Below are 42,622 nucleotides of genomic sequence, written 5' to 3'. Positions count from 1 at the left end.
CAAAGACGGTACGATCACGGCCGAATATGGCAAGATCAGTGATACGAAAACTCGTACGATCATCTTTAAAGTGAAAGTCAATGAAGAAGCGAAGGTCGGCGAAACGATCGTCAATAGAGCGACCATTGATGACGGCACGAATCCGCCAGATGAACCGGAAGCGCCAGTGACACCAGAAGAAACACCAGGAGTATTGGAAAGCAATAAATCGGTGAATGATCAGTCACCGAAACTAGGAGAAGAGATCGAATATCGTATCACTTTCCGCAATAAGATCACAAATGGTGTCTTGAAACAAGTAACGATCAAAGATACCTTACCAACAGGCTTGACCTATGTGGAAGGTAGTTTGACTAGCGAAGGGGATGATCCTCAACCGACTAATCTGACTGCTAAAGACGGTACGATCACGGCCGAATATGGCAAGATCAGTGATACGAAAACTCGTACGATCATCTTTAAAGTGAAAGTCAATGAAGAAGCGAAGGTCGGCGAAACGATCGTCAATAGAGCGACCATTGATGACGGCACGAATCCGCCAGATGAACCGGAAACCCCAGTTACACCAGAAGAAACACCAGGAGTGTTAGAAAGTACAAAAACAGTGAATCATCAATCACCAAGAATCGGTGATGAAATCGAATACCGGATCACGTTCCGTAACAAGATCCAAAATGGTGTCTTGAAACAAGTAACGGTGACAGACAACTTGCCTAAGGGCTTGACGTATGTGGAAGATAGTTTGACTAGTGAAGGCGACGATCCACAACCGACGAAGTTAGTGATGGAAAATGGGAAATTGACAGCCGAGTATGGGACGATTTCTGATACAAAATTCCGTACGATCATGTTCAAAGTAAAAGTGAATGAAGAAGCAAAAGTTGGTGAACAAATCATCAATAAAGCAACGATCGATGATGGCACGAACCCACCAGATGAACCGGAAATACCTGTCACACCAGAAGAAACACCAGGAGAGTTAGAAAGTACGAAAACGGTCAACAATCAATCACCAAAAATTGGGGATGAGATCGAGTACCGCATCATGTTTCGTAATAAGATTCAAAATGGTGTCTTGAAGCAAGTAACGGTGACAGACAACTTGCCTAAAGGTTTGACGTATGTCGAAGGTAGCTTGAAAAGTGAAGGAAACGATCCAAAACCGACAAAATTAATAATGGAAAATGGAAAGTTGACTGCCGAGTATGGCTCAATCACTGATACCAGTACTCGTACGATCGTCTTTAAAGTAACTGTCAACCAAGAAGCAAAAGCGGGTGAAACAATCGTCAACAAAGCCTCAATCGACGATGGCACGAACCCACCAGACGAACCAGAAACGCCAGTCACACCAGTAGTGACACCTGGTCAATTAGAAGTAACAAAAACAGTTAACCATCAATCACCAAAAATCGGTGACGAAATCGAATACCGTATCAGCTTCCGTAATAAAGTAACCAATGGAGTCATCGACCAAGTAACGATTACCGATACGTTGCCTAAAGGCTTGACGTATGTCGAAGGCAGTTTGACGAATGAAGGTGCTGATCCGCAACCAACTAGCTTAGAGATAGAAAACGGGAAAATAACCGCTGAATATCGTAAGATCACTGATACTACTGTACGTTCACTTGTCTTTAAAGTGAAAGTCAATGAAGAAGCGAAGGTGGGCGAGCAGATCATCAATAAAGCAACGATCGATGATCATATCAATCCGCCAGACGAACCAGAAACACCAGTGACGCCAGTGGAAACCCCGGGAGAGCTAGAAAGTACGAAATCGGTCAATCATCAATCACCAAAAATCGGTGAGGAAATCGAGTATCGTATCAACTTCCGTAATAAAGTCACTAATGGCGTATTAAATCAAGTGACAGTGACTGACAAGTTGCCTAAAGGGTTAACTTATGTGGAGGGGAGTTTGACAAGCGAAGGGGACGATCCACAGCCAATAAATCTGACAGAAAAAGATGGAACGATCCTCGCAGAATATGGCAAGATCAATGATACAAAAATTCGCTCGATCGTCTTTAAAGTGAAAGTCAATGAAGAAGCAAAAACAGCTGAAACGATCATCAATAAAGCAACGATCGATGATGGCACGAATCCGCCAGACGAACCAGAAACACCAGTGACCCCAGTGGAAACCCCTGGTGTATTAGAAAGTACAAAAGTAGTGAATAACCAATCGCCAAAACTTGGGGAAGAAATCGAATACCGCATCACCTTCCGCAATAAAGTGACGAATGGTGTCTTGAACCAAGTCACCGTAACGGATAACTTGCCTAGAGGCTTGACCTATGTCGAAGGTAGTTTGACGAGTGAAGGGGATGACCCCCAACCGACAAGTTTAGACTACAAAGACGGTACGATCGCCGCAGAATATGGCAAGATCAGCGACACAAAAGTCCGCTCGATCGTCTTTAGAGTCAAAGTCAACGAACAAGCGAAAGTCGGCGAAACGATCATCAATAAAGCGAACATCGATGATCATATCAATCCGCCAGATGAACCAGAGATTCCAGTAACTCCAGAAGAAACACCGGGCAAACTGGAAACAACGAAAACGGTGAATAACCAATCGCCAAAACTTGGGGAAGAACTCGAATACCGCATCACCTTCCGCAATAAAGTGACGAATGGTGTCTTGAACCAAGTCACAGTAACGGATAACTTGCCTAGAGGCTTGACCTATGTCGAAGGTAGTTTGACGAGTGAAGGGGATGACCCCCAACCGACAAGTTTAGACTACAAAGACGGTACGATCACCGCAGAATATGGCAAGATCAGCGACACAAAAGTCCGCTCGATCGTCTTTAAAGTCAAAGTCAACGAACAAGCGAAAGTCGGCGAAACGATCATCAATAAAGCGAACATCGATGATCATATCAATCCGCCAGATGAACCAGAGATTCCAGTAACTCCAGAAGAAACACGGGGAGAACTGGAAACAACGAAAACAGTCAATAACCAATCGCCGAAACTTGGGGAAGAAATTGAATACCGCATCACCTTCCGCAATAAAGTGACGAATGGTGTCTTGAACCAAGTCACCGTAACGGATAACTTGCCTAGAGGCTTGACCTATGTTGAAGGCAGTTTGACGAGTGAAGGCGACGAGCCACAACCAACAAGTCTAGGCTACAAAGATGGCACGATTACCGCCGAATACGGCAAGATCAATGATACAAAAGTGCGTTCAATTATCTTTAAAGTCAAAGTCAACGAAGAAGCGAAAGTCGGCGAAACGATCGTCAATAAAGCAACCATCGATGATCATATCAATCCGCCTGATGAACCAGAAGTACCCGTGACCCCAGAAGAAACACCAGGGAAATTAGAAAGTACAAAAACGGTCAATAAGCAAAAAACAAAGGTTGGTGAGGAACTCGAATACCGAATCACCTTCCGCAATAAAGTGACGAATGGTGTGTTGAACCAAGTCACAGTAACGGATAACTTGCCTAGAGGCTTGACCTATGTCGAAGGTAGTTTGACGAGTGAAGGGGATGACCCCCAACCGACAAGTTTAGACTACAAAGACGGTACGATCACCGCAGAATATGGCAAGATCAGCGATACAAAAGCTCGCTCAATCGTCTTTAAAGTGAAAGTGAACAAAGACGCCGTATCAGGGAAAGAAATCTTGAACATTGCCACAGTGGATGACCATGTGACACCACCAGATAAACCAGAAGTACCAGTGGTTCCTGAAGATCCAGATCAACCAAAAGTTCCAGATGGTAAACTGGTAAGTGAGAAAACTGTTAATCAGAAAACAGTAAAAATCGGAGAGGAACTTGAATACCGGATTAGTTTCCACAATACAGTAGAGCATGGTATCTTGAATCAAGTGACTGTCACCGATAAGTTACCGAAAGGTTTGACGTATATTGAAGACAGTTTGACAAGTGAAGGCGACGAGCCACAGCCGACAAGTCTAACTTACAAAGACGGTACGATCACCGCTGAATATGGAAAAATCAGCGACACAAAAGTTCGTACGATCGTCTTTAAAGTGAAAGTGAATAAAGAAGCGGTGGCAGGGAAAGAAATCTTGAACATTGCTACAGTGGATGACCATGTGACACCACCAAGTGAACCAGAAGTACCAGTCATTCCGGAAAATCCAGATCAACCAGAAGTTCCAGTCGTTCCTAATCAACCGAATAAGCCAGACGTACCAGTTGTACCAGAAAAAGAAGTACCTAACCGACCAGAGCCTAGAAAACCTGCTCCAAAGGAAAAGGAAGCAAGAAAGTCATTTCTTCCTAAAACAGGCGAAGCAGTTTCTTATACGCTGATCGCTTTAGGTGGTATCCTAGTAGTAATCGTATTGGTCGTGGCAGTAAAGAAAAGAAAACAATGATTCGCCAGAACGTAAAAAACTGAATAACTGAACTGTATTTAATTTGTAGCAACCTTAATTCAGATGATTGGTTACTCTATCTTTTTTTCGATAGCAAATTTAGCAGAGACCGTCCTCCAAATAGGTGAATAGCAATATTTGGAGGGCTGTTTTTATAGATTATTTGATACTACTTGATTTAAAAAAAATGGGGAAAAATTACTGTCAAGTTCAAAAATTGCACTAAATTATGAAAAAATATGGACTGCTTAATCCTTCTTATTCCTGTTAAAATAAACTATAATAAAGTAAAAGTCTGTCGTATTATCTCAGTGTTTGCTAGATATTTTCACTTAACGTTAGTTATTAGTAGTGGATCAAAGCACAAATATGAGATAAATAATTGTTATTACTTTATAAAAATTATTATTTTTTTAACAAAAAATTCATAACTAACATGTATCTTAATAATAACTAAAGAAAAGGATGTAAGAAAATTGAAAAAAAAGTCTACGTATAAATTAGTTTCATTTGTATTTCTTTCACAAATGTTACTAACTACGCCTTTACAAGTATTAGCAGATGAACAAGTTTTTTCTGCGGATCAACCAGTAACAGCGGAAGCACAAACAGAAACAACGACGGATTCGTCTGATACTACAGGTGAAGGTAACACAACAGATACAACAACGGATGGTTCAGAGGAAACAACGCCACCGTCTACTGGTGATTCAAGTGAACCAACCACACCTGACACTTCAGAACCGACGGAGCCAAGCACACCGGAAGAGACAAAACCAACAGAGCCAACGAAACCAACAGAACCGACGAAGCCGACAGAGCCAACACAGCCGAGTCAGCCACAAAAACCAACGTCACCATCAACTGGCGGTTCTACTGGAGAAACACAACCAACTACACCACAGCCGAGTCAGCCGACACAACCAGTGACACCACCCGCTGCACCTGTGGCACCAACGCCTGCTCCTGCAGCGTCAGTTGCTCAAGAGGTACGTCAACCTTCTGCAACTACACCGATCCAAGATCTTGTACCATCAAGTCAAGAAACGGATGAAGGATCGATCCATTTTGAAAAAGATGAATCAGTTGAGAGCTTCATTCGCAAAATCGGTGAATCTTCTCGAGAAATCGGGCAAGAACATGATTTATACGCATCAGTAATGATCGCCCAAGCGATTTTAGAATCAGCTAGTGGACAAAGCCAGTTGGCGCAAGCGCCTAACTACAATCTTTTTGGGATCAAAGGTACACACGAGGGCAATGGCGTGACATTTGCCACACAAGAAGATGCTGGTGATGGTACATTATATACGATCCAAGCAACATTCAGAAAATATGCCAACTATGAAGAAAGTCTTGAAGACTATGCTAAATTAATGACTGAAGGCTTGACTGGAAATAGCGAGTTCTATTCAGGTGCTTGGAAATCCAATGCAGAAACTTATAAAGAAGCAACAGAATTTTTAACAGGTCGTTACGCAACAGATACAAGATATAACGAAAAACTAAATGGTCTGATCGAAACTTATGATTTAGAACAATATGACAAAGAAGTTGCCGGACCTGAAGTGAATAAAGAAGGATATATCGTGCCCTTAAGAAATTATACGATTTCTAGCCCATTTGGTCCTCGTGGTGGTGAATTCCACCGTGGATTAGATTTTGCAGCACCTCAAGGGGAGCCAATCTATGCTAGTAAAGCAGGTACTGTGATCAAAGCAGAATTCCATCCTTCATGGGGAAATTATGTTGCCATTGAACATGAAGATGGCACAACAGCGCTTTATGCTCATCAACAAGAATACGTCGTGAAAGTTGATGATGAAGTTGAACAAGGACAAATCATTGGGTTTGTCGGTTCTACTGGTAATAGTACCGGCAGCCATCTGCATTTTGAGATCAGTCGTGACAACAGCTTATCTCAAGCGCAATTGATTGATCCAGCAACTGTTTTGTTTTAATTAGTGATAATGAAAAAATGCCATTGGAAGGGGACTCTTTCAATGGCATTTTTATTTTACTTAATTAGTGATTCATCGGCCGATCAGCCAACAAAACGAATTTGAATGAATCGACTTGATGCCAGCTTTCTGTGTATTGAAAGTGGGTATAATCAGTCAAATATGCCCAGTTCCTAACAACAAAGATGTTTTTTTCATGTTTTCCTAGATCTAAATATTGAGCGATTGGAGTGGTGATATTCTCAACAGAAATTTCTTTTTTTGAACAGTTCAATTTCAAATGTAATTGATTTTCAAGGTAACGATATAGCGATTGGTTGATGATTTCTTTTGTTAGTTCTGGAACGACAGCGGTGCGCAGATAATCTACTTCCAAAATCAATGCACGACCATTCAACAAGCGGCGACGCAGCAAATACCAGACGGATTCACCTAAACTAAAACCGGAATTTTCTCTAAGTTGTTCGTCCACGATCATTTTTTTCAATGATAAGATCTCTGTGTTGAAGGAATGATTTTCGGAATGATATTTTTCTGAGGTTCCTGACAGATCACTAACGAAAAAATCGATTTTGTCATGAGCAATCACTTTACTGCCTCGTGCAGGTATTTTTTCGATATACCCTGTAGATTCCAAACTCTTTAATGCTGAACGGATCGTGTCACGTGTCACGCCAAATTCTGCCATTAATTTTCTTTCACTTGGAAGAAAGGAATCGGGAGGATACTCTCCTTGATGGATACGTTCGAGAATCAGATTCGATAGTTGTTCATATTTATTCAAATTTTAGTTCCTTGCCTTCCTATAAATAATCATGAGGAAAAATTTATTCTTTGCTATTTGGTATGAATTATATCATACCAGTTTCTTTTTAGATGGCGGATTTAGGACTTAATTTTAGTTTAAGAACGACATGTACCAACTTTAGATTAGAATATGATTATAAAAATTAAATTATTTTTCATTTTATAATTTGTAAGGGCTTTATTTTTCCGCTATAGTACGTGGTAAGAAATGCTATTTTTGGAAAATCAAAAGTAGCGCCACAATCGTTAAGATAGGAGAAGATAAAGATGAACGAGTTTATAAATAATAAGATGTTGCCGATTGCTGCAAAAGTTTCAAACAATAAGATTTTGATTGCGATTCGAAATGGGATTACCTTAGCTTTGCCGCTGATCATTACTGGATCATTGTTTTTGATTATTTCCTCATTTCCAGTGGATGCTTGGACTGATTTCTTAAGTGCCCATGGGATTGATGCTTATTTGAATAAAGGTGTCACGGCTAGTTTTGGGATCATGGGTCTCGTTGCTGCTTTTGGAATTGCGAATGCGTTGGCTGTTCAGTATGACAAAGACGGAGTATCTGCGGGCGTCATTTCTATATCCTCATTCTTACTAGTCACACCGAATCTCGTATCAGATGACGGTGTCGGAATTCCCACTGCATTTATGGGCGCTCAAGGACTTTTTGTGGCAATGGTGATTGCAATTATTTCGACATTGATCTTCAAATGGTTTATTGATCACAACATCCAAGTCCGTTTACCGGATCCTGTCCCGCCAGCTGTTGCGAAAAGTTTTTCTGCTCTGATCCCAGGAGCATCGATTCTTACTTTTTGGTTGGTCATTTATGCAGTATTCCAAATGACTGATTGGGGTTCAGGAAACATTCACCAATTATTGATGGAAATCTTTGGTGGACCTCTAGGGTTACTTGGCGGAACATTAGGTGGTACGTTAGTGTCGATCTTCTTAGTTTCATTGTTTTGGTTCATGGGTATCCATGGTGCCAATGTCGTGAATTCTGTGATCATGCCGATCTGGTTGATGAATACAGATGCGAACCGTGTAGCTGTAGAAGCCGGTGAAAAATTACCGCACATCATTACGCAACCATTTATGGAAAACTTTGTGTATATGGGTGGTGGTGGAGCTACACTAGGTTTAGTGATTGCGGCAGCAATCGTTGGTTTGAGAAAAAATTCGTCGAAAATGACAAAAACGATGGTTCCATTAACATTGACACCAGGTATTTTCAATATCAATGAACCGGCAATGTTTGGGATGCCGATCGTGTTGAATGTTACGTTGTTGATTCCATTTATTTTGGCACCGATGGTCAATGCTGTGGTGACGTATTTTGCGATGTCCCTTGGTTTTGTTCACGGTACGGTAGGAATTGCTGTTCCTTGGACCATGCCTCCTGTTATCTCAGGTTTTCTAGCTACAGGGGGGCATATCTCAGGTTCAATTATCCAAATCATTTGCTTGATTTTGAATATTTTGATTTATTTACCATTCTTTGGAGTGATGGAAAAACAAAACCGCATGAATGAAATGCAAGAAATTTAAGGAGGAAATAACATGGTGAAACGATTTATTAGCGCGCAAACATCAGAGATCATGAAGATGTCAGGGACAGAATTGAAACAATCGATCAAAGCAAGTGAAGGACGTGTGATTTGTTCAGAAAATGTGGTCATCAGGGACAGTAATATTGAAGATGTCACCAACTCTGAAATTGCTCGTGCGTATGGCGCTGATTTGATTTTATTGAATGCTTTTGATGCATTAAAACCAGTTGTTTCAGGTTTGAAAGGTAAGGAAGAAGAGCCAATCATTCAAACGTTACGAAAAGTAGTCGGCAGACCGATTGGTGCGAATCTTGAACCGGTTGATTTAGAGGCGAAGATGGCAGAAGATCGCCTGGATATCCCAGCGGGGCGTCAAGCGACTCGTGAAACAATGGAAGCAGCCAAAAAACAGGGATTAGATTTTATCTGTTTGACAGGAAATCCAGGAAGTGGTGTGACGAATGATGCCATTACAAAAGCAATCTCAATGGCAAAAGAACATTTTGGTGGCATGATCATCGCTGGGAAAATGCACGGGGCCGGAGTCGATGAACCAGTAGCAGATCTGGAAGCAATCAAATCCTTCATCGAAGCAGGTGCCGATGTGATCTTAGTCCCTGCGGTAGGAACGGTTCCAGGTTTTGATGATGTTGAATTAAAAGCGGCGGTCAAAGTGATCCATGCAGCAGGCGCGCTAGTGATGTCAGCAATTGGTACTAGCCAAGAATCATCCGATTCAGACACGATCAAACAAATTGCGATCCAAAATAAAATTTGTGGTGTAGATATCCAACATATCGGCGATGCTGGTTATTCAGGAATCGCTCCGGTAGAAAATATCATGGCGATGAGCCGCGCGATCCGTGGAAATCGTCATACGATCGCGATGATGTCACGCTCGATCGTGCGTTAGGAAGTAAAAGAAGTTTGATGCTAAAGGAATAAAGTTTATGAGTAAGTAAATACGCCTAGCAAAGTAGTCATTAGTGATTGCTTTGCTAGGCGTTCGTTTATTTAGCTGAGCTGCTTATTTATCAAGTAACCAGTCCACGATGTATTGAATCGGAATACCATCTACTTGTTTGATCTCATAATATTTACCGGTAATCACTATTTTTTTATGATTATCTTTGATGTGAAGTAAATTGTCAGTTTCACGATTATTGTTGGGAAGCTCATAAGTTACTTGGATATAGAGTGTTTCATCTAGTTTTTTTGCAACAAAATCGATTTCCTGATTGTCAAGACGGCCAACATCTACTAGATAACCTCGTCTTAGTAACTCGACGTAAACGATATTTTCTAGACGATTACTATAATTACCGTCTTTTCTTCCTACCGCGTTTCTGCGAAGTCCAGAATCAATAATGAAATATTTTCCATTCGTTCTTAAATATTCTCGGCCTCTAATATCATACTGTTGTGCACGATAAAAGAGATAACCATGTTCCAATAGGTCTAAGTAGCGATTGATGGTATGCGTGCTCGTTGTGATTCCTTCACTCTTTAATGTGTTCGCAATTCTTGACGCATTGACGAGTTGGCCAACATTATCTGATAAAAAACGAATCAGCGCTTTTAACACTGTTGCATCTTTTAAACCGGCACGCAAGGCAACATCGTTCAGGACGATCGTATCAAAGATCCCTGATAAAATCGTATCTTTGATTCTCTCATCAGCTAATACTACACTGGGAAAACCACCATATTGTTCATATTCCTGATATGCTTGATCAACAAACCGAGAGTCTTTTGCAATGTCCTTAACAGCTAAAAATTCATCAAACGACAAGGGATAGATAGGAATCTCAATGTATCGGCCACTAAGTAAAGTGGCAAGTTCTCCAGATAACATATTCGCATTTGAACCAGTGATGACTAGCTCGCAATTAAAGCTAGTTTTTATGCCATTGACGACACGCTGCCATCCATCGACAAGCTGGATCTCATCAAATAAAAAATATACTTTTTCTTCATCTTGAGGAATCAATGGTGCTAACACGTCCCTAAACTTCTCTGCATCTGTGACTACTTGATAATTGAATGATTCAAAATTGATATAAATAATATGATTTGGTTCCACACCCTGTTCCAATAAATAGCGTTGGTAGAGCATAAGTAACACAGATTTACCAGACCGTCTAACGCCAGTAATGATTTTGATGAAATCAGTGTTCTGTAAATCGATCAATTGATTTAAATAATCAGGTCGTTGAAACAAAGTTATCCCTCCTCCAATATCCTATTGTTGGTGTAAGTATACCATATTTGAAGTTAACTTCAAAAAAATCATTATTTTCATTAAATTTGAAGTTAACTTCAAAAAAATGTTTTTTTACCGTAAATTAGAAGTTAACTTCAAATTTATGTACATGATATAATAGATTTTTCATTGTTTTTCGTTAGTATAGAGCAAGATTTATTTTGACAAACCTGAGAGAAGCGATTACACTAGTGAAAAGAAGCACACAAAGATGTGTGCGGTTGAATATGGCAATGCCGCCTAAAAAAGTAGAGATTATTCTGCTTTTTTAGGCTTTTTTTATGGAGGAGAGGTAAATGAGGAGAATCATTTTAATGGGTGCGATTGGTTGTGGAAAGACCACTCTTTGTCAAGCCTTGCGAGGAGAAGCAATCGTTTATGATAAGACCCAAGCGGTAGAATTTCATCCTGAGATGATCGATACACCAGGGGAATTTATTCTACATCGCCAATACTACGCTGCTTTGACTGTGACAGCGGCAGAAGCAGATGTCATTGGTTTGGTGCAAAGTGCGTTAGACCAAGAACAGATTTTTTCACCAGGCTTTGGCCACATCTTTCCAAAAGAAGTCATCGGGATCATGACCAAAGTTGATCTAGTGAAAGACGAGAAAGAGTTGGCGCGTGTACGTGAACAATTGCTTGCAGCTGGAGCAACGAAACTGTTTGAAGTCTCATCAGTCGAAAAAACGGGACTAGCAGAATTGATTGAGTACTTAGGAGGAGAATCATGAAAATCTACACAAAAACAGGCGACAAGGGAATGACGAAACTAGTTGGTGGTCATAGCGTATCGAAAGATTCAGATCGTGTGGAAAGTTATGGGACGATCGATGAATTGAACTCATGGTTGGGCTATACGATCAGTCAATTGTCAAAAGAACAAGACGTTTTTAAGGAGGAATTGGAAGAACTACAACAACTTTTATTTGATGTAGGGACTGATCTATCAACGGTCTTGGAAGATGGAAGACCGCTTAAAGTCCAACAAGAAAGCGTAACTTGGTTGGAAGAACGGATTGATTTTTACACACAGCAATCGCCGGATATCGAACGATTTATTTTACCAGGGGGCTGTCAAGGAGCGAGCATGGTCCATGTGGCACGAACGATTGCTCGTCGCGGGGAACGACATATCGTCCGTTTAAGTGCGACTGCGGCGATCAATCCTGAAGTGATCGTGTTTGTGAATCGCTTGTCTGACTATTTTTATGCGTTGGCGCGTTATATGAATGTGCAAATGGGGCAAGAGGATGTTTTTTATACAAGAGGAGAGAAGGTCTTCCATAAGATAAAAGAAGAAGGTTTATAAAAAGTGTTTGATTTTTCACAAACAGTATGGTAAAGTGCTGTTAGATTAATCAAATGTTTATGAAAGATACGAATGGAAGCCAGTGAGATGCTGGCACGGTCCCGCCACTGTGATAAAGCGTTCAAGCTTTTAAGTCAGGTCTTTTCTTATTTTTCATTATTGGGCAAACTGTTTCGAGGCAAAACAGGGTGTTGCTAAAAAAATGACGTTTTTTGAAAGTCAGCCCAAGAATATTTGATTCAATCCCACACATAGCACGATGATGTGTATGGGAATATTGGGCTGGTCTTTCAATGGGGAAAGAGATTTCAAGTACAATGGCGTACTGCTGATTCCCAGCGCATGTGTTGATTAATAATTACAGAATAGACACCATACACTGTTGTATGGATTGTAAAAGAAGCAAAGGGGCTTCAGACAAATGGATCTTTTGATTTCCATTGGTTTGAAGTCTCTTTTATTTTGTTTTCAAGGAGGAATGTTCGTGGAAAGTATACAATTCTCGACACAGATCATTTTGGGGGAAGATGCGTTACAAAGTCTTGAGAATGTTAAAGATAAGCGTGTTTTCATCGTTACTGATCCCTTTATGGTAGAAAATGGCATGGTAGAAAAAGTCACAACTTATTTAAATCAGTATCACGTATTTAGTGATATTGTTCCTGATCCACCACTTGATAAAATCGTTTCAGGCATCAAAGAAATGGAAAGTTTTCAAAGTGAAATCATCGTGGCAATAGGTGGCGGTTCAGCCATCGATGCAGCGAAAGCAATGAAATATTTTGGGCAAAAGACAATGGGTCTCTTGACTGCACAATTTATTGCAATCCCAACAACCAGTGGGACAGGGTCTGAGGTGACAAACTTCTCAGTGATCACGATCAGTGAATTGGGGTTGAAAATCCCTTTAGTAACAGAAGAGATCCAACCGGATATTGCGATATTAGATACCGGATTAGTCATGAGTGTTCCACCTAAAATCACTGCTGATACAGGAATGGATGTGCTGACCCACGTCATTGAATCCTATGTTTCCACAGAAGCGAATGGAGTAGCAGATGCCTTATGTGAGAAAGTGGTTGCGTTAGTTTTTGAATATTTAGAACGAGCCTACAAAAATGGCCAAGATAAAGAAGCGAGAGAGCAAATGCACGTAGCTTCTTGTATGGCAGGGATGGCATTCAATTCGACTTCACTAGGACTAAATCATGGAATCGCTCATGCGGCTGGCGCTCGTTTACATGTCCCACATGGACGGATCAATGGGATCTTACTGCCAGAAGTGATTGCTTACAATAGTGGTTTAGGAAATGGCCAAGTGACCGAAATCAAAGTGGCTGAACGATACGCGGCATTAGCAAACTGCATAAGCAATACGCAAACAAAAAATCCTCGTTTAGGTGTGCAGAATTTAATTCGTATGATCAAACAGCTACGAGAAAAATTAGAGATGCCAGCGACGTTGAGTGAATACGGTTTGTCTTCAAAAGAAGTATTAGTACAAGAAGAAGCGATTGCCACCGCTGCCTTAGCAGATGGTTGCACGAGAACGAATCCTCGTAAAGCAGATGAAAAAGGCGTTAGAGCAATATTAAAAGCCATTTTATAAAGATTGACATCGTGAAAAGGTTAACATATAATGAATGAGCACAACGGAGTGCTTCAAAATTTAAGAGCAATGGGGCCCTTAATAACAAGCGTAAAGTGAATACTTTATGGCTTATTATTGAGGATTTTTTATTGCTTAAAATGAAGGAGCGAGTCTTGTTTGGAAGAAAAACAACGAATGATCCAAGAATACGTCCCAGGAAAACAAGTCACTTTAGCCCACATCATTGCGAGTCCCGACAAGGAAGTCTACACAAAATTAGGATTACCAGCAGGCACAAGCAATGCGTTAGGGATTTTGACGATTACGCCAAGTGAAGCCGCAATCATTGCTGTGGATATTGCAACGAAAAGTGGTGACATTACGATTGGTTTTATCGATCGTTTCTCTGGTTCAGTAGTTATTTCTGGCGACGTGAGTTCTGTTGAAGCAGCATTACATGCTGTATTGGATGGACTCAAACAGATTTTGCAATTCTCTGTGACGTGTGAAATTACAAGAACTTAGTTCGGGGGAGACAAAGCGTATTGAATATGAAGGGCAGAATTGTGATAGTAGACGATGAACCAATCACACGATTGGACACTCGAGATATTCTACTGGAAGCTGGTTATGAAGTTGTTGGGGAAGCCGCAGATGGATTTGAAGCAATCGAAGTTTGTAAAGAGACTAAGCCGGATCTTGTATTGATGGATATCCAAATGCCGATTTTAGATGGTCTAAAGTCCGGTAAAAAAATCATCCAAGATCAGTTAGCAGGGAGTGTCGTGTTTCTTTCTGCTTACAGTGATCATGAGAATACGGAGAAAGCGAAGAAATTAGGAGCAATCGGTTATCTGGTAAAACCATTAGATGCAAAATCATTGATCCCAACCATTGAAATGGGGATCGCCAGAGGGAAAGAAACCCAAAACTTGCTACAGCAGATCGACAAACTACAGTTGAAACTGGAAGAACGAAAAGTTGTGGAGAAGGCAAAAGGGATCTTAGCAAAAGAAAATAATATTTCTGAAGAAGAAGCTTACCAGATGTTACGTACATTAAGTATGAACAAACGCGCACGGATGAGTGACATCGCAGAATTGATTATTATGGATGATGAATAATGGAACGAATCAATACATTATGTCAGCGTTATACCAACCTAACCCAGTCAGATATCCAAGAGCTTTGTCGGACGAGTGCTTATTTAGCAGAGTCTAAGCATTATGAGATGGCAGATGTGTTCATCGATGTCTTTAATGAAATGACCAAAGAAGCATTAGTTGTCTATCATAAGAAGCCAAAACATATCCCCTCATTATATAAATATGAAGTTGTCGGAAAAGAAGCGTTACTAAAAAATGAACCTGGCGTCTTACGGACGATGGAAACAAGCTTGAATAGCATTGGGTTGTTAGCAGTCACGCAAGAAAATCGCTTGATCAAGCAAAACATTTTTCCGATTCGCAATGAACAAAGAACGATCGGTGTGATCATCGTAGAAGAGGGAGTCGAGCAACCGATTGGGGTAGTTGAACGACAAGAACTACAGTCAAACGAGCAAGGGACAATAGCGATCGAATCCACATTCGATCCTTTGATCATGGACCAGCTAGCCGAAGCGGTCTTGATTTTTGATACGACCACAGGAAATCTGGTCTTGGCGAATCATCGGGCCAAAGAATTATACCGAAAACTAGGCTATCGCGAAATGATCAATGATTTACACTATGACAATCTCTCTCTTGATTATACAACGTTCGAATATGTTCTTTATCAGATGAACGATCAGACCGAAAATCGGTTGATCGAATTAGAGACCGCGTATTTAAATTATTACTTTAATATTCGAAAAGTTTGGATTGATGCAGGATCGAGAGTAGCAATGATTATTCAAGATAATACAGAAGTGAAAAAGAAAGAAGATGAAATCGTCTCAAAATCGGTAGCGATCCGCGAGATCCATCACCGTGTCAAAAATAATTTACAGTCCGTCGTTTCATTATTGAGGATCCAAGCACGCCGTACCACTAGCAAAGAGGCTAGTAAAGTACTAAAAGAAAGTGTGAACCGGATCATGGCAATCGCGATGACTCATGAATTATTGTCGAAGCAAGTGGAAGATAATGTTTCCTTGCGACAAATGCTTGAAGCAGTGATGTACAATTTCCGCCATATTTTCAATCCGGAGAAAGTCCGCTTGACTCTAACGGTTGATCCGACGATCACTGTTTCTAGCGACCAAATGGTTTCCATTTCCTTAGTCGTCAACGAGTTACTCCAAAATATCTTTGACCATGCCTTTGAGGCAGATCAACATGGCATAGTTGAAGTCAGAGGAGAAATCGAAAATAAAGTCATTACGATCACTGTTACAGATGACGGCAATGGCTATGATGTCAACCGAAACAAAGAGACCAGTTTAGGTTTGATGATCGTGAATAGCTATATCAAAGATAAGCTAAAAGGGAAAGTGAAAATTGAATCATCCAATAAAGGAACAAAAACTTGTTTCTATTTTGAACAGAACACCAAAGATGTTGTTCGGTGAAAAAGCAACGATGCTTAAAGATGCGTAGAAGAAATTCTAGGCTGTCTTTAAGCATTTTTTGTTTGTAGAAAGGAGAAAAAAGATGGCAAAAGAAAAAATTCTTACTGTAGGGATCGATTTAGGTACTTCAACGACCCAGCTTGTTTTGTCGGAGCTGACGATCGAAAATTTCGCCTCTGCGTTTTCCGTTCCGCGGATCACGATCTCAGATAAGGAAGTGATCTACCGTAGTGAAATCATCTTCACTCCTTTGATCAATCAGACAATGATTGATGATGAAGCAATCAAAGCGTTTGTTTCCCGACAATATCAACAAGCAGGAATCGAGAAGCAACAAATCCAAATGGGCGCGGTGATCATCACCGGTGAAACAGCTCGTAAAGCCAATGCGAGCAAAGTATTACAAGCGTTGAGTGGTTTTGCTGGGGATTTCGTGGTCGCGACAGCTGGCCCAGATCTTGAAAGTATCATTGCCGGAAAAGGGGCAGGCGCGCAAGAGTATTCGACAAAGCGTCATGCTTCGGTCGTCAACATCGATATCGGCGGTGGCACGAGTAACTTAGTCGTCTTCACTGATGGGGAAATCAATGATACCGCATGTTTTGATATCGGCGGTCGACTGATCAAGGTCGATCAAGCAGGGATTATTTCGTATATTTCACCAAAGATCACAGAAATGATCGAGCAGTTGAGATTGCCGTTAAAAGTTGGAACAAAAGCTTCTGTTCCCGCCATCCAACCAGTGATTGATGAGTTAGTAAAAGTTTTGGCGAATAGCGTGGGGATCGGAAAACGAAGTCCATTTTATGAGTTATTCATTACGAACCGAGGGTTACGGCTAGATGGCGAACTACCAATCGTCACTTTTTCTGGTGGTGTAGCGGATTGCTTGATCGAAGAAGTGACAGATATGTTCAAGTATGGGGATATCGGTCTGTTATTAGGTACGGCTTTACGAAAATCGCAAATTTTCGCTGAAAAAGAAGTCTTACAAAGTAACGAAACGATTCGGGCAACGGTGGTCGGGGCAGGTTCCCATACCGCTGATATTAGTGGCAGTACGATCGCTTATCATGAGCAGATCCTGCCAATCAAAAATATTCCGATCTTGAAAGTTTCCCAAGAAGATGAGTCCTTGCCTGCGGAAGCAATGAGTGAGCGCATCAATGAAAAGCTGGCTTGGCATCGGTTGGAAGAAACACCACAAATCGCTTTAGCGATGAAGGGGATCGTGAACCCGACGTTTGCGGATGTCCAACGATATGCGGAAGGTATCGTTCGAGGGTTATCTGCCTTGATCACTGAAAATATTCCACTCGTCATCATGGTGGACGAAGACATGGCAAAAGCATTAGGTCATGCCTTACATGCGTATTTACCGGGGAATTATCCGTTCATCTGCATTGATTCCGTCAAAGTAGAAAATGGGGATTACATCGATATTGGTCAACCTGTCGCCGAAGGTGCAGTGTTACCAGTAGTTGTCAAAACATTAGTATTTAATTAAGGGAGCGACAAGAAAAATGATTTTAAAAACAAAATTATTTGGCAAAACCTATCAGTTTTCTTCAGTCAAAGAAGTGTTGGCTAAAGCAAATGAAGAAAAATCAGGAGATAAATTAGCGGGTGTGGCAGCAACTTCTGCGGAAGAACGTGTAGCAGCAAAAGTCGTGTTATCGCATCTGACTTTAAACGATTTATTCAACCATCCAGTGGTTGATTATGAGGAAGATGAAGTCACACGTATCATCATCGACCAAGTCAACATGCGTATTTTCGGCATGATCAAACATTGGACAGTTGCCGAATTAAGAGAATATATCCTTTCAGACAAAACAGGAGATTTTGAAATCAAATATATCTCTCGTGGATTGACTGCGGAAATGATTGCGGCAGTCTGCAAATTGATGTCAAATATGGACTTGATCGTAGGCGCAAAAAAAATCCACATTGAAAAAACAGCCAACACAACAATCGGTCGCGCAGGTACTTTCTCCAATCGTCTACAACCCAATCACCCAACAGATGACGTAGACGGGATCATGGCTTCTGTAATGGAAGGATTATCGTACGGGGCCGGCGATGCACTGATCGGATTGAATCCAGTGGATGATTCGACAGAAAGCGTGAAACGTTGTTTAGATAAATTTGAAGAATTTCGCAGCGAATGGGAGATCCCAACACAAACCTGTGTCTTGGCTCACGTGACGACCCAGATGGAAGCCATGCGTCAAGGCGCACCGACTGGTTTAGTTTTTCAATCCATTGCTGGATCAGAAAAAGGAAACACTGCGTTTGGTTTGAATGCGGACATGTTAGCTGAAGCGCAAGCATTAGCATTGAGCAGTGGTCAAGCAGCTGGACCGAACGTGATGTATTTTGAAACTGGTCAAGGTTCTGAGTTATCATCTGAAGCTCATTTTGGTGCAGACCAAGTAACGATGGAAGCACGTTGCTATGGCTTAGCGAAGAAATTTGATCCATTCCTTGTGAATACTGTTGTCGGTTTTATTGGACCAGAATACTTGTATGATTCAAAACAAGTCATTCGTGCAGGTTTAGAAGATCACTTCATGGGTAAACTAACAGGTTTATCAATGGGTTGTGACGTATGTTATACAAATCACATGAAAGCAGATCAAAACGATATGGAAAACTTAGCTGTGTTACTAACATCAGCTGGTTGTACGTATATCATGGGTATTCCTCATGGGGATGATGTGATGTTGAACTATCAAACGACAGGTTTCCATGAAACAGCAACCGTCCGTGAATTGTTCGGTTTACGTCCAATCAAAGAATTTGAAGGTTGGATGGAGAAAATGGGCTTGATGGAAAATGGGAAATTAACAAGCCTAGCCGGCGATGCTTCAGTATTTATCAAATAAGTGGGGTGCAAGAAAAAAATGAACGAACAACAATTGAAAGAAATGATCACTTCCATGCTAAGTGAGATGGTAGCCGGTGAAAAACCAACAGAACAATCAACAGAACTACCAAAAACACCAGCCACAACAACCAATACGATGACAACAACCATGCCAGTAGTAGAAGAAGGCATGATCGACGACATCACAGAGGTAGATCTACGTAAACAGCTTTTGGTCAAAGATGCAAAAGATGAAACAGGATACTTGCGCATGAAGGCATTTACACCTGCTCGTATTGGAGTGGGACGTACAGGCACTCGCTATATGACTGATTCTACCTTACGTTTCCGTGCGGACCATGCAGCAGCACAAGATGCTGTATTCTCTGATGTTGATCCACAATTGATTGAGGAAATGGGCTTCATTTCAACACAAACGATTTGTAAAACAAAAGACGAATACTTGACTCGTCCAGATTTTGGTCGTCAATTTGACGAAGAAAATAGCACAAAAATCAAACAACAAACGACAGCAAAAGCCAAAGTGCAGATCGTTGTTGGGGATGGATTAAGTTCTGCGGCTATCGGAGCAAATATCAAAGAAGTACTACCAGCAATCAAACAAGGGTTGAAAATGTATGGCCTAGATTTTGATCAAGTCGTATTCGTCAAATATTGTCGTGTACCATCAATGGATCAAATCGGCGAGATCACTGATGCAGAAGTAGTATGTCTATTAGTTGGTGAACGTCCTGGACTTGTAACAGCAGAATCGATGAGTGCGTATGTTGCTTACCGTCCGACTGTCGGAATGCCGGAAGCTCGTCGTACAGTGATCTCAAACATCCATAAGGGTGGGACACCAGCGGTTGAAGCCGGTGCATATATCGCTGAATTGATCAAAAAAATGCTAGATAAGAAAAAATCTGGGATTGAATTGAAAGAAGCCGAATAGGAGGAGAATCATCAATGAAAAATGACCGTTTAGGCGCAAACGTCTTGAGTGTTCAAGTCATTCCTAATGTAGATGCTGCGTTAGCAGAGCAATTGGGTTTGACACCAGGGATGCGCTCATTAGGTATCGTGACATCAGATTGTGATGATGTGACTTATGTGGCTTTAGATGAAGCAACAAAGGCGGCGGAAGTAGAAGTTGTTTATGCGAAAAGTATGTACGCAGGAGCAGCGAATGCTTCTACAAAACTTGCGGGTGAAGTGATCGGGATCATTGCTGGACCTAGTCCGGCTGAGATCACCAGTGGACTATCTGTCGTGACACAAGTCATTGAACAAGAAGCAAGCTTTATCAGTGCAAATGACGATGACAGCATCGTGTACTTTGCCCATGTGGTTTCTCGTTCTGGAAGATACTTATCAAAAGAAGCGAACATTCGTGAAGGCGAAGCAATTGCTTACTTGATCGCGCCACCTTTAGAAGCGATGGTTGCACTAGATGCAGCATTGAAAGCGGCGGATGTTGAAATCTGCAGTTTCTTTGGACCACCATCTGAAACAAACTTTGGTGGGGCGCTTTTAACGGGTAGTCAATCAGCATGTAAAGCAGCTTGTACAGCTTTTGAACAAGTCGTTCAACGGATCGCAGAAAATCCGTTAAGTTACTAAGGGAGTGTCACGAATGAATGCGATTGGTATGATCGAAGTTCGCGGATTTTTAGGCGCTGTCAGTGTCAGCGATGCTGCGTTAAAATCCGCAGATGTGACCTTGTTGAATGCGGAGATCATCAAAGGTGGACTAACCACTGTCCAACTAAGTGGTGATGTTGCTGCTGTCAATGCAGCAGTCGATGCAGGGGTAGTCGTAGCGAAGGCATTGAACTGTCTGATTTCACATCATGTGATTTCACGGGTGGATGAACAGACGCACATCCTTTTTCAACAACCGAAAACAGAAGAACGTGTCACTGAAGTAACACCTGATCGTTTAGAAGAACCAGCCGAGCCGACAAAAGTCGAAACGAAGGTTGAAGCCACGCAGATCAGTGAAACAAACGATCGTCGGGCAGAGCTACAAGCAAAACGTGTGGCTGAGTTACGAAAAGAAGCTTACAAATTGAATGTGAAACAATTAAAACCATCAGAAATCAAATCTGCAAGCAAACAAGCATTAGTAGAGGCGATCATGGCAGAAATTAAAGGAGTGACCCATCGTGGATAAAGATTTACGCTCGATTCAAGAAACCCGAGATTTGATCGCAGCTGCAAAGAAGGCACAACAAGTGTTAGAAACATTTTCGCAAACGCAGATTGATCAAATCGTCAAAGCCGTTTCAGACGCTACATTTTCACAACGTGAACGTCTAGCAAAAATGGCGAATGAAGAAACTGGCTTCGGTATCTATGAAGACAAAATCATCAAAAATGCTTTTGCTTCAAAAATCGTTTATGAAGAATTCAAACATACGAAAACAGTGGGCGTCATCAATGAAGACCCACAGAAAAAGGTAACGGAGATTGCCGTACCTGTTGGGGTAGTTGCTGGGTTGATCCCATCGACAAACCCAACTTCAACAGTGATCTACAAAGCCTTGATCGCATTGAAAGCTGCGAATAGTATCGTCTTCTCCCCACATCCAAACGCCTTACAATCGATCCAAGCGACCGTGGAGATCATTCGTTCAGCGATTGAATCTGCGGGGGGACCAAAAGAGAGTGTGTCAGTGATCACGACACCAACAATGCAAGCAACAAAAGAATTGATGACCCACAAAGATACGAACTTGATCTTAGCCACTGGTGGCAATGCGATGGTCAAAGCGGCGTATTCTTCAGGAACACCGGCGATCGGCGTAGGTCCAGGAAATGGTCCAGCATATATTGAACGTAGCGCATTGATCCCAATGGCGGTGAAACGGATCATGGATTCTAAAACATTTGATAACGGAACGATCTGTGCATCTGAACAGTCCATCATCGTAGAAAAAGTCAATCGTGAAGCAGTCAAAGCTGAATTGATCAAACAAGGTGCTTACTTCTTGAGTCCAGACGAAGCAGATAAATTATCTCGCTTTATCTTACGACCTAACGGCACGATGAACCCACAAATCGTGGGACGTTCGGTTCGTCATATCGCTTCATTAGTTGGCTTGAATATTCCATTTGATCGTCGTCTGATCGTGGCAGAAGAAAGCAACGTTGGGATCAAGTATCCATTCTCAAGAGAAAAATTAGCACCGATCATTGCTTTTTACACGGTAGAAAACTGGCAAGAAGCTTGTGATCTATCTGTTGAGATCTTAAAAGGTGAAGGTGCAGGACACACGATGTGTATCCATACTGAAAACAAAGAAGTCGTCCGTGAATTTGGCTTAAGAAAACCAGTTTCTCGTCTGTTGATCAACACCGCAGGTTCATTAGGAGGAATCGGCGCTTCAACTGGCTTAGTACCAGCTTTGACACTAGGCTGTGGCGCCGTTGGTGGAAGTTCGACATCTGACAATATCGGAGTAGAAAACCTATTCAATGTTCGTCGTGTCGCTTACGGTATCACTGATCTAGCGGACATCCGTCAAGAATTTGGCGCTGGCGCTCAAATGCCAGTCCAAGAAACAAACAACCAAGAGGGCAATAAAGATGAGTTGATCGATACACTCGTTGCCCAAGTATTAGCTCGATTACAATAATATGTAATATATATTAATTGAAAACACACACAATAGGAGGAAATTATAATGTCAAGTACAAACGCTTTAGGAATGATCGAAACTCGTGGATTAGTAGGTGCTGTTGAAGCAGCAGATGCAATGGTGAAAGCAGCAAACGTAACATTGATCGGCAAAGAACAAGTAGGTGGCGGCTTAGTAACAATCATGGTTCGTGGTGATGTTGGCGCTGTAAAAGCAGCGACAGATGCAGGTGCAGCAGCAGCTGAACGTGTTGGCGAATTATTATCTGTACACGTGATCCCACGTCCTCACACTGAAGTAGATGCGATTTTACCAAAAGTTGCTGAATAATCATCGTAAGAGACGTCTAAAATGAAACAAGAGCCAAATGAACCGAAAATACTCCTTATATTTTTGGCTCATTTGGCTTGTTTCCAAGACGAGATCAATGCTTGGAAATAATCCATTGGAGAAAGGAGAGCGTTAAATGGGTGTGATTACAGAAGACCAGTTACGGCACATGTTTCGGAAGAAAGAAATACAAACAGGAATCACTTTCATTGTGCCAAAGGATTGTCTTTTGACTCCCGCAGCCTCCAGCTATTTACGTGAGCATCATATTCCGCTTATGCGAGAAAAACTCGTTTCTTCTCCAATGGAGAAACCTAAGCAACCGATGTTTGAACAAGAATCGTTGATGCCTAGTGTGCGACGAAAAATTGGCTTAGAAATAAAAAAACTGAAAAATCTACTCTTCTTTCATTTATTGGAAGAAAACGATATTTATGCCGAAGGTTGGTTGTATTTAGAATATCAGCAAAAGTGGTTAGCAAGCTTTAGTCGATTGGATGGGAAAAAGCGCTCAACTCATCCAAAACGACTTTCAGGAATGATGTATCGTTCCTCCTTGCAAAAAAGAACCTTACACTATTCAATCAATGAGATCGAGTATCAAATAGAGAAAATCAGTCAATTGTTAGAAGAAGAACTTCCGACAGATTTAGCTATTTTTATGTTATGGGCAGAAGAATTGCAACGTATGATTCAACTGCCGAAAAATGAGTAGGAGATGAACCGATTGGATCATTTAAATGAAATTATCAATGAAGTGGTACAACGTATCCAGTCACAACAACATTCTTTCGAAGTAGAAGCTTCAGGAAGACACGTGCATTTGAGTCGCAAAGATATCGACGCATTATTTGGTCCAGGATACCAATTGACCAAAGTCAAAGAATTGTCTCAACCCGGTCAGTATGTCTGTAAAGAGCGGATCACTGTCGCAGGTCCCAAAGGCTTATTCCAAAATGTGGTCATTTTAGGCCCAGAACGAGCGGAGTCACAAGTTGAAGTATCCATGACGGATACACGTATTTTAGGCAGTCGCGTGCCTGTCAGAGAAAGTGGCAAAACCGAAGGAACACCAGGCGTTATCTTAATGAACGGTGAGTCAGCTGTTCAATTAGATAAAGGCTTGATCGTGGCAAAGCGCCATATCCATATGACACCAGAAGATGCAAACAAAAACCAAGTAGTGAATGGCCAAACGGTAAAAGTACGTGTGGAAGCAAGTCGTCCGCTGATCTTTGATGATGTGGTTGTCCGTGTCAGTCCAGATTTTGCGACGTATATGCACATTGATTACGATGAAGCAAATGCTTGCGGCTTGAACAAAGGAGATCGTGGTTACATTTGTAAATAGGGAGGGGATTTCGTGAAGGTAAAGGAGATCGAAAAAGTCATTCAGCAAGTCACAGAAATGCTGATGAACCGATTGCCCACAGCTGACTATCAGTTAGCATGGATGGACGAAAAAGCAAGTTATCCTAAAACGTTATTTGCTGAACGATCGATGGTCGATTGGATAGAAACGCAAGATCCAACGAAAAGCGATGGCTTAGTCGTCCAACATGTCAGTTTTCCTCAATTGGCCGCGATTGCTCAGTTGCTAACGACTGATCAAAAAACGGCGAGTATCCTTTCTTTTTTGTTCGCAGGAAAGCCTGTCTTGGTTCTGCAAACAGAGACAGCGAACCATTCGAGCCAAATGAAATATCACCTCAAAAAGAAGGTCAGTGAGCTATCCGAGCAATGTCAACGTTATGGGATGTATTTTTTCGAGGAAGAAAATGCAAGCTATGACTCATTTTTAACGGCTTGCCGAAAAAAGGTGTTAGCAAAAGAGTTGCCAAAACGAAAGTATGTCACAGAGAAGCAATTGATCCAGCGACTACAACAAACGAATGGAATAGATTTAATGGATCAGGAACGGTTGACACCTTTAGCTGAGGAATATGCGCTAAGAAATCGTTTATTCAAATGAGGAGGGATCACAGATGTTATTAGGGAAAGTGACTGGAAGTCTATGGTCGACCAGAAAAGATGAAAAACTAAATGGTTGGAAATTACTGATGGTCGATGTATTAGATGAGAAAGAAACGAAAATCGGGTTTATTGTCGCAGCAGACAATGCCGGTGCCGGTGTCGGTGACAAGGTATTGATCAGCAAAGGACAAGCAGCCAGAATTTCAGCTGGTGATCCAGATACACCTATTGATGCAATGATTGTCGGTGTGATTGATTCAATTGAAGAATAAAGGAGTTTTACGATGAGTATCAATGAAATCATTATGTATATCATGGTTCTTTTTATGGTTATCGGCGGGATCGATAAATGTATCGGGAATAAATTAGGATTAGGGGAACAATTTGAAGAAGGTTTGATGGCGATGGGTTCATTAGCCTTATCAATGGTCGGGATCATCACATTAGCACCTGTTCTTGCAACAGTTCTTAGCCCAATCGTTGTACCTGTATATGAATTCTTAGGAGCAGATCCTTCGATGTTTGCGACGACTTTGTTAGCCAACGATATGGGTGGCTTCGCCTTAGCACAACAAATGGCGCATGACCCACAAGCTGGCTTGTTTGCCGGTGCGATCTTAGGCGCAATGATGGGACCAACTTTAGTGTTCACGATCCCTGTTGCTTTAGGAATCATTGAAAAAGAAGATCAACAATACTTAGCAACAGGTGTGCTGAGCGGAATCATTACGATTCCATTAGGTTTGTTAGCAGGTGGCTTAGTTGCTGGCATGCCAATGAGTATGATTTTACCAAACTTATTGCCGATCGTGATCGTTGCCGCTTTGATCATTGTAGGTCTATGGTTAGCGCCACAAGGAATGATCAAAGGATTCAATGTCTTTGGTAAAGGTGTAGTGATCGTTGCAATTGCTGGCTTGGTCATTGGTGCGATCCAACAATTAGTTGACATCACATTGATTCCAGGAATTGCTCCGGTGACAGAAGGTATCGAAGTAGTGGGTGATATTGCGTTGACATTGGCTGGTGCATTCTGTTTAGTGGCAGTCATCACACGAGTGTTTAACAAACCTTTGATGAAATTAGGAAAAGTTTTAGGTATGAATGAAATTGCAGCTGCCGGCATGGTGGCTACATTAGCAAACAATATCCCGATGTTCCAAATGTTAAAAGACATGGACCGTCGTGGAAAAATCATCAATGTGGCATTTGCAGTCTCGGCTTCATTTATTTTAGGTGATCATTTAGGCTTTACTGCGGGCGTGGCGAAAGAAATGATTTTCCCGATGATGGTTGGAAAGATCGTTGGTGGGATCACTGCGATCTTTGTTGCAGTATTCATGGCGAATCGTTTATTAGGAAAAGAAAAAGAAGTAATCGTAAGTGAGCAAACAACAACGAAACAAGAGCAAACGATCGTAGAATAGGAGCGTGGCGAAAATGGCAGAATTAGATCGTCAAATGATCGAAAACTTAGTACGACAATTAGTGATGGAAAAATTGATGCCGGCAAAACAGGTCGATCCTAGTGGTGTTGCTTCCATTAGACTAGCAGAAATGACAGTGTCTGAAGAAGATCGCCTTGATACAGGAAACCCTGCGGATCGAGTATACACGAAGGATCTCTTTTCATTACAAGAAAGCCCACGTCTTGGTTGCGGCATCATGGAGATGACGGATACGACTTTCGATTGGACGTTAGAATATGATGAAATCTATTATGTGATTTCTGGTCAGCTAGATATACTGATCGATGGACGTAAAGTCTCTGCAAAAGCTGGCGAGGTGATTTTGATTCCGAAAAGTACGAGTATCCAGTTCTCAGTAACTGGGGAAGCACGCTTCATCTATGTCACTTATCCAGCAGATTGGCAATCGCAATAAACAAAGTATTTCGGAAGTACCGGTTATTTGGTTTTAAGGATGATCAAATTTCATGCGCTCAAGTAGCAAAAAAAGATATGTGTGATAATCAATCTAAGTGAGTGTTTATTTTTTATTTCAAATATCGTTACATGAGAGTGCGGAAGAAGGTCAAGAATGTACTAAAGCCGAATAACCGGTGCTTCTGAATGGTTTTGGTTTAATGAGTCAAGTGGCACGTTTGAAGTGGCAGTATTTTTTTCGAATGAATGATCTGAAAAGTGAAGTGGTAAATTCTGTTGATTCAGAGTTTATCGCTTTTTTGTTGCTTTTCCCCATAGCATCATTCCTTAGAATTTTCTTGTTTTATGTTATTGTAAGAGAAAGAACAAACTAGAAAGGAAGAAATCGGATGAAAAAAGCGTTGTTGATCGTTAACCCTAGTTCTGGAGGAGAAAAAGCAAAAGAATATGAAGAAATGGCAGAAAATAAATTGCGTCCCCTTTTTGATGAAGTCCAAGTTTTGCACACTGAAAAAAGTGGCGATGCGACGAATTTTGCTCGTGAAGGGGCGCTGGAAAAAATCGATAGTGTCTTTGCGATGGGCGGTGATGGTACGGTGAATGAAGCTATCAGCGGCTTGGCAGAACAAGCGCATCGTCCAAATTTTGGCTTCTTCCCTTTAGGAACGGTGAATGATCTAGCACGAGCATTGAATATGCCGATTGATCCAGAGGAAGCCATCCAACAATTCTCGATCGAACACACGAAACCGTTAGATATCGGGAAAATCAATGATCAATACTTTATGAACGTCGTTGCCATTGGAACGATTCCAGAAGCAATCAATGACGTTGATCCTGAAAAGAAAACCAAACTAGGAAAGATGGCTTATTTTATTTCTGGCTTCAAACAACTGACGAATACCCAATCCTATACGTTCCATGTGGAAGCTGATGGCGTAGAGGAAGAAATCGAAAGTAGTACACTGTTAATCGGTTTGACGAACTCGGTCGGTGGTTTTGAAACACTCTTGCCAGAAGCAGAAATCAATGATGGCAAGCTTCATTTTGTATATTTAAAAGACCGCTCATTTTTTGATACCTTAAAAGCAGTACCTGATTTGATCAAAGGAGTCGATGCGACGACGGAGAATCTTGCGTATCAGACAGCAGAGAAGTTAGTGATTTCTTTAGTAGACGAAGAAGAACTAGCAACAAATATCGATGGGGATGAAGGGACAAAACTTCCAGTAACGATCCAAGTATTACCATCACATTTATCCGTTTATTGTTAGAATCAAATTAAGCAAAATCAACTAGACCAACTACCTAAAACCATGAATATGAAAGATAAAAGATAGAAAAGGGCGACTCGGTGATGAAACAAATCAACCGAGTCATCCTTTATTTTTTGCGTTTTTTTGTAAATATTGGATGAATTTGTTAAGAGGATTTCTTGAAGGTTTTATTTATTTCAAAAAAAAACGCAGGTATACCAAGGTGTCGGATGATCAAAGAAAAGAGATCTTGTTTTACAAATGATTTACAATCTTCATCTACTCCTATCGTGAAGTCCATTAGAAATTTACATTGAGTCCATAAAATGAAAGATGTACCAAATAAAAAACAAGGGAGTTTACCACACATGTTTTGGAATAAAAGACGATTGAAAGTTATTAGTGCGATGTTTTTCATGACCGGTTTATTTTTATTAGCTGGGTGTAATTCCAATGCTCAAGCAGATGGCGAAAGCCAGAATTCTGCCGAACCAATCAAGATTGCTTTTTATCCCAATGAATCAGCAAGTGAATTTGAACAATCAAGAAATGAGATCCAAACGATCGTATCGGAAGCAACAGGTAGAGATGTCGAGATCGTCATTAGTACAGATTATAATATCGTGATCGAATCGATTGCGAACGGACAAGTAGATTTAGCGTATATGGGACCAGATGGCTATATTGAAGCCAATCGCAAAAATGAAAATGTTCAAGCGATTTTAACAAATTCGGGTGCAAGTGGCACTCTGGAAGATGCTGTTTATTACAGTTTTATTGTCGTCAATGAAGAAGATACAGCGGAGTATCAAGAGGGTGATGGCTATACGTTGGAACCGATTGAAGGCAAAACGTTTTCCTTTGTCTCTAATTCTTCCACTTCTGGGTTTAGAGTACCGAGTCAAGCAATCGTTGACCAATTTGGACTTGGTAGTTCGGATGAATTGATCATTGATGGTGACTTCTTCAATAAAGTACTTTTCGGAGGTTCTCACCAAGGTTCTGCGGTGAACTTACTTAAAGGCGATGCAGACGTAGCGGCATTTATGAACATGGCTCAATATTTTGATGTCGTGGAAGGTGAAGAAAATAAAGCGGGTGTCGTTTACCAAGTAAAAGCAGATGCAGAGGCACCATTTGATACAGTAAGAGGCGAAAAAGTACGTGTGATCCATTCGATCCCAGTGTTAAATGGACCATTTGTTGTCAACAGAGATAATCTGGATGAAGAAACAGTCGATAAAATCACTCAAGCCATGATGAGTGAAGAAGTGACGAATAATGAAGCGATCTTTTCACCAAAAGACTCAGAATCTGTGGGTCTATATCAGAAAGAAGCGGATGAACAATTCGTTGAAGTCACTGATAGTTTCTATGACCCACTTCGCTAAGAAGTAGAAAGGACGAGCCATGCTATTACAAGTAGACTCGATTTCAAAAACCTATAGTAACGGGAAACAAGCGTTAAAGGACATTTCCTTTCAACTAGAAAAAGGAGAATTTGTTTCGATCATCGGACCATCAGGTGCAGGAAAATCCACGATTTTGCGTTGTATCAATCAGTTGATTTCTGCGAATGAAGGGGTTGTTCTCTTTGAAGATGAGGACATGCAACGTCTAAAGAAGAAGCCTTTACGCTTAAAAAGAAGAAGAATCGGTATGATTTTCCAGCATTATAATCTAGTCAGTCGCCTCACAGCTGTTGAAAATGTCCTTCACGGTAGACTTGGATACAAGTCTGCTGTGAAAGGCTCGATTGGTGTCTACAATGAAGAGGAAAAACAGGAAGCCTTCGATTTGCTAGAAAAAGTCGGATTATCAGAGTTTGCTTACACACGTTGTGATGAATTGAGTGGTGGACAAAAGCAACGTGTTGGGATTGCCCGAGCATTGATGCAACGTCCTGCGTTGATCTTATGTGATGAGCCGATCGCCTCCTTAGACCCCAAATCTTCAAAAGTCGTTATGGATTATTTACGGCAAGTGACGAAAGAATTAGATATTGCTTGTCTAGTGAATCTTCACCAAGTAGAAGTTGCGATCGATTATTCCGATCGGATCATTGGCGTGAATAGTGGCAATGTCGTGTTCTCTGGAAACCCAGATGAACTGACAACAAATCAAATCAATCAGATTTATCAGTCTGATGAATTGTTAGTATAGGGAGGGCTTGGATGGATAAAACACTGAATCAAGATCTCTTTCGTAAAAAGAAGCAGTTTTTATTTGTGACACTCTTTAGCTTTGTTGTCGTGTACATTGCCTTTTCACAATTTGTTGGCTTTCAATTTGGTGCAGCTATTGCGGCGATTCCCCAAAGTTTTTTCTGGTTGTTCACCAATTTTATCCCAACGGAAAATTCGATCCAATCTTTGCCATTGATCTTATCTAAATTACTTGAGACGGTTTTGTTGTCGATCACAGCAACGATGACTGCCACAGTATTTTCATTGATTACGGCAATCATTGGTTCAGAGACAACTGGCCTGAATAAGGGAACAAAAACAGTGGTGCGGGTCTTTGCTAGTTTTTTTAGAAATATCCCGATTGTGGTTTGGGCAATGGTCCTACTGTTGAGTTTCAAACAAAATGAATTTACTGGTTATTTAGCCATCACCTTTACAACGTACGGTTACTTGACGCGCTCGTTTATGGAAACGATCGATGAAGTGGCAGGAAGTATCACAGAAGCGATGACGGCGACTGGTGCTTCTTACTTTGCGATCATTTTTCAAGGCGTCTTACCGATGGTCTTTGGTCAGCTGATCAGTTGGATATTGTTCATGATCGAAAACAACATCCGTGATGCAACATTAGTCGGCATATTGACCGGAACGGGGATCGGTTTTCTGTTTGACCTCTATTATAAGAAATTTCGCTACGATATGGCAGGAATGGTCATCTTGATGATCGTCATCATCGTGATCGCACTGGAACTTTCGTCCAATAAAATTAGGAGGATGATTCATTGATATGGCCCAACGACAAAGTGAACTTGAATTAGCGGTGACAGAAACCGTCTTAGCCCAACCGACAAAAATCAGACGAAATGCTAAAAAGAAAATCCGGATTCGCGTGTGGAAAACCTATCGGATCGTCCCTTGGGTCTTGTTTACGCTACTGACTAGTATATCGATCTACACCTTATTCACGATGAATTATGGCGAGGTCGTCTTGCTGGATGCGACGCGACAATTTTTTACAGACTTGCAACGGATTTTTCTCCAGCCAAGACTCTCAGGACGTTTTCCCTTTGAAGCATTGCTTCAAGCATTAGGTATGACTATAGGTTTAGCAGTGATCACCACATTGCTTGGTGGAGTGACAGCTTTCCTGATGGCATTGTTTACAGCAAGGAATATCAGCCAGCCGGGCATATCAAATGCGATTCGAACAGTAATGTCATTCATCCGTGCGGTGCCAACGATCTTGTGGGTCATGATTTTCTCGATCTTGATTGGATTGGGTGCGAATGCGGCAATCATTGGCATGTCTTTTCACACGATTGCTTACCTCACAAAGGTCTTTTCTGAGAGTATTGAAGAAATCGATTCTGGTGTGATCGAAGCATTGCGTGCGTGTGGGGCAAGTTGGTGGCAGGTGGTGTTCCAAGCAATTTTACCTTCTTGTATGACCTCTTTGCTTTCTTGGTTGTTCATCCGTTTTGAGATCAACTTTACCAATGCGATTGCCGTAGGTGCCGCCGCAGGAGCGGGTGGTTTAGGGTTCCAACTTGCGATGACAAGTAGTTTTTATTTTGATTTTCATGAGATCGGCGTATTAGTGTATATGATTTTAGCAGTAGTTGCGATTTTAGAAGTCGTGGCGATCAGACTACGAAAAAAATATATCATTCACGCTTGATTGAGATGAAATTGACTGGAAAAAAGGAGAGGAGAACGTCGAGTGAAAGCAGATTTGCACGTCCATAGTTACTTTTCAGATGGTAGCAGTTCACCAGAAGAACTACTCAAATTAGCATTGAAGCATCACATGAATATCCTGTCCGTCGTAGATCAAGATACCTCGGCGGGATTAGCTCATATAAGACAGGTCTTCGCTCCTTCCCCAATCAATTTTATTGAAGGCATCGAAGTGACCGCTTATGATTTCAAACGCCGGCAACAGGTACATATCTTAGGGTATAATCTACTGAATTATCAGTATATCGAACAGTTATGTGAACCGTTGCGTGCGGCGCGAACAAGAAATACCTTACGTCAGTTGAGACGTATCCAAACTGAAGGATTTCGTATCAAAGAAGAGCAGGTGAGACAGTTTGCGAAACAGGCGACCGCTCTTTACAAACAACACATCATGTCTGCGTTGATCAAAGCAGGATATGATACATCGATTGATGGACATCTTTACCGTAAATTATTCAAATATAATGATTTTGGTCAAGAAGAGACAGAAATGATCGATGTCTACGAAGTGATCCAAGCAATCAAGCTCGGTGGCGGGATGTCCGTCGTTGCCCACCCAGGAAAGCTCGACAGTTTCGAGTTGATCCCTGAGCTGGCTTCGTTTGGGATTGATGGTATCGAAAAATATCATCCAGAACATAGTTTGAAAGATCAACGAAAAGTACAGGAATTAGTTGATCGTTTCAATATCCACTGTTTTGGAGGATCTGATTTTAAAGGGAAGAACGGACCAGATTATTTTGGTGAGTGTGCCATGGCTAATGTTCGTGAATTTCCTGACGAGTTATTACTCGATGCACAGATGAAAGCCAACTAAATTTTTTTCTTTTTTAACATATATTTTATTTAGCCCCCCGGCTGAAAAGACGGTCTTTCCATTCGTGCAATCATCCTTGCACGTGTTGAAAGACCGTTTTTGTGTAGGCAAAAAGTATCTAGGGGAGTACGCCATTACTGTCTAAGATAGAATAAACGTCGTTCAAGAAGGGGCACTTCAATAATAAGAGGTTACTTCTGTTCCCGCCGTTTATTCGGTTATAGGTGGGGGGAGGTGAACGAATGTCCCACTCCCTGATCAGCGTGAACCGTTACTTAAAGACAGTGGTTTTTTGTTTTCAAGTGTTGTCAATCTAACGCAGCAACAAATCGTTGAGTGATTTCTTGTGGGCGGGTAATGGCGCCACCAACCACGATACCAGCTACACCTAACGCTTGGATTTCTTTCGCTTGTTGGGGTGTGTGGATCTTTCCTTCTGCAATCACACATACATCGGCTTCAAGAAGTCGTTTGATCAACTGCACATCAGGCCCTTCTGTTTCTTCACTTTCTTCGGTATAGCCGCTTAATGTCGTCCCAACAAAATCGATCCCGGCTTTATAAGCATTGATTCCTTCTTCAAAGGTCGCAATATCTGCCATAAATAATTGATTAGGATATTTCGTTTTGATTTGTTCAATGAATGCGCTGATCGATAAGCCATCGTGTCGTTTACGCAGGGTACAATCAAGTGCAATCACTTCGACGCCAGTGGCGACTAATTCATCCACTTCTTTCATCGTTGCAGTGATAAACGGTTTTTCAGGGGGATAATCCCGTTTGATGATACCAATCATCGGTAAATCAACTTTTTCTTTGATCTCTAAAATATCTCTGACTGAATTTGCCCGAATACCGACTGCGCCAGCTTTCTTTGCAGCTAGTGCAAAATAAGGCATCAAGCCACCTTCTTCTGAATAAAAAACTTCGCCAGGTAATGCTTGGCAAGAAACGATCAATCCATGACTGATTTGTTCTAAAAATTCTTGTTTGTCCATTTGTCAAAAACTCCATTCTGAAAACAATAGTAAGCCATTTCTACCAAGAAATATAGCATCCGCTTTCATGAGTGTAAAGAGAAAGGGCTCTATTCACAGCACCTTCCATTGGAAAAATCATTCGTTTACAAAAGAAGGATCAAAATTTTTTCGCATATACTGAAAAAGTTCTTGATTTTTTCTTGGATTTTGGATATGATTTTAACAATTTAGGGTGATTTAAAGAAAAGGGGAAGAAAAATGACGAAGTATCAACGAAAGGTATTATTATCAACATCAGCGGGTATTGCTTTAGAAAATATGGACATTATGTTTTTAGCTTTTTCATTATCTTCAATGATCGCAACTTTTAATATTAGTGGAACGCAAGCAGGATTGATTGCAACAATCACTAATTTAGGGATGCTCGTTGGAGGTATTTTTTTTGGATTGATGGCGGATAAATACGGGAGAGTCAAAGTATTTTCGCAAACAGTCATTTTGTTCTCGATTGCTTCTTTACTCATGTATTTTGCATCGAATATTTATCTTGTTTATCTGTTTCGTTTTATCGCAGGAATCGGCGCTGGTGGGGAATACGGCGCATGTATGTCTTTGATTTCTGAAAGCTTTTCAAAGAAACAAATCGGGCGTGCATCTTCTGTCGCTGCAATCGGCGCACAAGTTGGTGCAGCTTTGGCAGCCATCTTAGCAGCGGTGATCATTCCTTTGTTTGGCTGGAAAATGCTTTACGTCATCGGTGTCTTGCCGGTCTTGATGGTTTTATTTATTCGAAGAGGGCTAAAAGAACCAGAGGCATTTGAAGAAACAAAAGAAACTGGGAAAAAGACAAAGCTTAGTCATTTGTTCCAAACGAAACACATGGCATGGCAAACGACAGGTCTTAGTCTGATGGTTACTGTACAGATTGCCGGCTACTTCGGATTGATGAATTGGTTGCCTTCAATCATGCAGGCACAATTAGGTCTATCAGTATCGGGGTCCTCTTTATGGATGATCAGCACGATTTTAGGGATGTCATTAGGGATGATGACGTTTGGGATCATCATGGATAAAGTTGGTCCAACCCTCGCATTTGGCCTGTTTCTGATTTGTTCCTCTTTGTCTGTCTTTTTACTCGTACTTGCACATAGTCAATGGAGCTTGATCGCAGCAGCAGTAGTCGTAGGTTACTTCATCAACGGAATGTATGGTGGGTATGGAGCGATCATCAGTAGTTTGTATCCAACAGAGATCCGTGCGACAGCGAATAACTTTATCATGAACCTAGGTCGAGCAGTAGGCGGTTTTTCATCGATCGTGATCGGGTTTCTAATGGACCATTATAGTTTGACGGCTGTTATTCTATTTCTGAGTGGAATTTATTTAATCAGTTTCCTTGTCTTGATGACTTTGTCAGGAGTAAGAGATCTGAAAACAAGTTTACAACAATAGTAAATGGATCAAAGGGATATTCTAACATATGATTAAATTGAGGCTGTGATAGAAGCGTCTTGACCTGAACAGTAAGAAAAAATTGAAAAATAGTTATTCATATTTTACAATTGTCTAACTTATTGTTGAAGGTCAGCTTCTGGAACACCGTTTATTCGATTTTAAAGGGCATAAGATGACTAGTGTCTCAGGCCCATTACATAAAATACGTACCTATGATTTGTAATAGCAAGGCATTGAAGAAACTCAAGTTGTCTTTTATCCTTGATGAAAAAATAATACGCATATTTTCTCCACATAATAAAAAATATAAAACATTATTAAAATAAGTCTAAACTATTTTTACTTTAAACATGGTATGATTAATTTAGCTTGATTTAAAAATAGGAGAAGATCAATGGAAAAAAGCATGGAAAAAATCAATCAATTTAGAGATGATCGCAATTGGCGACAATTTCATAATGAAAAAGATTTAGCAATTTCGATTTCTTTAGAAGCCTCAGAGTTATTAGAGTTATTCCAATGGAAGCAACCAGAAGAAGTCACCACCACTCAGCTTGAACGAATCAAAGAAGAACTAGCAGATGTGTTGATATACTCTTATATGATGGCCGACAATCTAAATTTAGATATCGATACGATCATTGAAGAAAAATTAGAAAAAAACAATCAGAAATACCCAGTAGAAAAAAGTAAAAACAGCAAAGAAAAATATACAGAATTATCATAGGAAGATAAGCGTGGAAGGTGGAAGATACATGAAAAAAAAAGGAAGAGCCAAAAAGTGGCTGGTCAATTTCCTATTGTTTCTACTATTATTAGTAGGATTAGCCTTGATCTTTAATGAACAGATCAAAGATTTTTTTGTTAAAAATACGGGAGATGCGTACGCTATTTCTAATGTGACTCGTGATGATATTGTCAAAAATAATCAAAAAGAGGCAAACTTTGATTTTGATTCAGTTGAATCAATGAGTTCAGAAGCGGTGTTAAGAGCCCAATTGAATCGACCAGATCTACCAGTCATTGGAAGTATCGCCGTCCCATCCGTCTCGATCAATTTGCCGATTTTTAGAGGGTTAGATAATGCAAACTTATTGTACGGTGCCGGAACATTAGACCCAGATCAAGAAATGGGGAAAGGCAACTATGCCTTAGCAAGTCATCGTGCCAACAATCCGGAATTACTTTTTACTCCGTTAGAAAATCTAAACTTAGGTGATAAAATCTATATCGTCGATTTGGAAAACGTCTACACGTACAAAGCGACATTCAAAGAAAAAGTCGACCCTTCGGCAACAGAATTATTGAACATCGAAGAAGGAAAAGAATTGATCACCTTGATCACTTGTGGTGATATGGATGCCATTACACGCCTAGTCGTCCAAGGAGAACTTGAAAGCATCACACCAATGAAAGAAGCCACCCAAGAAATGAAAAACGCCTTTGACATGCCAACGAGAACGTTTTAGGTAAGGTTGTGAAAAAGCCGTTCAGCTCCAAGTAATAAGGGCCTCCCTGAGAAAATAGTTTTCTATATTTTCTCAGGGAGGCCCTTATTATCGTAGGAGTTGGCTTTTGAACACTGTTTGTCAAGGTTATGAAAGAAGCGATCAGCACTAAGGCATAAGACAGAAAAATTGAAAATGGCTTTTTCATTTTTGATTTTTTTGGCTTATGACCGAAGTGTTGCTTCTTGAACACCGTTTATCAAGGTTGTGAGAAAAACGTTTTGATCTGAGCAGTAAGATAGAAAAAAGCTTTTCATATTCTGATCATCAACATCACAATAGAGGAAAAAGGATAGAAATGGCTCGTTCATTTCTATCCTTTTTCGTTGCTCTCATCGCTTGTATATTGGATTCATTGTGTCAAGATGCTTAAAGTTATTCACCTTTTAAAAAAAATAAAAACTATGAAAAGGGTTGCATAACAAATGTGATAGTGGTATAGTAAACGTAGTTAATCAATGGATTGTTACTGTTCGGCAGGCAAAACCAGAATTCAGCTAGTAATTACGGGCGGATTCTAGGTTTTTTTATTTTTTAGTTGGGAGGTCGATGTAGATGGTCATAGAAAAAGTCTTGAATAATAATGTTGTCATTTCAAAAAATGAATTAGGCGAAGAAATCATCTGCATGGGAAAAGGTCTTGCTTTTCAAAAAAAATCAGGCGATACGATCTCTGAAGAATCGATCCAAAAAGAATTTGTGCTAAAAGATTCTTTTACTACGCATCAGTTCCAACAATTGATGGCGGATGTCCCATTAGAAGAGGTCGATCTTGTGAAGCAGATCGTCGACCTTGCCGAAGAACAACTAAACATCCAATTATCGCCAAACATCTATTTGACACTGACCGATCATATCCATTACGCGATCAGTCGAGCAAAGGAAAACATCGAATTACCGAATCCTTTATTATTTGAAACAAAAAAGTTTTATCCTAAAGAATATCGAGCAGCCAAACAAGCCCTTCAACTTGTTGAAGAAAAGCTCGGTGTGACCTTACCAATGGATGAAGCAGGCTTCATAGCCTTTCATTTCGTCAATAGTGAACAGGGAAATGGCGACATGCAAGTAACGATGGCGGCAACGAAAATGGTGCGAGATATCCTAAGTATCATCAGTAAATTTTTTGGCATCGCCTTTGACGAAGATTCCTTAAATTATCAGCGGATCATTACACATTTACAATTTTTCACACAACGATACTTAAAAGATGAAACTTCGGATGAGAAAGATGAATTTCTTTATGCACTTGTCCAAGGAAAATATCCAAAAGCATTTCGCTGTGTGGAACGGATCAATGAATACCTGATACAAACACAGCAAAAAGAGATGGGACCAGGGGAACAAATCTACCTGACGATCCACATCCAACGTGTAGTAACTGAAAAACAAACCCAATCATAAGGATTGTTACTGGATCAAGCAGGCAAAACCTAGATTGAAAATATGGACACGTCTAATCACGTGACCGTTTTTTCAATCTAGGTTTTTTATTTTTATCAAAAAGAAAGAAGGAAAGAATATGGATAATCAAGCAGTAGGACGGAGAGTCTGGGAAGCCGTAGGTGGAGAAAAAAATGTTAATAGTTTAGTGCATTGTGCGACCAGACTGCGTTTCAAATTAAAAGATGAATCAATTGCAGATACGCAGAAATTAAAAAATGACCCCGATGTCATCCAAGTCGTTCAAAGTGGCGGACAATATCAAGTCGTGATCGGCAGCAATGTGTCTGATGTCTATCAAGCAATTGTGGATGAACAAGGCTTAGGAGAAGGGGCAAGTTCAGAAAGTGAGGATACTAGTAAAAATCCTTTGAATCGCTTGATCGATATTATTTCAAGTATTTTCACTCCATTCTTAGGTGCCATGGCAGCTGCTGGGATTTTGAAAGGTTTCTTATCACTGGCGACAGTTCTCGGTTGGCTGGCAGCAGAGAGTGGCACTTACCAAATTTTGTTTGCAGCAGCAGATGGGGTCTTTACTTTCCTACCAGTGATGTTGGCCTTTACAGCCGCAAAGAAATTCAAGACCAATCAATTTTTGTCCGTAGCAATCGCGATGGCATTAGTTTATCCAACAATCACGCAATTAGCAGGATCAGGTGTTGCAGTTGATTTCTTTGGTCTTCCAGTGATCTTGTCTCAATCAGGCTATACTTCTTCTGTTATTCCAATCATCTTAGCGGTTTGGGTACAAAGTAAGTTTGAGCCACTTGTGAAGAAAGTTATTCCACAATTTTTACAAATGATTTTTGTACCAATGATCGTCTTGTTAGTCATGGTGCCTTTGACATTCTTAGTATTAGGACCAATTGGAACCGTTATCGGTAATGCCTTAGGTGGGTTGTTCAATTCGATTTATAGCTTCAGTCCATTAGTTGCTGGGGTTATCATGGGTAGCATGTGGCAAGTGTTGGTTATGTTCGGGATGCACTGGGGCTTTGTGCCAATCATCTTCTTGAATATCGAACAATATGGCTTTGATGTTTTGATGCCAATGCTTTTACCAGCAATTTTGGCACAAGGTGGTGCAGCATTAGGTGTAGCTTTACGTACGAAAGATTCAAAATTACGCTCATTAGGGATCTCTTCAATGATTACTTCGTTCTTTGGAATCACTGAACCGACTGTTTACGGTGTGACGTTACCTTTGAAAAAACCATTTATCGTTGCCTGTATTTCCGGTGGGATTGGTGGAGGAATCATCGGGTTTGCTGGCGTAAAAGCATTCTCTAGTGGTTTGATCAGTTTACTGACCATCCCAACATTTATCAGTACCGATCCAGCGCTTGAATCAAGTGTAACCATGGCGATCATTGGTACAGCAGTTGCTTTTGTTCTTGGTTTTGTCGGTACTTACTTGATTGGTTTTGATGAAGAAGTACAAGATGAAAAATTAGAAGCAACAGAAACAACAACAGGGGATACGATCAGCACAGCACGTCAGAATTTGAAAAGTCCATTGACTGGAAAAGTCTTACCACTGACAGAAGTACCAGATAAAGTCTTCTCTTCTGGGGCAATGGGAAAAGGGATTGCAATCGATCCTGAGAAGGGCGAATTAGTTGCACCGGCAGATGGCGAAATCACGACGATTTTTCCAACAGGTCATGCAGTTGGTTTGACAACCACAGATGGTGTAGAGATTTTGATGCATATCGGAATGGATACTGTCGAATTAAACGGTGAAGGATTCTCAACATTTGTGAAACAAGGAGATAAAGTAAAAGCAGGGGACTTGCTTGTCCGCTTTGATATTGAGAAAATAAAAGCAGCAGGTTATAGCGTGATCACCCCTGTAGTCGTAACGAATACCGATCACTTTGCAGATGTGTTAGAACTTAATCAACAAGAAATTATTGCTAATGAAGATTTTCTGGCAATTGTAAAATAAAAGGAGGAAAACAATCATGACAGCACGATTCAAAAAAGACTTTTTATGGGGTGGCGCAACAGCCGCAAATCAATTAGAAGGTGCGTTCGACCGCGATGGAAAAGGCTTATCTGTCGCCGATGCAATGCCTGGTGGCAAACAACGTTTTGCAATCATAGGGAGCGAAGAATTTGATTGGACGATCGATGAGGAGAAATACCTTTATCCGAATCATCGTGGAATCGAACATTACGATCACTTCAAAGAAGATATTGCATTATTTGCAGAAATGGGCTTTAAAAGTTATCGTTTCTCCATTGCTTGGACACGAATTTTCCCCCAAGGTGATGAGCAAACACCGAATGAAGCGGGCTTAGCTTTCTATGATGAATTGATCGATACTTGCTTGAGTTATGATATCGAGCCAGTCATTACGATTTCTCATTATGAAATGCCATTACATTTAGCAAAAGAATACGGTGGGTGGAAAAATCGTCAGTTGATTGAGTTTTATGAACGTTTTGCTCGCACCGTGTTAGAACGTTACAGCAGCAAAGTGAAATATTGGATGACGTTCAATGAAATCAATTCAGCTTTCCATTTCCCAGCATTGAGTCAAGGATTGGTCAAAAGCAATGGCGCAAGTGACTACCAAAATATTTTCCAAGCATGGCATAATCAGTTTGTCGCTAGCAGTAAAGCGGTGAAGATCGCACATGAGTTGCGTTCGGATATCCAAGTAGGCTGTATGATCATTTATGCAACGACCTATAGTATTGATGCAAACCCGATCAATCAAGTGGCTACATTGATCCAAAATCAAGAGTTCAACTTCTTCTGTACAGATGTGCAAGTTCGCGGCGAATATCCAGCCTATACAGCACGTACGTATAAGAAATATGGTGTGGACGCGGAAAAACTAGAACAAACAGAAGAAGATTTCCAATTATTAAAAGAGTATCCAGTGGATTATATCGGGTTTAGTTACTATATGTCATCAGCTATCGATGAAACCAATCCAGATGCCGATACATCGAATGGAAACCTACTAGGTGGCGTGAAGAATCCATTCCTTGAAGCAAGTGAGTGGGGCTGGCAAATCGACCCTGAAGGATTGCGCGTGGCGTTGAACGAATTATATAACCGCTATGAAAAACCACTGTTTATTGTTGAAAATGGCTTGGGTGCGATCGATAAAGTGGAAGAAGATGGCTCAATCAATGATGATTATCGGATCGATTACTTGCGTCGTCATATCGAAGCAATGGCTGAGGCAGTTGCTGATGGGGTCGATTTGATGGGCTACACACCATGGGGCTGTATCGATTTAGTTAGTGCATCTACAGGGGAAATGAGTAAACGCTATGGATTTATTTATGTCGACCTTGATGATGAAGGAAATGGGACGTTAGCACGTACCAAGAAAAAATCTTTTGACTGGTACAAGGAAGTCATTAAAACGAACGGCGAAGAATTAGGATAAATAACGACTGGGCCATTTTTATAGAAAGGCCTTTCACCACAAAAGTCCTTACAAATTTAATGATTGTTTGAAATTTCTGATAAAATTCTCCTTGTTTTTATAATCGGCAATTATGTTATTAAAACAAGGATATAACAAAGGTACGAAAAAAGTAGGGTAATAAGCTTAGACGTTTTGTTATGTCTAAGCTTATTATTTGTACATAGGTAGACCAATTATCAATATTTCTATTCTTTTTTTTGTTTATTTATGTTATTCTTTTACTAACATAAAGGTGAAAGGTGAAGCTATGAAAAGAACGCGTGTATTATATTTAGAAGTAGCAGACAAGATCAAAGAGGATATTTTTTCAGGAAAGTATCCGGTGGGGAGTATGTTACCGACTGAAAATGAGTTAGAAGAATTGTTCCAAGTGAGTAAAATCACTGTGCGAAAAGCCATCGAGTTATTAGCTACAGATGAATATGTCGAAAAGAAAAGTGGTCGGGGAACGACAGTATTAAGCAATCGTCCTTACAATCGTTTATCTAAAGCCGAAAGTTTTACTCAGATCTTAAAAGATTCCCAATACGAGGTTCGCAAAGAAACGATTGGTTTAGAAAAAATCAGTATCAAAAAAGATCATCCATTATATTCGATGTTTGGTTCAGCTGCGGTATGCTTCAAGCGTTTGTACTATTTAAATGACCAACCATATATCTATTTTGTTCACTA

Annotated in this window: 39 protein-coding genes and 1 riboswitch (1 of these 40 running past the window's edge); of the genes, 36 read left to right on the top strand and 3 right to left on the bottom strand. The window is 40.7% G+C overall.

Annotated features, from left to right (window positions below; translation table 11 throughout):
* Window positions 1-4,369 (top strand): isopeptide-forming domain-containing fimbrial protein (locus I2F89_RS15500; protein WP_229078094.1); only part of this gene is annotated, 4,369 nt, incomplete at its 5' end.
* Window positions 4,370-4,845: 476 nt separating this feature from the next.
* The gene (locus I2F89_RS09420) at window positions 4,846-6,330 is read left to right on the top strand and encodes a peptidoglycan DD-metalloendopeptidase family protein (protein ID WP_195514251.1); all 1,485 of its coding nucleotides are present in this window, start codon (window positions 4,846-4,848) and stop codon (window positions 6,328-6,330) included.
* A gap of 64 nt (window positions 6,331-6,394) precedes the next feature.
* Here I2F89_RS09420 and I2F89_RS09415 read toward each other — a convergent pair whose 3' ends face one another.
* A complete protein-coding gene (locus tag I2F89_RS09415; protein ID WP_074799813.1) occupies window positions 6,395-7,114 on the bottom strand; it encodes a UTRA domain-containing protein in 720 nt (239 codons plus the stop codon).
* Window positions 7,115-7,404: 290 nt separating this feature from the next.
* On the opposite strand from I2F89_RS09415, the gene I2F89_RS09410 reads away from it, so the two are divergent.
* Window positions 7,405-8,688, top strand: a complete 1,284-nt coding sequence (locus tag I2F89_RS09410; RefSeq protein WP_195514250.1) for a PTS sugar transporter subunit IIC — start codon at window positions 7,405-7,407, stop codon at window positions 8,686-8,688.
* Window positions 8,689-8,700: 12 nt separating this feature from the next.
* Window positions 8,701-9,603, top strand: coding sequence for a PEP phosphonomutase (locus I2F89_RS09405; RefSeq protein WP_108173422.1), 903 nt, complete (start codon window positions 8,701-8,703; stop codon window positions 9,601-9,603).
* Between the two features lie 114 nt (window positions 9,604-9,717).
* Here the strand turns inward: I2F89_RS09405 and I2F89_RS09400 are convergent, their stop codons facing one another.
* On the bottom strand, window positions 9,718-10,911 hold the full coding sequence (locus tag I2F89_RS09400; RefSeq protein WP_086335055.1) for an ATP-binding protein: 1,194 nt from the start codon (window positions 10,909-10,911) through the stop codon (window positions 9,718-9,720).
* A gap of 338 nt (window positions 10,912-11,249) precedes the next feature.
* Here I2F89_RS09400 and I2F89_RS09395 point away from each other — a divergent pair, with 338 nt between their 5' ends.
* The 25 genes from I2F89_RS09395 to I2F89_RS09275 all read left to right on the top strand — a co-directional run bounded on the left by I2F89_RS09395 (window position 11,250) and on the right by I2F89_RS09275 (window position 33,109).
* Window positions 11,250-11,687 (top strand): EutP/PduV family microcompartment system protein, encoded by a 438-nt coding sequence (locus tag I2F89_RS09395; protein ID WP_142433120.1) that lies wholly within the window; start codon window positions 11,250-11,252, stop codon window positions 11,685-11,687.
* Complete coding sequence (locus I2F89_RS09390) at window positions 11,684-12,265, top strand: cob(I)yrinic acid a,c-diamide adenosyltransferase (RefSeq protein WP_074799817.1); 582 nt, start codon at window positions 11,684-11,686, stop codon at window positions 12,263-12,265. Before I2F89_RS09395 ends, I2F89_RS09390 begins: the two co-directional genes overlap by 4 nt.
* A gap of 47 nt (window positions 12,266-12,312) precedes the next feature.
* Window positions 12,313-12,462, top strand: a riboswitch (adenosylcobalamin (AdoCbl) riboswitch).
* Window positions 12,463-12,749: 287 nt separating this feature from the next.
* Window positions 12,750-13,874, top strand: coding sequence for a 1-propanol dehydrogenase PduQ (locus I2F89_RS09385; protein WP_195514249.1), 1,125 nt, complete (start codon window positions 12,750-12,752; stop codon window positions 13,872-13,874).
* 159 nt (window positions 13,875-14,033) lie between these two features.
* Window positions 14,034-14,381: an ethanolamine utilization microcompartment protein EutS gene (eutS, locus tag I2F89_RS09380; RefSeq protein WP_023520162.1), complete on the top strand. Its 348-nt coding sequence runs from the start codon at window positions 14,034-14,036 to the stop codon at window positions 14,379-14,381.
* A 26-nt stretch (window positions 14,382-14,407) separates the two neighbouring features.
* Window positions 14,408-14,980 carry an ANTAR domain-containing response regulator gene (locus I2F89_RS09375; protein WP_195514248.1) on the top strand — a complete coding sequence of 191 codons (573 nt, stop codon included), beginning with the start codon at window positions 14,408-14,410 and terminating at the stop codon, window positions 14,978-14,980.
* Window positions 14,980-16,407 carry a sensor histidine kinase gene (locus I2F89_RS09370; RefSeq protein WP_195514247.1) on the top strand — a complete coding sequence of 476 codons (1,428 nt, stop codon included), beginning with the start codon at window positions 14,980-14,982 and terminating at the stop codon, window positions 16,405-16,407. The genes I2F89_RS09375 and I2F89_RS09370 overlap by 1 nt, the downstream gene beginning before the upstream one ends.
* 82 nt (window positions 16,408-16,489) lie before the next feature.
* A complete protein-coding gene (gene eutA / locus I2F89_RS09365; protein ID WP_195514246.1) occupies window positions 16,490-17,914 on the top strand; it encodes an ethanolamine ammonia-lyase reactivating factor EutA in 1,425 nt (474 codons plus the stop codon).
* 16 nt (window positions 17,915-17,930) lie between these two features.
* Window positions 17,931-19,295: an ethanolamine ammonia-lyase subunit EutB gene (locus I2F89_RS09360; protein ID WP_115358150.1), complete on the top strand. Its 1,365-nt coding sequence runs from the start codon at window positions 17,931-17,933 to the stop codon at window positions 19,293-19,295.
* A gap of 18 nt (window positions 19,296-19,313) precedes the next feature.
* Entirely contained in the window at window positions 19,314-20,231 is a 918-nt protein-coding gene (gene eutC, locus I2F89_RS09355) for an ethanolamine ammonia-lyase subunit EutC (protein WP_074799826.1), read from the top strand.
* A gap of 14 nt (window positions 20,232-20,245) precedes the next feature.
* On the top strand, window positions 20,246-20,899 hold the full coding sequence (gene eutL, locus I2F89_RS09350; RefSeq protein ID WP_071867214.1) for an ethanolamine utilization microcompartment protein EutL: 654 nt from the start codon (window positions 20,246-20,248) through the stop codon (window positions 20,897-20,899).
* Window positions 20,900-20,912: 13 nt separating this feature from the next.
* Entirely contained in the window at window positions 20,913-21,452 is a 540-nt protein-coding gene (locus tag I2F89_RS09345; protein WP_074799828.1) for a BMC domain-containing protein, read from the top strand.
* On the top strand, window positions 21,442-22,917 hold the full coding sequence (locus I2F89_RS09340; RefSeq protein ID WP_086335049.1) for an acetaldehyde dehydrogenase (acetylating): 1,476 nt from the start codon (window positions 21,442-21,444) through the stop codon (window positions 22,915-22,917). The genes I2F89_RS09345 and I2F89_RS09340 overlap by 11 nt, the downstream gene beginning before the upstream one ends.
* A 48-nt stretch (window positions 22,918-22,965) precedes the next feature.
* Window positions 22,966-23,250 carry a BMC domain-containing protein gene (locus tag I2F89_RS09335; RefSeq protein ID WP_010734677.1) on the top strand — a complete coding sequence of 95 codons (285 nt, stop codon included), beginning with the start codon at window positions 22,966-22,968 and terminating at the stop codon, window positions 23,248-23,250.
* Between the two features lie 136 nt (window positions 23,251-23,386).
* The gene (locus tag I2F89_RS09330) at window positions 23,387-23,965 is read left to right on the top strand and encodes a hypothetical protein (protein WP_074799833.1); all 579 of its coding nucleotides are present in this window, start codon (window positions 23,387-23,389) and stop codon (window positions 23,963-23,965) included.
* A 3-nt stretch (window positions 23,966-23,968) separates the two neighbouring features.
* The gene (eutD, locus tag I2F89_RS09325; RefSeq protein ID WP_071867210.1) at window positions 23,969-24,601 is read left to right on the top strand and encodes an ethanolamine utilization phosphate acetyltransferase EutD; all 633 of its coding nucleotides are present in this window, start codon (window positions 23,969-23,971) and stop codon (window positions 24,599-24,601) included.
* Window positions 24,602-24,613: 12 nt separating this feature from the next.
* A complete protein-coding gene (locus tag I2F89_RS09320) occupies window positions 24,614-25,222 on the top strand; it encodes a hypothetical protein (protein WP_195514245.1) in 609 nt (202 codons plus the stop codon).
* 13 nt (window positions 25,223-25,235) lie between these two features.
* Window positions 25,236-25,496 (top strand): EutN/CcmL family microcompartment protein, encoded by a 261-nt coding sequence (locus I2F89_RS09315; protein ID WP_071867208.1) that lies wholly within the window; start codon window positions 25,236-25,238, stop codon window positions 25,494-25,496.
* 12 nt (window positions 25,497-25,508) lie between these two features.
* The gene (eutH, locus tag I2F89_RS09310; protein WP_142433112.1) at window positions 25,509-26,651 is read left to right on the top strand and encodes an ethanolamine utilization protein EutH; all 1,143 of its coding nucleotides are present in this window, start codon (window positions 25,509-25,511) and stop codon (window positions 26,649-26,651) included.
* A 13-nt stretch (window positions 26,652-26,664) separates the two neighbouring features.
* Complete coding sequence (locus tag I2F89_RS09305; RefSeq protein ID WP_195514244.1) at window positions 26,665-27,108, top strand: cupin domain-containing protein; 444 nt, start codon at window positions 26,665-26,667, stop codon at window positions 27,106-27,108.
* A gap of 391 nt (window positions 27,109-27,499) precedes the next feature.
* Entirely contained in the window at window positions 27,500-28,384 is an 885-nt protein-coding gene (locus I2F89_RS09300) for a diacylglycerol/lipid kinase family protein (RefSeq protein WP_086335045.1), read from the top strand.
* Between the two features lie 350 nt (window positions 28,385-28,734).
* Window positions 28,735-29,757, top strand: a complete 1,023-nt coding sequence (locus I2F89_RS09295) for a phosphate/phosphite/phosphonate ABC transporter substrate-binding protein (RefSeq protein ID WP_071867229.1) — start codon at window positions 28,735-28,737, stop codon at window positions 29,755-29,757.
* 19 nt (window positions 29,758-29,776) lie between these two features.
* On the top strand, window positions 29,777-30,529 hold the full coding sequence (phnC, locus tag I2F89_RS09290) for a phosphonate ABC transporter ATP-binding protein (protein WP_071867204.1): 753 nt from the start codon (window positions 29,777-29,779) through the stop codon (window positions 30,527-30,529).
* Window positions 30,530-30,540: 11 nt separating this feature from the next.
* Window positions 30,541-31,338, top strand: coding sequence for an ABC transporter permease subunit (locus tag I2F89_RS09285; protein WP_195514243.1), 798 nt, complete (start codon window positions 30,541-30,543; stop codon window positions 31,336-31,338).
* A 1-nt stretch (window position 31,339) separates the two neighbouring features.
* Window positions 31,340-32,230 carry a PhnE/PtxC family ABC transporter permease gene (locus I2F89_RS09280; protein ID WP_195514242.1) on the top strand — a complete coding sequence of 297 codons (891 nt, stop codon included), beginning with the start codon at window positions 31,340-31,342 and terminating at the stop codon, window positions 32,228-32,230.
* Window positions 32,231-32,272: 42 nt separating this feature from the next.
* Entirely contained in the window at window positions 32,273-33,109 is an 837-nt protein-coding gene (locus tag I2F89_RS09275; protein ID WP_195514241.1) for a PHP domain-containing protein, read from the top strand.
* A gap of 308 nt (window positions 33,110-33,417) precedes the next feature.
* Here I2F89_RS09275 and I2F89_RS09270 read toward each other — a convergent pair whose 3' ends face one another.
* Complete coding sequence (locus I2F89_RS09270; RefSeq protein ID WP_195514240.1) at window positions 33,418-34,107, bottom strand: N-acetylmannosamine-6-phosphate 2-epimerase; 690 nt, start codon at window positions 34,105-34,107, stop codon at window positions 33,418-33,420.
* Window positions 34,108-34,347: 240 nt separating this feature from the next.
* On the opposite strand from I2F89_RS09270, the gene I2F89_RS09265 reads away from it, so the two are divergent.
* The 7 genes from I2F89_RS09265 to I2F89_RS09235 all read left to right on the top strand — a co-directional run.
* On the top strand, window positions 34,348-35,541 hold the full coding sequence (locus tag I2F89_RS09265) for an MFS transporter (RefSeq protein ID WP_195514239.1): 1,194 nt from the start codon (window positions 34,348-34,350) through the stop codon (window positions 35,539-35,541).
* Window positions 35,542-35,938: 397 nt separating this feature from the next.
* Window positions 35,939-36,271: a nucleotide pyrophosphohydrolase gene (locus I2F89_RS09260; protein ID WP_074799850.1), complete on the top strand. Its 333-nt coding sequence runs from the start codon at window positions 35,939-35,941 to the stop codon at window positions 36,269-36,271.
* Between the two features lie 28 nt (window positions 36,272-36,299).
* Window positions 36,300-37,013 (top strand): class A sortase, encoded by a 714-nt coding sequence (locus tag I2F89_RS09255; protein ID WP_071867197.1) that lies wholly within the window; start codon window positions 36,300-36,302, stop codon window positions 37,011-37,013.
* 594 nt (window positions 37,014-37,607) lie between these two features.
* Entirely contained in the window at window positions 37,608-38,456 is an 849-nt protein-coding gene (gene licT / locus I2F89_RS09250; protein WP_071867196.1) for a BglG family transcription antiterminator LicT, read from the top strand.
* A gap of 118 nt (window positions 38,457-38,574) precedes the next feature.
* The gene (locus tag I2F89_RS09245; RefSeq protein ID WP_071867195.1) at window positions 38,575-40,446 is read left to right on the top strand and encodes a beta-glucoside-specific PTS transporter subunit IIABC; all 1,872 of its coding nucleotides are present in this window, start codon (window positions 38,575-38,577) and stop codon (window positions 40,444-40,446) included.
* Between the two features lie 16 nt (window positions 40,447-40,462).
* A complete protein-coding gene (locus I2F89_RS09240; RefSeq protein ID WP_195514238.1) occupies window positions 40,463-41,908 on the top strand; it encodes a glycoside hydrolase family 1 protein in 1,446 nt (481 codons plus the stop codon).
* A gap of 289 nt (window positions 41,909-42,197) precedes the next feature.
* A protein-coding gene (locus tag I2F89_RS09235) for a GntR family transcriptional regulator (protein ID WP_010734698.1) crosses the window boundary here: on the top strand, window positions 42,198-42,622 show its 5' portion. Its footprint extends 277 nt past the window's final position; 425 of the gene's 702 nt are visible here — the first part of the coding sequence; its start codon is at window positions 42,198-42,200; the stop codon falls past the right edge of the window.

The organism is Enterococcus sp. 1001283B150225_161107_E12 (assembly GCF_015556925.1).
GTDB classification, from domain to species: domain Bacteria; phylum Bacillota; class Bacilli; order Lactobacillales; family Enterococcaceae; genus Enterococcus_B; species Enterococcus_B mundtii.
This window is presented reverse-complemented; position numbering and strand designations above follow the sequence as displayed.

What these genes read in the sequence shown, in the direction of transcription:
- I2F89_RS09410 (WP_195514250.1), top strand. Translation starts at nt 7,405, where the DNA reads ATGAACGAGTTTATAAATAATAAGATGTTGCCGATTGCTGCAAAAGTT.
- I2F89_RS09405 (WP_108173422.1), top strand. Translation starts at nt 8,701, where the DNA reads ATGGTGAAACGATTTATTAGCGCGCAAACATCAGAGATCATGAAGATG.
- I2F89_RS09395 (WP_142433120.1), top strand. Translation starts at nt 11,250, where the DNA reads ATGAGGAGAATCATTTTAATGGGTGCGATTGGTTGTGGAAAGACCACT.
- I2F89_RS09390 (WP_074799817.1), top strand. Translation starts at nt 11,684, where the DNA reads ATGAAAATCTACACAAAAACAGGCGACAAGGGAATGACGAAACTAGTT.
- I2F89_RS09375 (WP_195514248.1), top strand. Translation starts at nt 14,408, where the DNA reads ATGAAGGGCAGAATTGTGATAGTAGACGATGAACCAATCACACGATTG.
- I2F89_RS09370 (WP_195514247.1), top strand. Translation starts at nt 14,980, where the DNA reads ATGGAACGAATCAATACATTATGTCAGCGTTATACCAACCTAACCCAG.
- eutA (WP_195514246.1), top strand. Translation starts at nt 16,490, where the DNA reads ATGGCAAAAGAAAAAATTCTTACTGTAGGGATCGATTTAGGTACTTCA.
- I2F89_RS09360 (WP_115358150.1), top strand. Translation starts at nt 17,931, where the DNA reads ATGATTTTAAAAACAAAATTATTTGGCAAAACCTATCAGTTTTCTTCA.
- eutC (WP_074799826.1), top strand. Translation starts at nt 19,314, where the DNA reads ATGAACGAACAACAATTGAAAGAAATGATCACTTCCATGCTAAGTGAG.
- eutL (WP_071867214.1), top strand. Translation starts at nt 20,246, where the DNA reads ATGAAAAATGACCGTTTAGGCGCAAACGTCTTGAGTGTTCAAGTCATT.
- I2F89_RS09345 (WP_074799828.1), top strand. Translation starts at nt 20,913, where the DNA reads ATGAATGCGATTGGTATGATCGAAGTTCGCGGATTTTTAGGCGCTGTC.
- I2F89_RS09335 (WP_010734677.1), top strand. Translation starts at nt 22,966, where the DNA reads ATGTCAAGTACAAACGCTTTAGGAATGATCGAAACTCGTGGATTAGTA.
- I2F89_RS09330 (WP_074799833.1), top strand. Translation starts at nt 23,387, where the DNA reads ATGGGTGTGATTACAGAAGACCAGTTACGGCACATGTTTCGGAAGAAA.
- eutD (WP_071867210.1), top strand. Translation starts at nt 23,969, where the DNA reads ATGAACCGATTGGATCATTTAAATGAAATTATCAATGAAGTGGTACAA.
- I2F89_RS09315 (WP_071867208.1), top strand. Translation starts at nt 25,236, where the DNA reads ATGTTATTAGGGAAAGTGACTGGAAGTCTATGGTCGACCAGAAAAGAT.
- eutH (WP_142433112.1), top strand. Translation starts at nt 25,509, where the DNA reads ATGAGTATCAATGAAATCATTATGTATATCATGGTTCTTTTTATGGTT.
- I2F89_RS09305 (WP_195514244.1), top strand. Translation starts at nt 26,665, where the DNA reads ATGGCAGAATTAGATCGTCAAATGATCGAAAACTTAGTACGACAATTA.
- I2F89_RS09300 (WP_086335045.1), top strand. Translation starts at nt 27,500, where the DNA reads ATGAAAAAAGCGTTGTTGATCGTTAACCCTAGTTCTGGAGGAGAAAAA.
- I2F89_RS09295 (WP_071867229.1), top strand. Translation starts at nt 28,735, where the DNA reads ATGTTTTGGAATAAAAGACGATTGAAAGTTATTAGTGCGATGTTTTTC.
- phnC (WP_071867204.1), top strand. Translation starts at nt 29,777, where the DNA reads ATGCTATTACAAGTAGACTCGATTTCAAAAACCTATAGTAACGGGAAA.
- I2F89_RS09285 (WP_195514243.1), top strand. Translation starts at nt 30,541, where the DNA reads ATGGATAAAACACTGAATCAAGATCTCTTTCGTAAAAAGAAGCAGTTT.
- I2F89_RS09280 (WP_195514242.1), top strand. Translation starts at nt 31,340, where the DNA reads ATGGCCCAACGACAAAGTGAACTTGAATTAGCGGTGACAGAAACCGTC.
- I2F89_RS09270 (WP_195514240.1), bottom strand. Translation starts at nt 34,107, where the DNA reads ATGGACAAACAAGAATTTTTAGAACAAATCAGTCATGGATTGATCGTT.
- I2F89_RS09265 (WP_195514239.1), top strand. Translation starts at nt 34,348, where the DNA reads ATGACGAAGTATCAACGAAAGGTATTATTATCAACATCAGCGGGTATT.
- I2F89_RS09260 (WP_074799850.1), top strand. Translation starts at nt 35,939, where the DNA reads ATGGAAAAAAGCATGGAAAAAATCAATCAATTTAGAGATGATCGCAAT.
- I2F89_RS09255 (WP_071867197.1), top strand. Translation starts at nt 36,300, where the DNA reads ATGAAAAAAAAAGGAAGAGCCAAAAAGTGGCTGGTCAATTTCCTATTG.
- licT (WP_071867196.1), top strand. Translation starts at nt 37,608, where the DNA reads ATGGTCATAGAAAAAGTCTTGAATAATAATGTTGTCATTTCAAAAAAT.
- I2F89_RS09245 (WP_071867195.1), top strand. Translation starts at nt 38,575, where the DNA reads ATGGATAATCAAGCAGTAGGACGGAGAGTCTGGGAAGCCGTAGGTGGA.
- I2F89_RS09240 (WP_195514238.1), top strand. Translation starts at nt 40,463, where the DNA reads ATGACAGCACGATTCAAAAAAGACTTTTTATGGGGTGGCGCAACAGCC.